The organism is Lactonifactor longoviformis DSM 17459 (genome assembly GCF_900129135.1).
GTDB lineage: Bacteria > Bacillota > Clostridia > Lachnospirales > Lachnospiraceae > Lactonifactor > Lactonifactor longoviformis.
Genome location: NZ_FQVI01000006.1, coordinates 115,343 through 172,251, shown reverse-complemented (window position 1 = coordinate 172,251; position 56,909 = coordinate 115,343). Strand labels below are relative to the sequence as shown.

58 protein-coding genes (2 of these 58 running past the window's edge) are annotated in these 56,909 nt (G+C 48.5%); 13 read left to right on the top strand and 45 right to left on the bottom strand.

Going from position 1 to position 56,909, the window contains the following annotated elements; translation table 11 throughout:
- Together BUA56_RS08265 and BUA56_RS08260 are read left to right on the top strand one after the other, a co-directional pair.
- A protein-coding gene (locus BUA56_RS08265) for a bifunctional diguanylate cyclase/phosphodiesterase (protein WP_072850753.1) crosses the window boundary here: on the top strand, positions 1 to 2,623 show its 3' portion. 410 nt of this gene lie to the left of the window's left edge; 2,623 of the gene's 3,033 nt are visible here — the last part of the coding sequence; its start codon lies beyond the left edge, outside the window; its stop codon occupies positions 2,621 to 2,623.
- A gap of 12 nt (positions 2,624 to 2,635) precedes the next feature.
- Positions 2,636 to 2,902 (top strand): hypothetical protein, encoded by a 267-nt coding sequence (locus BUA56_RS08260; protein WP_072850751.1) that lies wholly within the window; start codon positions 2,636 to 2,638, stop codon positions 2,900 to 2,902.
- A gap of 95 nt (positions 2,903 to 2,997) precedes the next feature.
- Here BUA56_RS08260 and BUA56_RS08255 read toward each other — a convergent pair whose 3' ends face one another.
- The 11 genes from BUA56_RS08255 to BUA56_RS08205 all read right to left on the bottom strand — a co-directional run bounded on the left by BUA56_RS08255 (position 2,998) and on the right by BUA56_RS08205 (position 15,446).
- Complete coding sequence (locus BUA56_RS08255; protein WP_072850749.1) at positions 2,998 to 4,347, bottom strand: glucose-6-phosphate isomerase; 1,350 nt, start codon at positions 4,345 to 4,347, stop codon at positions 2,998 to 3,000.
- 80 nt (positions 4,348 to 4,427) lie between these two features.
- Positions 4,428 to 5,222, bottom strand: a complete 795-nt coding sequence (locus tag BUA56_RS08250; RefSeq protein ID WP_139249477.1) for a hypothetical protein — start codon at positions 5,220 to 5,222, stop codon at positions 4,428 to 4,430.
- Positions 5,223 to 5,353: 131 nt separating this feature from the next.
- Entirely contained in the window at positions 5,354 to 6,052 is a 699-nt protein-coding gene (locus BUA56_RS08245) for a 5'-methylthioadenosine/adenosylhomocysteine nucleosidase (protein ID WP_072850745.1), read from the bottom strand.
- 136 nt (positions 6,053 to 6,188) lie between these two features.
- The gene (locus BUA56_RS08240; RefSeq protein WP_072850744.1) at positions 6,189 to 7,583 is read right to left on the bottom strand and encodes a trimethylamine methyltransferase family protein; all 1,395 of its coding nucleotides are present in this window, start codon (positions 7,581 to 7,583) and stop codon (positions 6,189 to 6,191) included.
- A complete protein-coding gene (locus BUA56_RS08235; RefSeq protein ID WP_072850742.1) occupies positions 7,580 to 8,629 on the bottom strand; it encodes an SIS domain-containing protein in 1,050 nt (349 codons plus the stop codon). The genes BUA56_RS08240 and BUA56_RS08235 overlap by 4 nt, the downstream gene beginning before the upstream one ends.
- An 11-nt stretch (positions 8,630 to 8,640) precedes the next feature.
- A complete protein-coding gene (locus BUA56_RS08230) occupies positions 8,641 to 9,483 on the bottom strand; it encodes a carbohydrate ABC transporter permease (RefSeq protein ID WP_072850740.1) in 843 nt (280 codons plus the stop codon).
- A complete protein-coding gene (locus BUA56_RS08225; RefSeq protein WP_072850738.1) occupies positions 9,476 to 10,360 on the bottom strand; it encodes a carbohydrate ABC transporter permease in 885 nt (294 codons plus the stop codon). Before BUA56_RS08225 ends, BUA56_RS08230 begins: the two co-directional genes overlap by 8 nt.
- Positions 10,354 to 11,481: a PfkB family carbohydrate kinase gene (locus tag BUA56_RS08220; protein ID WP_072850736.1), complete on the bottom strand. Its 1,128-nt coding sequence runs from the start codon at positions 11,479 to 11,481 to the stop codon at positions 10,354 to 10,356. Before BUA56_RS08220 ends, BUA56_RS08225 begins: the two co-directional genes overlap by 7 nt.
- Positions 11,471 to 12,808, bottom strand: a complete 1,338-nt coding sequence (locus BUA56_RS08215; protein ID WP_072850734.1) for an ABC transporter substrate-binding protein — start codon at positions 12,806 to 12,808, stop codon at positions 11,471 to 11,473. Before BUA56_RS08215 ends, BUA56_RS08220 begins: the two co-directional genes overlap by 11 nt.
- Positions 12,809 to 13,025: 217 nt before the next feature.
- Positions 13,026 to 14,192, bottom strand: a complete 1,167-nt coding sequence (locus tag BUA56_RS08210; RefSeq protein ID WP_072850732.1) for an ROK family transcriptional regulator — start codon at positions 14,190 to 14,192, stop codon at positions 13,026 to 13,028.
- A gap of 198 nt (positions 14,193 to 14,390) precedes the next feature.
- Entirely contained in the window at positions 14,391 to 15,446 is a 1,056-nt protein-coding gene (locus BUA56_RS08205; protein ID WP_242946741.1) for a helix-turn-helix domain-containing protein, read from the bottom strand.
- A gap of 318 nt (positions 15,447 to 15,764) precedes the next feature.
- On the opposite strand from BUA56_RS08205, the gene BUA56_RS08200 reads away from it, so the two are divergent.
- Positions 15,765 to 16,013: a TIGR03905 family TSCPD domain-containing protein gene (locus BUA56_RS08200; protein WP_072850731.1), complete on the top strand. Its 249-nt coding sequence runs from the start codon at positions 15,765 to 15,767 to the stop codon at positions 16,011 to 16,013.
- A gap of 51 nt (positions 16,014 to 16,064) precedes the next feature.
- Here BUA56_RS08200 and BUA56_RS08195 read toward each other — a convergent pair whose 3' ends face one another.
- From BUA56_RS08195 to BUA56_RS08180, 4 genes are all read right to left on the bottom strand, one after another.
- Entirely contained in the window at positions 16,065 to 17,672 is a 1,608-nt protein-coding gene (locus BUA56_RS08195) for an MBL fold metallo-hydrolase RNA specificity domain-containing protein (RefSeq protein WP_072850729.1), read from the bottom strand.
- A 90-nt stretch (positions 17,673 to 17,762) separates the two neighbouring features.
- Positions 17,763 to 18,896, bottom strand: coding sequence for a hypothetical protein (locus tag BUA56_RS08190; protein ID WP_072850727.1), 1,134 nt, complete (start codon positions 18,894 to 18,896; stop codon positions 17,763 to 17,765).
- 33 nt (positions 18,897 to 18,929) lie between these two features.
- Positions 18,930 to 19,427: a DUF6147 family protein gene (locus BUA56_RS08185; protein WP_072850725.1), complete on the bottom strand. Its 498-nt coding sequence runs from the start codon at positions 19,425 to 19,427 to the stop codon at positions 18,930 to 18,932.
- Positions 19,428 to 19,508: 81 nt separating this feature from the next.
- Positions 19,509 to 20,378 carry a DUF4367 domain-containing protein gene (locus tag BUA56_RS08180; RefSeq protein ID WP_072850723.1) on the bottom strand — a complete coding sequence of 290 codons (870 nt, stop codon included), beginning with the start codon at positions 20,376 to 20,378 and terminating at the stop codon, positions 19,509 to 19,511.
- Positions 20,379 to 20,465: 87 nt separating this feature from the next.
- On the opposite strand from BUA56_RS08180, the gene BUA56_RS08175 reads away from it, so the two are divergent.
- Positions 20,466 to 21,530 carry an undecaprenyldiphospho-muramoylpentapeptide beta-N-acetylglucosaminyltransferase gene (locus tag BUA56_RS08175; RefSeq protein ID WP_072850721.1) on the top strand — a complete coding sequence of 355 codons (1,065 nt, stop codon included), beginning with the start codon at positions 20,466 to 20,468 and terminating at the stop codon, positions 21,528 to 21,530.
- On the opposite strand, the gene BUA56_RS08170 is transcribed toward BUA56_RS08175, so the two are convergent.
- Together BUA56_RS08170 and BUA56_RS08165 are read right to left on the bottom strand one after the other, a co-directional pair.
- Positions 21,527 to 22,093, bottom strand: coding sequence for an RNA polymerase sigma factor (locus BUA56_RS08170; protein WP_072850719.1), 567 nt, complete (start codon positions 22,091 to 22,093; stop codon positions 21,527 to 21,529). The two genes, BUA56_RS08175 and BUA56_RS08170, sit on opposite strands and share 4 nt — an antisense overlap.
- A gap of 24 nt (positions 22,094 to 22,117) precedes the next feature.
- Positions 22,118 to 22,525 (bottom strand): HIT family protein, encoded by a 408-nt coding sequence (locus BUA56_RS08165; RefSeq protein ID WP_072850717.1) that lies wholly within the window; start codon positions 22,523 to 22,525, stop codon positions 22,118 to 22,120.
- A gap of 207 nt (positions 22,526 to 22,732) precedes the next feature.
- On the opposite strand from BUA56_RS08165, the gene BUA56_RS08160 reads away from it, so the two are divergent.
- Positions 22,733 to 23,383, top strand: a complete 651-nt coding sequence (locus BUA56_RS08160; protein WP_207650924.1) for a sensor histidine kinase — start codon at positions 22,733 to 22,735, stop codon at positions 23,381 to 23,383.
- Between the two features lie 2 nt (positions 23,384 to 23,385).
- Here the strand turns inward: BUA56_RS08160 and BUA56_RS08155 are convergent, their stop codons facing one another.
- The 12 genes from BUA56_RS08155 to BUA56_RS08100 all read right to left on the bottom strand — a co-directional run bounded on the left by BUA56_RS08155 (position 23,386) and on the right by BUA56_RS08100 (position 33,537).
- Positions 23,386 to 24,045 (bottom strand): rhomboid family intramembrane serine protease, encoded by a 660-nt coding sequence (locus BUA56_RS08155; RefSeq protein ID WP_084067783.1) that lies wholly within the window; start codon positions 24,043 to 24,045, stop codon positions 23,386 to 23,388.
- Positions 24,046 to 24,117: 72 nt separating this feature from the next.
- Entirely contained in the window at positions 24,118 to 25,419 is a 1,302-nt protein-coding gene (locus tag BUA56_RS08150; RefSeq protein WP_072850712.1) for a DUF6382 domain-containing protein, read from the bottom strand.
- Positions 25,403 to 25,864: a TadE family protein gene (locus BUA56_RS08145; protein ID WP_072850710.1), complete on the bottom strand. Its 462-nt coding sequence runs from the start codon at positions 25,862 to 25,864 to the stop codon at positions 25,403 to 25,405. Before BUA56_RS08145 ends, BUA56_RS08150 begins: the two co-directional genes overlap by 17 nt.
- Positions 25,865 to 25,886: 22 nt before the next feature.
- Positions 25,887 to 26,330 carry a prepilin peptidase gene (locus BUA56_RS08140; RefSeq protein ID WP_072850708.1) on the bottom strand — a complete coding sequence of 148 codons (444 nt, stop codon included), beginning with the start codon at positions 26,328 to 26,330 and terminating at the stop codon, positions 25,887 to 25,889.
- Positions 26,317 to 27,222: a hypothetical protein gene (locus BUA56_RS08135; protein WP_207650923.1), complete on the bottom strand. Its 906-nt coding sequence runs from the start codon at positions 27,220 to 27,222 to the stop codon at positions 26,317 to 26,319. Before BUA56_RS08135 ends, BUA56_RS08140 begins: the two co-directional genes overlap by 14 nt.
- Before the next feature lie 22 nt (positions 27,223 to 27,244).
- The gene (locus tag BUA56_RS08130) at positions 27,245 to 28,705 is read right to left on the bottom strand and encodes a DUF5702 domain-containing protein (RefSeq protein WP_072850706.1); all 1,461 of its coding nucleotides are present in this window, start codon (positions 28,703 to 28,705) and stop codon (positions 27,245 to 27,247) included.
- Positions 28,706 to 28,733: 28 nt separating this feature from the next.
- A complete protein-coding gene (locus BUA56_RS08125; RefSeq protein ID WP_072850704.1) occupies positions 28,734 to 28,901 on the bottom strand; it encodes a Flp1 family type IVb pilin in 168 nt (55 codons plus the stop codon).
- A gap of 19 nt (positions 28,902 to 28,920) precedes the next feature.
- On the bottom strand, positions 28,921 to 30,117 hold the full coding sequence (locus BUA56_RS08120) for a type II secretion system F family protein (protein ID WP_084067779.1): 1,197 nt from the start codon (positions 30,115 to 30,117) through the stop codon (positions 28,921 to 28,923).
- Positions 30,107 to 30,850 (bottom strand): type II secretion system F family protein, encoded by a 744-nt coding sequence (locus BUA56_RS08115; protein WP_072850702.1) that lies wholly within the window; start codon positions 30,848 to 30,850, stop codon positions 30,107 to 30,109. Before BUA56_RS08115 ends, BUA56_RS08120 begins: the two co-directional genes overlap by 11 nt.
- Positions 30,847 to 32,022: a TadA family conjugal transfer-associated ATPase gene (locus BUA56_RS08110; protein WP_072850699.1), complete on the bottom strand. Its 1,176-nt coding sequence runs from the start codon at positions 32,020 to 32,022 to the stop codon at positions 30,847 to 30,849. The genes BUA56_RS08115 and BUA56_RS08110 overlap by 4 nt, the downstream gene beginning before the upstream one ends.
- Entirely contained in the window at positions 32,012 to 33,031 is a 1,020-nt protein-coding gene (locus tag BUA56_RS08105; protein ID WP_084067777.1) for a P-loop NTPase family protein, read from the bottom strand. Before BUA56_RS08105 ends, BUA56_RS08110 begins: the two co-directional genes overlap by 11 nt.
- Positions 33,028 to 33,537: a prepilin peptidase gene (locus BUA56_RS08100; protein WP_242946740.1), complete on the bottom strand. Its 510-nt coding sequence runs from the start codon at positions 33,535 to 33,537 to the stop codon at positions 33,028 to 33,030. Before BUA56_RS08100 ends, BUA56_RS08105 begins: the two co-directional genes overlap by 4 nt.
- Before the next feature lie 274 nt (positions 33,538 to 33,811).
- Between BUA56_RS08100 and BUA56_RS08095 the strand changes: the two genes are divergently transcribed.
- Positions 33,812 to 34,429, top strand: a complete 618-nt coding sequence (locus BUA56_RS08095) for an SGNH/GDSL hydrolase family protein (protein WP_072850697.1) — start codon at positions 33,812 to 33,814, stop codon at positions 34,427 to 34,429.
- Here BUA56_RS08095 and ybaK read toward each other — a convergent pair.
- Positions 34,404 to 34,901 (bottom strand): Cys-tRNA(Pro) deacylase, encoded by a 498-nt coding sequence (ybaK, locus tag BUA56_RS08090; protein ID WP_072850695.1) that lies wholly within the window; start codon positions 34,899 to 34,901, stop codon positions 34,404 to 34,406. The two genes, BUA56_RS08095 and ybaK, sit on opposite strands and share 26 nt — an antisense overlap.
- Positions 34,902 to 34,911: 10 nt before the next feature.
- On the bottom strand, positions 34,912 to 35,850 hold the full coding sequence (gene cysK, locus BUA56_RS08085; protein WP_072850693.1) for a cysteine synthase A: 939 nt from the start codon (positions 35,848 to 35,850) through the stop codon (positions 34,912 to 34,914).
- A gap of 225 nt (positions 35,851 to 36,075) precedes the next feature.
- On the opposite strand from cysK, the gene BUA56_RS08080 reads away from it, so the two are divergent.
- Both BUA56_RS08080 and BUA56_RS08075 read left to right on the top strand, forming a co-directional pair.
- A complete protein-coding gene (locus BUA56_RS08080; protein ID WP_072850691.1) occupies positions 36,076 to 37,248 on the top strand; it encodes a MalY/PatB family protein in 1,173 nt (390 codons plus the stop codon).
- A 63-nt stretch (positions 37,249 to 37,311) separates the two neighbouring features.
- Positions 37,312 to 37,491 carry a hypothetical protein gene (locus BUA56_RS08075; protein ID WP_072850689.1) on the top strand — a complete coding sequence of 60 codons (180 nt, stop codon included), beginning with the start codon at positions 37,312 to 37,314 and terminating at the stop codon, positions 37,489 to 37,491.
- 5 nt (positions 37,492 to 37,496) lie between these two features.
- Here BUA56_RS08075 and BUA56_RS08070 read toward each other — a convergent pair whose 3' ends face one another.
- The 13 genes from BUA56_RS08070 to BUA56_RS08010 all read right to left on the bottom strand — a co-directional run bounded on the left by BUA56_RS08070 (position 37,497) and on the right by BUA56_RS08010 (position 52,259).
- Positions 37,497 to 38,120, bottom strand: coding sequence for a DUF3786 domain-containing protein (locus BUA56_RS08070; protein ID WP_072850687.1), 624 nt, complete (start codon positions 38,118 to 38,120; stop codon positions 37,497 to 37,499).
- Complete coding sequence (locus tag BUA56_RS08065; protein WP_072850685.1) at positions 38,110 to 38,580, bottom strand: hypothetical protein; 471 nt, start codon at positions 38,578 to 38,580, stop codon at positions 38,110 to 38,112. Before BUA56_RS08065 ends, BUA56_RS08070 begins: the two co-directional genes overlap by 11 nt.
- A gap of 120 nt (positions 38,581 to 38,700) precedes the next feature.
- Positions 38,701 to 41,001: a glycoside hydrolase family 65 protein gene (locus BUA56_RS08060; RefSeq protein ID WP_072850683.1), complete on the bottom strand. Its 2,301-nt coding sequence runs from the start codon at positions 40,999 to 41,001 to the stop codon at positions 38,701 to 38,703.
- 10 nt (positions 41,002 to 41,011) lie between these two features.
- On the bottom strand, positions 41,012 to 42,052 hold the full coding sequence (locus BUA56_RS08055; RefSeq protein WP_072850681.1) for a Gfo/Idh/MocA family protein: 1,041 nt from the start codon (positions 42,050 to 42,052) through the stop codon (positions 41,012 to 41,014).
- A gap of 34 nt (positions 42,053 to 42,086) precedes the next feature.
- The gene (locus tag BUA56_RS08050) at positions 42,087 to 43,778 is read right to left on the bottom strand and encodes a sugar phosphorylase (RefSeq protein ID WP_072850679.1); all 1,692 of its coding nucleotides are present in this window, start codon (positions 43,776 to 43,778) and stop codon (positions 42,087 to 42,089) included.
- Positions 43,775 to 44,551: a ThuA domain-containing protein gene (locus tag BUA56_RS08045; protein ID WP_072850677.1), complete on the bottom strand. Its 777-nt coding sequence runs from the start codon at positions 44,549 to 44,551 to the stop codon at positions 43,775 to 43,777. The genes BUA56_RS08050 and BUA56_RS08045 overlap by 4 nt, the downstream gene beginning before the upstream one ends.
- An 18-nt stretch (positions 44,552 to 44,569) precedes the next feature.
- Complete coding sequence (locus BUA56_RS08040) at positions 44,570 to 45,379, bottom strand: sugar phosphate isomerase/epimerase family protein (protein ID WP_242946739.1); 810 nt, start codon at positions 45,377 to 45,379, stop codon at positions 44,570 to 44,572.
- 11 nt (positions 45,380 to 45,390) lie between these two features.
- Complete coding sequence (locus BUA56_RS08035; protein ID WP_072850675.1) at positions 45,391 to 46,443, bottom strand: zinc-dependent alcohol dehydrogenase; 1,053 nt, start codon at positions 46,441 to 46,443, stop codon at positions 45,391 to 45,393.
- Positions 46,444 to 46,456: 13 nt separating this feature from the next.
- On the bottom strand, positions 46,457 to 47,839 hold the full coding sequence (locus BUA56_RS08030; RefSeq protein WP_072850673.1) for an ADP-ribosylglycohydrolase family protein: 1,383 nt from the start codon (positions 47,837 to 47,839) through the stop codon (positions 46,457 to 46,459).
- 3 nt (positions 47,840 to 47,842) lie between these two features.
- Positions 47,843 to 48,682 (bottom strand): carbohydrate ABC transporter permease, encoded by an 840-nt coding sequence (locus BUA56_RS08025; protein WP_072850671.1) that lies wholly within the window; start codon positions 48,680 to 48,682, stop codon positions 47,843 to 47,845.
- Positions 48,679 to 49,578, bottom strand: a complete 900-nt coding sequence (locus BUA56_RS08020) for a carbohydrate ABC transporter permease (protein WP_226903628.1) — start codon at positions 49,576 to 49,578, stop codon at positions 48,679 to 48,681. The genes BUA56_RS08025 and BUA56_RS08020 overlap by 4 nt, the downstream gene beginning before the upstream one ends.
- 111 nt (positions 49,579 to 49,689) lie before the next feature.
- A complete protein-coding gene (locus BUA56_RS08015) occupies positions 49,690 to 51,024 on the bottom strand; it encodes an ABC transporter substrate-binding protein (RefSeq protein ID WP_072850669.1) in 1,335 nt (444 codons plus the stop codon).
- Between the two features lie 242 nt (positions 51,025 to 51,266).
- The gene (locus tag BUA56_RS08010; protein WP_072850667.1) at positions 51,267 to 52,259 is read right to left on the bottom strand and encodes a LacI family DNA-binding transcriptional regulator; all 993 of its coding nucleotides are present in this window, start codon (positions 52,257 to 52,259) and stop codon (positions 51,267 to 51,269) included.
- Positions 52,260 to 52,429: 170 nt separating this feature from the next.
- Here BUA56_RS08010 and pgmB point away from each other — a divergent pair, with 170 nt between their 5' ends.
- Positions 52,430 to 53,083 carry a beta-phosphoglucomutase gene (gene pgmB, locus BUA56_RS08005; RefSeq protein WP_072850664.1) on the top strand — a complete coding sequence of 218 codons (654 nt, stop codon included), beginning with the start codon at positions 52,430 to 52,432 and terminating at the stop codon, positions 53,081 to 53,083.
- Positions 53,084 to 53,103: 20 nt separating this feature from the next.
- Here the strand turns inward: pgmB and BUA56_RS08000 are convergent, their stop codons facing one another.
- Positions 53,104 to 53,718 (bottom strand): GntR family transcriptional regulator, encoded by a 615-nt coding sequence (locus BUA56_RS08000; RefSeq protein WP_072850662.1) that lies wholly within the window; start codon positions 53,716 to 53,718, stop codon positions 53,104 to 53,106.
- A 200-nt stretch (positions 53,719 to 53,918) separates the two neighbouring features.
- On the opposite strand from BUA56_RS08000, the gene BUA56_RS07995 reads away from it, so the two are divergent.
- From BUA56_RS07995 to BUA56_RS07980, 4 genes are all read left to right on the top strand, one after another.
- On the top strand, positions 53,919 to 54,281 hold the full coding sequence (locus BUA56_RS07995) for a DUF6483 family protein (RefSeq protein WP_072850660.1): 363 nt from the start codon (positions 53,919 to 53,921) through the stop codon (positions 54,279 to 54,281).
- 72 nt (positions 54,282 to 54,353) lie between these two features.
- Positions 54,354 to 55,190, top strand: a complete 837-nt coding sequence (locus BUA56_RS07990) for a MerR family DNA-binding transcriptional regulator (protein WP_072850658.1) — start codon at positions 54,354 to 54,356, stop codon at positions 55,188 to 55,190.
- Between the two features lie 120 nt (positions 55,191 to 55,310).
- Complete coding sequence (locus BUA56_RS07985) at positions 55,311 to 56,774, top strand: trimethylamine methyltransferase family protein (protein WP_072850656.1); 1,464 nt, start codon at positions 55,311 to 55,313, stop codon at positions 56,772 to 56,774.
- Positions 56,775 to 56,804: 30 nt separating this feature from the next.
- Positions 56,805 to 56,909: the 5' end (the start) of an MFS transporter gene (locus BUA56_RS07980; protein WP_072850655.1), read on the top strand. Its footprint extends 1,074 nt past the window's final position; 105 of the gene's 1,179 nt are visible here — the first part of the coding sequence; it begins with the start codon at positions 56,805 to 56,807; the stop codon falls past the right edge of the window.

The window sequence follows — 56,909 nt, the reverse complement described above, 5'->3', positions numbered from 1 at the left end:
GTCGGAAACGGCAGAAAAGGCCGGGTTATATCTCAGGGACTATAATCCCAACGCGGGATCTCTGGATAATACAGATCTCTTTATTGAAAAAGCTCCTGTTTCTGTGTGCAAATACCTGGGGATTCCCCTGGATATCAACTGGGGATCTCATTTTTCCCTGACAGAGACTTCTTCCTACTACTATAATCCTCTGAATGCCTATACAAGCAATCCAGCCCTGGGTACCACCAACGCAGGGTACTGGGACGGCCCCGTACAGGTCACGGAGAATGACATCAGTATACTTACATACTCCCAGCCGCTTCTTGCCTCCGACAACACCTGCTACGGTGTGCTTGGAGTCAGCATTTCTCTGGATTACCTCCGGGAAATGCTCCCCTCTGCTGAATTAAGCTCCGGCAATTCCGCCAGCTACCTTCTGGTTCAGCGGATCCACGCAGAGTCGGCCGATCCAAGGTATAAGATCATACTGTCCAGCGGCTCCTCCTCAAAGTATTACCTGGGAGATGCAGAGGAAATTACCTTTTCCTCCAAAGCAGTGTACAGCAATATCTATCCCCTGAAAAACAGCAAGGAATTTCCTAAAGACGAGACTATTTTCGGCAACATAACGCCTCTGAAGCTGTACAATACGAATACACCCTTTGTGAATCAGTCTTTGTACCTGATAGGTATCTCCGAGAAGGATCATATTCTCAGCTTTGCCGCATGGCTGAAGCACAACTGCTTTCTTCTGATACTGGTATCCCTGGCCGTAGGGATTTCTTCTGCCTTTCTTATCAGCTATCGGATCTCCACCCCGATTATCCGTCTGTACCGAAAAGTAAAGGCCAGCAGCCCCTATACGCCGGTGCAGCTGGATAAAATACAGATCAAGGAGATTGACCAGCTGGTATCTTCCATTGAAGATTTAAGCGCCTCTGTGGCCGAACAGGCTTCCAGGGTATCAAAGATACTGGATATGGCCTCTGTGCCTATCGCTGCCTTTGAGTATAAATGGGGGGAACCCACCGCTTTCTGCTCTAAGAACTTTTTTCAGATGATCGGACAGGGAGAGGCCCAGCCGGATAACTTTACCATCTCCGCAAAAAATTTTAAAGTCTTTATGGAAGATCTCAGGGAGTATATGCAGTCATACTCCACCACAGAGGGATTCGGTATCTACAGGCTCAGGGATGAGCAGGGACACCTCCACTGGTTCCGTATGCGCATTCTGGAGACCAAAGAAGCTATTACAGGAGTAATTACGGATATTACCCTTGAAATGGCTGAAAAACACCGACTGGAATATGAAAGGGATTATGATATCCTTACCGGTCTTCCCAACCGGAGAGCCTTCCTCTCCGCCATGACGGATCTCTTCTCCCGGCCGGAAGAGTTAAAATACGCTGCATTGATTATGATTGATCTGGATAACCTAAAGTATATCAACGACACCTACGGTCACGACTGGGGCGACGAATACCTGAAGTGCGCCGCCGGAGTCTTCAAGAATCTTGCAGATAAATCGGCGGTTACCGCCCGCATTTCCGGGGATGAGTTTAATGTGTTCTTTTATGGATATGACACAAAAGAACACCTGGAGGATGCAATCACTGACATGAGGTGTCTGCTCTTAGACGCCCATCTGACTGTCCCGGACGGCACCCAGTTCAAGCTGAGGGCGTCCGCCGGAATTGCCTGGTATCCGGAAAACAGCACCGTTCTGGACGAACTCATCAAATTCGCTGATTTTGCCATGTATCAGGTAAAGCACTCAGACAAGGGAAGCATCCAGGCATTTGACATGTCCAGCTATAAAAAAGAGTCCTACCTTCTCAGCGGCAAGGAGGATCTCCACCAGCTGATTGAACAGAAGCTGATCGACTATGCCTTCCAGCCTATTGTGGAGGTTGCAAGCGGAACGGTTTTGGGCTATGAAGCGCTGATGCGTCCCCAGGTGCCTTCCCTCAAGAGCCCTGTGGATGTATTAACCATCGCCCAGTCTCAGTCCATGCTTCAGCCTATAGAAGCTTTAACCTGGATGACAGCGCCGGATATTTACTTTAACAGGCACATGAAGGGCCGTGCGGATTGTCCCCTGCTTTTCATTAACTCCATCCCCAACCAGCGGCTGTCCGATTCCGAGGCCAGCGATCTGGTCAAGAGGTTCGGCAGTTGTATGGATCACATAATCCTGGAGCTTACGGAGATTGCCCAGCTGAGTCCCCTCTGTCTTGCTCACAAAAAGCAGCTCTGCCATCAGTATCATATGAGAATTGCACTGGACGACTTCGGTGCAGGGCACAACAGTGAGGGTGTTCTTCTCTCCCTGATGCCTGAATATGTAAAACTGGACATTGAACTTATACACAACATTGACACGGATAAAAACAGGCTGGACTTCCTGGAAAATCTGATTATATACTTTAAGTCTAAAAATATTAAAATTATTGCAGAAGGTGTGGAGACAAAAGAGGAACTTGAGGTCCTGGCTCTCTGCGGGGTAGATTATATACAGGGATTTTTCTTCGGAAAACCGCAGATGGTCCCAGGTTCCCCTCTTCCGGAAGCTTTAGAGACACTGGCTGCCATCCGGGATTCCCACTCATTCAGAGAACAGCGGCATGACAGCGGCAGATAAAGGAGAATTTACATGTTTCGATTAATGGGTACACTTTACAAAAATTCTAAAATACTAAAAGATACGGTCATCTGCGACGAGACAGGGAACCGGCGCACGCAGAAGGTTTTTAACAGCCTGGAAGCGATCTGCTACTCCTTTGACCTGGAAAAGCCCATCTGGCTGGAATCGAATCTTTCGGACTTTAAGAGGCACAGCAAGACCCGGTTTTATCAGGATAATTTTATTGAGGATATCGACTTTGATTATTTGGAGATACGGGTGATTGAGGAGGATTAATGCTTGAAAAAGCGCTGCCGTACAGGCCTTTGCCTATACAGCAGCGCTCTTTTTGAGCTCTTATTTGGAACTATTACTATGTCCTATCAGTTAGATTATAATCTCTTCATCAATTCTTCTCTTTCTTTCTCATAGCCCGGTTTGCCAAGAAGTGCGAACATATTTGCCTTATAGCTCTCCACGCCTGGCTGGTTAAATGGATTCACGCCTAAGAGATATCCACTTACACCGATTGCGAACTCGAAGAAGTAGAATAATTGTCCTAAGCAGTAAGCGCTCTGCTCCGGAATTTTCACCATAAGATTGGCGGTTCCGCCGTCTGTGTGGGCTAATACGGTGCCGTTCATGGCGCTTTTATTGACAAAGTCAATGGTCTTCCCCGCAAGATAGTTTAAACCGTCCAGATCTACTGGCTCCTCCTTAATTTCCATGTCAGTCTTCGGACTTTCCACTGCCAACACAGTTTCAAATAAAATCCTGGGACCATCCTGGATGCACTGTCCAAGAGAATGGAGGTCTGTGGTCAGGTCTACACTGGAAGGGAAGATGCCTCTCTGATCTTTTCCCTCGCTCTCCCCGGCCAGCTGTTTCCACCATTCGGAAATATAATGAAGGCTTGGCTCATAGTTCGCCATAATTTCAATTGTTTTACCTTTTCTAAGCATGATGTTTCGCAGGGCAGCATACTTAAGCGCATCGTTTTCTTCAAACGGCAGGTTCAATGCGCGCTCTCTCTGTTCTGCAGCTCCGTCCATCATTGCTTTAATATCCACACCGCTGGCTGCGATAGGAAGCAGTCCTACTGCGGTCATAACGGAAAAACGTCCTCCGATATCATCGGGTACTACAAATGTCTCGTAGCCCTCTTCTGCGGCAAGGCTTTTTAAAGCGCCTTTTGCCTTGTCTGTGGTAGCGTAGATTCTCTTCGCTGCCTCTTCCTTGCCATACTTCTTTTCCAGCATTTCCTTAAATACGCGGAACGCAATCGCCGGCTCTGTTGTCGTTCCGGATTTGGAAATAACATTTACGGAAAAATCTCTATCTCCAATTACATCTATAATTCCTTTCATATAGGAAGCACTGATGCAATTACCAACATAATATATTTCGGGAGTCTTACGAATCTCTTTGGACAAATTATTATAAAATGGGTGGTTTAAAAACTCATTTGCCGCTCTCGCGCCCAGGTAGGAACCGCCGATACCGATTACCAGCAGTACATCTGAGTCTTTTTGAATCTTGGCAGCCGCTTTTCCGATGCGGTCGAACTCTTCCTTGTCATAAGTAACGGGCAGGTCGATCCATCCTAAGAAATCATTTCCAAGACCTGTCCGTGACAGCAGCATGTCCTTTGCTGCATCTGCCAATTTCCCCATAACAGCTACTTCGCTTTCACTGACTACACCAGCTGTTTTAGAATAGTCAAAGGTTATCTTATTTCCCATATTCGTTTGTCTCCTTATGTTTTTTCCAAGTTTATCCTCGGTTTTTTTCCATTTAAGTTTAGCAAAATGTTATACATTTATCAAGTTAGAAATTCTTTAATCACATCCCTTACTATTTTTTCTTCCTCCTTGCTCAGAAGGTGTCCATATTTGTTATTGGTGGCAGCGCTCTCCTGGATGCCCCTGGCCAGCTGCTCCATCACTTCCTGGGAGGGGAGCTCCTTTGCCTCCTCGGCAGCGGGTTTATCGGCAGGCTGGGCCATTACTTTTCCTTTTTTCAGTTTGGAAGCCTTCCCGGTCACAGGAAGATTTCTTCCTGTCTTCCCTGCCTGGGTCTGTGAGGCAGCCTTGGAGGTTTCCATAGGTACTACTTTGTTGGTTTCGATATGTTCATTTTCCAGGTAATCAAGAAGTCCGTCTTCTATCAATTCCTCCTGGTAGGAAAAAGCCAGCAGCTGGCGGAATATGATAAGTGCAGCTATCATACCTCCCGCGGCAATCAGCGTCCCCGGCCTGCTCCAGGGATTGGCAGGTGTCCACTGCCCGCTTCTGTAGGCTTGTACCAGATCCAGACCCGCAAAGAGAATAGAAAAGACGAAAGCGTACCACATGGTTCCCTTGAGTCTGTGCAGGGATATTGGCCCTATCTTTCGTCCGTTCATCCGTTTCTTAATAAAGATAACAGGATTGTTTATCTGTGAGTGTTCCTTTAGTAACTGGTGGTAGTCCTGGCAAAACTGCTGCATCCATTTCCCCTTGGGATATGGAAGACGGGATACATCCTTTATTGTTTTTTTATAGGATATATACACCATTAACAAGCTGACAGCTCCTAATACTCCTGCACACCAGATACCGTAATAAAATAAATTCACAATGATTCCCCCTTTTGCAATTTGCAGATTTTGTACGGTTCCATTATAGGTCACCCGGGGGAATTTGGAAAGCAAAATCGGTCGACAAATTCTCTGGTTTCTTGCGGCAACAGAATGCGACAAAAGGCGCTTTACAGCCTGCCCACCATATTTTCCACCAGCCGTACGCTGTGTACTATAGCCTGCTTCTCGAAGGCACCGTAATCCATGCTGGCGCTGTTGTCTGCCTTATCAGAGATTGCGCGGAAGATCACAAAGGGAATCCCGTTCAGATATGCGGCCTGTGCAATTGCAGCCCCTTCCATCTCCGTGCAGCAGCCCCGGAAGTTCTCTGTGAGAAACACCTTTTTCTCATTGTCTGAGATGAACTGATCGCCGCTCACAATTCTTCCGGGGATTGCCTTTATCTCCGGGTTAGCCTCCCGGCATGCGGCAAGTCCTGCTTCTGCCAGTGCTTTATCCGCCGGAAAAGCCAGGGTGTCCATCCTGGGAATCTGGCCCAGAGGATAACCAAAAACAGACGCGTCCACATCATGCTGGAGCGCGTCTGTTGAGATCACCATATCTCCTATATTCAGATCCTTGTCTAAAGCTCCTGCAATTCCCGTATTCATCACAGCTTCCACCTGAAAATCATCTGCCAGGATCTGTGTGCACAGCGCCGCGTTTACTTTTCCGATCCCGGAGCGCACCACTACTACATCCTTTCCGTTTAGTTTTCCCTGGTGGAACTCCATTTGGGCTTTTACAGTTACCTTTGTATCCGTCATTTTTTCTTTCAGAGCAGCTACCTCTTCCTCCATGGCCCCGATAATTCCAATATGGTTCATATGCATTCTCCTTTTTACACTGATTCTTTTGGTCTGTCTATAACGATCTGCATTATTATAGCAGATTCTAACCAGTTGTACCAGGGGAGAATCCTTCATTGCACAGAAAAGGGGAGCAAGCCGGACAGCCCCCCAATCATTTGGTTTGTCTCAGTGCAGCCTGGAATATCTTATCCAGCTCTGCCTTCTTCCAGTCCTCCAGAACATACTCCACGGGCTGCCCCTGGATCTCACGGTAAATTTCTTTTAAGCTGTCCCTGGCTGTTTTCTGTCCATCCAGCATCCATCTCTGCATGTTATCCTTTGGGGAAAACAGAGATGCATCCAGATATTCTCTGTACTCATCCAGAGAACGGTCACTGCAGACAAACCCTGAGGCGATCCCTTCCTCAATCTCGTCCAGAAGGGTATCCTCCACCTCATCCTCAGGAATGCCGTCCAGAATCTTCTGTGCAAAGGTAATTGCCTCCAGATCCTGAATCATCTGCAGAGGATCAAAAAGCTCATCCAGACTCTGGGTACCCACACAGTAGAATCTCCGGGCGCCGTCCAATGCCCCGGCCATAATCATCATTCCTTTTTCCATGGCTGTCCTTCCGTCCGGCTCCTTTCCCCAGGTATGGATATTGGTGCTGGAATAATCCGGTTCTTCCCCTCTGATGTAGGCCGTCAGCTCTGCAGCCGCCTGTTCGTAGAGAAACTTCTCAGGGGTTCCGAAGGCAATGTTAAAGTACTTAAAGTCAAAGGGAAAAAGATTTGGCTTTATCTCGCCCTGCAGACCCGTGAGCAGTTCCACCAGCACCGCGCCCCCTGCTACCTCGGCCAGCACAACCGAAAGGCCCATGGACAGGTTCATGGGCGTGGTAACTCCCATATTCGGCATGGAAAAGGTATAAAAAGAGCTCAGCCGAAAGCTGTACTTACGCACAATGTCAAAGGCATCCCCTCCCAGAGTCAGAGGACTTATCATGTATACCGGAAGATGGGTCATTTCCTGGCCCATTACCCGGGTCATCTCAAACATATATTCCGCGGCCTCTACAGAATCCGGAGCTGCCGGCCAGCACCCCGAGCAATGTTCAGCCGCAGTCTGGTACCTGGCCAGGGAGGACAGCTGTGCCGGTACATCCGTTGGGTAGCCTGGGATCACGGGATTCATGGGGTATATTCTGTGTGCCTTTTCCACAAAGGCTGCATATTCACCCAGCTTTTGCCGGTTGAATTCCAGGATCCGGCCTGTGTCCGGGTCACGGTAATGATAGGTATACAGACTGGCCTCCCCGTGGAGCCTGCTTCCGTGTTTGTCCGGGGGGATTTTCTTCCCTTTTTGGCGGAGGAGAAATTCCCGGTATGCCGTTTCCCGGATCAATGCCCTGTCTCCCTGCACCTCAATGCCTTCCTTATGCTTCAGCTCCTCAAGGGCCTGGGGATCTGTCACTTTAATCCCTGTATGTGCAAGAATCCTTCCTGCGCCTTCTATGATACACTCCGCCCTCTTAGAGGAGAGATGTCTTCCTTTCTGTAATCTCATGCTTTTTCTCCCTTTTTATAGTCTCCCACTACCTTGGAGAGATAGCGGAACCCGTCTACATCCAGTCCTTTTTTGTCTGCCACCCGCTCTGCCAGTAGCTGGAGGGGAATCAGCAGGGCTGCCGGCGACAGGCACTCTTCCCTGGATTTTGCCACAGGAATCACATGCTCCGGGGGGATACATCCGTCTATAGGCGTATCTGTAACAAGGGTAACTGCAACCCCGGCATTTTGCAGGTATTCTCCGTGTTCCAGCGCAGTCCGGGTATACTCCTCCCCGGAGGCAAGGAGTACTGCGGGCAGTCCCTCTTCTATTACCTCAACGGTTCCGTGCCGGAAGTCTGAAACACTGGATCCCGAGGTATGGATAAAGGTCTTTTCCTTCATCATCAGGGCCCCTTCTATGGCTGTGGCTGCATTTGCCCCCATGCCCAGCAGATAGAGATTCATACAGGGGAGCAGGGCATCTGCCAGGCGCTCCAGCGCCTCCGGGCAAAGCGTCAGGGTGCTGCGGATAGTATCCGGGATTTCAAGAAATGCCTCCTTAAGCTCCGGCCGGTAACCGGCTGCTATGATGGATAAAATCAGAAATGATGCCATATTGGTCTTAGTGGCGGAGCTTATCTCCCGTCCGCTGTGCAGAAGCATAACCTCTGAGGCATTCTCTGCCAGAGTTGAACCGGGATCATTGGTGATTCCCCAGAATGCTATTCCTCTTTCTTTCAGCTCCTTTCCCACCACCTTTGTCTCGTAGCTTTCCCCGGACTGGGAGATAAAGATGACAAGTGTGTCTTTGTCAATGGACGGCAGCAGATAGTGCAGTTCATCTGACTGGATAATCTGGGGCTTCAGGCTGCAGTACTTTAGGAATGCATACCTGGCCATATGGCACGCATAGAGAGACGCACCTATCCCTGTAAGCACCAGCTGCTTTTTTCCCTGAAGCAAGTCTCTGAAATATTCCCCTTTCGGCAGGTATGCGTCCAGGATCTTCTGCGCCACCTCCGGCTGATCCTGGATCTCCTGCCACATTGCTGTATGTTTCATTTTCTCCTCCTTTACCCCTTCACAGAGCCTGTGGTCAGACCCTTGGTTAAATATTTCTGGAAACAAATGTATAATAGGATAGACGGAATCATTACTATATTAAGTCCCGCAAACAAGGTTACCCAATCGGCCTTCAGCTTAAAGGATTCCATCAGGGCAATAATTCCTACCGGAAGCGTGAGGAGCTCCTTATCATGTATAAAGGTAAGGGCAAATATATAGTCGTTCCATATCCAGACAAAGTTAAAAATGATGATCGTTATAATTCCATTTTTAGACAGGGGGAAGATAATCTTCCAGAAAGTAGAGTGAACCCCGCACCCGTCGATAGCCGCCGCTTCTTCCAGTTCTTTGGGCATGCTCCGGTAAAATCCGCTCATGACCAGAATGGAATAGGGAAGGCTGAACACTACATAAAGGATCCCCAGCCCAAGATGGGTATTCCACAGATTCAGCTTATACAGCACCGTGAACTCTGAGGGCAGCACCAGGGCTGTGGGGACATAAAGTCCCGCTATAAAAAGCATCAGCACTACTTCGCTCCATCTTTTCTCACTGCGCACCAAAATATAGGCTACGGTTGAGGACAGCACCACCACCACAAGAACAGAGACTATGGTAATCAGAATACTGTTCAGCGCATAGCTCTGGAAATCTATCTTTACCCAGGCATTGCTGTAGTTTTGCAGCTGCCACTTCTGAGGCAGGGCCCAGGGATTAGCCACAAATTCTTTGTTGGTCTTAAAAGAGGTATAGAATACCCAGAATACAGGGAACAGTACAATCAGCCCGTATCCTCCTGCCAGCAGGTCACGCAGAACCCCCAGCGGCCTTATTTTTTTCTTGTTATTCATCCCTGCACCCCGCTTTCGTCAGTCTCATAATTGCAAATATAATAAGAAACAGTATGCCGAAGAGCAGCACGCCGATTGTGGACGCGTACCCGTAATCGCTGTAGGTAAAAGCATTTTCATACAGGTATGTGGTCAGAAGCTCTGACGCACGGTTGGGTCCGCCCTTTGTCATTACATACACAAGCTCAAATGAGTAATTAAAGGCCGTGACGCAGAAGAATACCAGTGAGGTGCGGATCTCCTGCCAGATGCCCGGGATGGTTATGTGGACGAACTGCTGCCATGCACTGGCACCGTCGATAGAAGCCGCTTCGTATCTGTCGTCCGGTATATTTAAGATGGCCGCAATGAACATAATCATATAGAATCCAATGTTGATCCACACAAGGGGGACGGTAAGCGCGCCCATAATTACGTCTGTCTCTCCCAGCCATACGTGCTGCAGCTTTGAAAGGCCAATCTTTCCAAGGAATCCGTTGACCAGGCCAAAGGATGGGTTATAGATGAACATCCACAGTACAGATACCACCGCAATTGACATTACGTAGGGGATAAAGTAGATAATGCGCAGCCCCTGGTGGTATTTTGACTTTTTTCTGGTGACCATAACCGCAAATGCCAGAGCAATGGAAAAGGTAAATATAGTACAGAAAATTAGGATGAACACATTGTTTCCCAGGGCCTTCCACACAATGGGATCCTCAATGAGGCGCTTAAAGTTAGCCAGACCCACAAACTTAATGTTATCTGAAAACCCGGACCAGCTGCACAGGCTGAGAAACAGAGACTTCACACAGGGATAAAGGCAGAATACCCCGTAGAGCAGCAACGTGGGTACCAGATATGTAATTAAAAAGCTTTTTTTCTTTCCTACCATGTTCCTTCACCTGCCCTTTCCAGTTTTGTGTACCCCTGCATAAATTCATAGAGCCGGTATACATCCGGGCTCTCGCCTGTGCGGACATAATAGCCCGACGTGGCATTGCCCAGTCTCAGGCTTTCCGCCAGGGGCAGCCCCTGCAGCAGCCCAAAGCACAGGCCCGCGTTAAAGTTATCCCCTCCCCCGGTTGACAGCTTCGGAACGGGGGTATAATACCCCTCTTCCTTTACCATCGTTCCCTTGGCATAGCCGTAGGCACAGTGGGGAAGATGGAGGATAAGGTAATCGATGCTCAGCCTTCGGCTTATCTCCTGTCCCATTTCTCTCCTGCTTTTTCCTTCTCTGTGGAATAAGGCCTTATAGATCAGGCGGGCCTCATTTTCATTCATGCTGAATATCGTTGTCCTGTATTCTGCAAATGCCTCTCCCAGGCGCAGTATCTGGACCAGTTCCTCCCCGGACTTTCTGGATGCGTCCGAGAGATCCATGAGAAGCCATTTGTCTTTCTCTTTTTTTCCGTCTTTTATACAATTGTCATACACCGCCTGAAACAGCGCCGTAGCCTCGGCCAGCTCACTCCAGTTGAGAAGGGCGATCAGGCGGCTGTCTCTGAAATATCCTATGAGCTCCTCTTGGTTCATCCTGGCGGCTATCATATCCCAGGTCATCTCCTTTAGGTTATCCATTGAGGAAAGCATAACCTTGCCGTCATGAAACTCCAGGGCATTGCACTGTCCGGTTCTGCACACGGAATGAAGCATGCAGTTGTCATTCATATTCTTAAATACCGGATCGATCTTAGGATACCCCATACTGCCGATACAATGTGTCTTAACCCCAAGCGTGCCCAGACTGTTGGCAAATATGGCCATATTGCCCCCTATTTTCTCCTGCTGAAGCTCCAGTTCAATGGAACAGCTCATATTCTTTTTTGATATCAGATAACTGCCGAATTCCTCAATGGTTTCAAAGTATGTACCGGGCAGCTGTCCGCTTTTTTGTTTTACTGCACGCACCACATGATCCACGACTACGTCAAAACCGGCAGCAGCAGTAATGCTGCTGCCGGTTTTCATGGCACGTTCTAATATTTCTAATATTTTTATATTATTTGCCACCGCTTGTCTCCTGTGCTACTTTATCCATTCTCTCGCAGAATTGTTCTGCATTTATTTCCTCCTGGATTAAAGCATTGATGCAGTTATTCAGTTCCCCGAGCACTTCTTTATATCTCACTTTATAAGAAGGAGAGATAATGCTTACATTGTCATCTGCCATCTTCCACATGGTCTGGGCACTCTTTGGCAGCAGTCCCATTACCTCGTCAGACTGTTCTTCCATAGCCAGCAGGAAGCCCGTCTTTTCAGCCACATATTTGGCATTTTCCTCAGAATAGAACAACTTTACAAGTTCTTTGATATATTCCAGCTTGCTGTCATCCTCCTGCTTCGGAAGAACCATACATTCAACTACAGCTGTGGTTGAAGTCTTGCCGGCTTCCTCTCCGGGGGCATACATAGGCTGCAGGTCAAAGTCGTCCGGCCACTGATCCTCCATCTCTCCTTCCAGCCAGCTTCCTGAAGGCACAAAGGCATCGTTGTTGCCGATAAAGTCAATCTGAGACTGGATGTGATCCATAGCCAGTGAGTTCTTATCAATATAGCCTGCATCCCTCATCTCCTGCAGACGGGTTACCGCTTCCAGGGCAGCGGGCTGTTTCCAGGCGCCTGCCTCGTTGTTGTTAATGGCTTCCATTGTTTTCGGATCCAGATTCTGAATCATAGGTACCAGGAAGGCATCTGCCAGCATAAAGGGATATACACCAGCATAAATCATAGGGGTAACACCGCTGTCCTTTATTGTCTTGCACAGCGTCTGGTATTCCTCCCAGGTTGACGGTACTGTCCAGTTATTGTCTGCAAAGAGCTTGCCGCTGTAAAAGTTGCCTGCAATCAGTTTGCTGGTGGGAAGGAAATAATGGGAACCATCTACCTCACCCAAAGCAAGTCCTGCGGAGAAAATGGTTTCCTCCAGGGTCTTGGTGCCCTCTGCATTCTGCTCTGCCAGTATGTCGTCTACGGGATATAACAGCCCTTCTTTGGCAAATCCATAATAGTCTACATCACTGATCCAGGTGTAGAAGATGTCCGGAGCCTCTTTGACATTAAGTAGATTGCGGATTACCTCCGCCGCCTTGGCGTTGCTCTCAAACTCCACATTTACATTAGGGTATTTCTCTTTAAACTTCTCTAAAGGCAGATCCCAGAACTGTTCCGACACTTCCTGCTGCCAGAGGATGGATATGGTGACATCCTCATCCTCTTTGCTGTCTCCCTTTGCCTCTGTTTTCGTGTCCTCTTTTGCGCTGTCCTTACTGCCGCCGCAGCCTGCCAGCGAGAATACCAGTGTACCTGCACATACCATTGCTACAAATTTCTTAAACATAGTTTCCTCCCATAATCATTCTTGATTCGGAACCTTTCTTTGGTTCTGCTGATTGATAGTTTATATCCCCGCAGACGGCTTACGCCCTCCGGGGTCCCATTTCGGTTTCCGCGGTATATCCCGAAACGGTATAAATCTGTCCGGCGGTACCCCCCTGGCTCCCGGTCAGAATTTATTCTGTTTTGATTATAAAGCTGTACCTTTCTCTGCCCGACGGTTAAAGGGGCATCCACTGAGAAAATACCATCTCTGCAGCCCCGCACAGAACCGTGGCGCTGCAGTCTGCATCCATCTTTATCTCAGGGAGTACGTTTCCCTGCACCAGAAGTCTGGATGTAACCTGTTCCATACTCTTTTCTATTACTTCCCGGATCAGTCCCACCGTTTCCCCTCCTATGTAAATACAGTCCGGGTTAAAGATATTGTTTAAGATAGACAGAAGTCTTCCCAAAATGGCGGCATTCTCCTCTAAGACCTGAACTGCCGTCTCTTCCTTTTTCCCCCAGAGTTCCAGAAATTCCTCAAAAGAAGCAATTTGCTTCCTGCTGTAGAGGTTGTATTTCTCCACATATCCCATAATGCGCAGATCGCTTTCCACACAGCCCATGCTGGAACACAGATGACACTGCATCTGCATATTGCCGATGGGCATGTGACAAATCTCCGGGGCATAGCCACCGCTGCCGCAGATTAGCTTACCATTGGCAACTACGCCGATTCCCAGACCTTCATCCGCAAAAAGATAAACGATATTCTCCTGATTTCTGTAGAGATTCTCCCTCATGTACTCTGACATGACGCAGAGATTGGACTCGTTGTCAATATAGACGGTTTTGCCCAGGGTCTGGGACAGCATCTCCTTCATGGGCTGATTATTAAACAGCTCAATCTCTGAAGAGACAATGTTATGGGTTTTTTTCTCAAAGATTCCGGGTACGGCAACGCCTACCCCTACAATCTGATCCTCTGAAAAACGCTTCAGCACCTGTTCCCGGTATATACTTCCGCAGGTCTGTATTACCTCCTGTATACTGCTTTTATGGCTGTAGTCAAATCTGTCGTCATAGACCACACGGGTACTGTAATCCGCCACGGCCACACGGATAACCCCAAATCTGGTCAAATCAAAGCACAGAGACATGAGATTGTTATAGTTCAGTGAGATCCCCTTGGGAGTTCTGCCCACCACCTTAGTATCATCCAGTGCCGTCTCCTCCAGATACCCCTTTTCCCTCATCTCATTACATATATTAGAAACGGTTGCGAAGCTGAGACTCAAATCCTCAGCCATCACCTTTTTGGTACAGCTTTTATTTCTCTTCAAATAATTAATAATCTCTTTTGCGTGAACCTTTTTCAGTTCCACAGAACTGTCGACCTTCATCCCTTGTCTCCTCCCTCCACATTATTTTATTCATTATTTTAATAATTATTTTAATCGCTTTAATAATTGTATAGTAGATCATATATTGGGAATTGTCAAGAGTAGAATTTGAATTTGGGACGTGTTCTTTCTAGAAAGAACACGTCCCAAATTCGATCAGGGGTGTCCCTTTTTCAGACAGCCCTGTCCCTTTTTCACTTAACGATCCAGCACTACTTTCACGGACCCCATCCCACAGTTTATGTCAAAGAAGTTCTCTGCCTGAAGGTTGGACTTATATGTTCCTCCCATACCTCCAAACCGATCGTCTCCCACTCTGACATCTCCCATGCCTACTTTAACTCTATACCCGTAGTCTGAAGGAACGGTCAGGCTCGCAGCTATCTCGCCCATCCCGCAGTCCAGCTTGCACTTGCCTGTGAGGCGCCCCTCCAGCATTACCTTACCCATTCCGCAGTTTATCTTGGACGGCCCGCTGTAATAATCTGCCAGCACAACCTCTCCGGCCCCCAGATCCAAACGGCTTGTTTCTGTGAAGATTCCCCGGCCCACCAGCTTGCCTGCGCCTAATTTGATCTTCACATCCTGGAAACGATAGCCTTTTGGTATAATAATCACTATCTTGCGCTCTGAGAAAAGATTCGTAATATTGTTCAGCACAAACAGCCCCTTATAGCCTTTATCCTTTATTTTCCAGACACCGTCCTTTACTTCCTCCCTGCAGTCTCCGTCCGGATAGCCGGACAAATCCAGTGCGAACTCATCCCCCTCCCGGACAATGGCTTCCGCCATGGAAATATCAATGTAAAGGGAATGAATGGTCACATGATTCTCATGGATAACCTTTTCCAGCTCCAGCTTCTGGGGCGGCACATCCTCCTTGGGCGGCGCATCTTCCTTTGCAGCACGGTTCTGGTGTTCTTCCCGGTTCGGTTCCGGCGCAGAGGCATCAGGTGCTTCTTCCTGCATCGGCGCCTCCTCTGCGGCTTCCCCGGTATCCCCTCCGGACAGCTGGCCGCCTCCCAGTAAAACATCGGTACTTATCCCAAAGATGTCCGCCAGAGGAACCAGCATCATAATATCCGGGCAGGAAAGCCCGCTTTCCCACTTACTGACTGCCTGGGCAGAGATTCCTAACTGCTCCGCCAGCTGTGCCTGGGTCAGTCCCTTCAGCTTTCGCAAAAATGCAATCCTGTCCCCAAAGGCTTCAGGGAGTCGTTTGTTTGCTCCATTCATATTCGTATTATCTTCCATCCTTTTACCCACCTATCTAATTTATTTTCTCTTCATTTATTTACAGTTTTAATGTTTACCTATCATGTGTATCTGGTTTAACGGCGCGCCGCACTCTTAAGATAGTTACAGCATATCCGTTCAGCACCGGTATTTACAAGCAACTGTAGGTTGATTTTTACTTTTTTATCATTTTTCAACTAATGGTTGATTTATAATTATTAATCCATTATAGCAAAAGCTCCCACTTACGGAAAGAGAGATGGAAATCTTTTTCTGTATCTGCTATAATAGCTCCTAGTATGGAATCATATCATTATATAATAGGAGGATTAAAGTATGGTATATAAGACAAAAGGAACCTGTTCCAGGGCCATCGAGCTTGAATTAGACGGTGATATTGTGAAATCGGTCAACTTCGTAGGCGGATGCAATGGAAATACCAAGGGAATTGCCACCCTGGTACAAGGGATGAAGATTGACGATGTCATTGAAAAATTACAGGGCACAGACTGCGGAGGCCGCGGTACTTCATGTCCGGATCAGCTGGCAAAGGCACTTCTGCTGGCGAAAGAACAGAGACAGTAGTAAAAAACCAGGGACTGTGCACCAGATGTGCACAGTCCCTATTCCATGTTTTTATCTGTCCCATTTATCACAAAGGGAATTGATCTGATCCGCAAATCTGGCCAAATCTTTATTTGTTCCGCCTTCATTATGCCTGATAACGGCCATAAGTCTCTGCCCTGCGGCAATTAACCGTGCGTAGACTCCCCCTGCCTTCACGGTCTGGCCTCCAATCTGCGCCTTCCTGATCGGTATTCCCACGGTTTCCTTCACCGCCTGGTCTGCCAGCAGATCATAAACGGTCCCGCTGAACGGTGCCATAGTATCATACTGCAGCTCATCAGCCAGCTTCTTGGCAAAAATCTCGCATACCTTATCGTCTCCGTGAACCACAAAAACCTTCCTGGGTTTTTTCTGAAAGGAAGCGGCCCACCGCATAAGTCCTGCGCGATCCGCATGTCCGCTGATACCCGGGAGCCGGGTAATCTCTGCCTGCACCTGAACCTCTTCTCCAAAAAGCTTTACCTCAGCGGCCCCTTCTACAAGGGCACGTCCCAGGGTCCCTATCGCCTGATATCCCACAAACAAAATAGTGGACTCGGGTCTCCACAGATTATGCTTCAGATGGTGCTTGATCCGCCCCGCATCGCACATGCCGCTGGCCGAGAGAATCACCTTGGGTCTTTCGTCAAAGTTAATGTCCCTGGACTCATCACTGGTAATGGCCAGCTTCAGCCCAGGAAAGCTAATGGGATTAATCCCTTTCATAATCAAATCCATGGCTTCCTGATCGTAACAGTCATGATAATGCTCTTTAAAAATGTTTGTTGCCTGTACAGCCAATGGGCTGTCAACAAAAACCTCAAATCCGGGATACCCCTTCACCAGACCGTCTGCCTTAATCTTTCTGAGGAAGTACAGCATCTCCTGGGTACGCCCGACGGCAAAGGAGGGAACCACCACGTTGCCGCCCCGTGCAAATGTCCTTTCCAGAATCTCTACTAATTGAGTGATATAATCTGTCCGTACTTCATGGTCTCTGTCCCCATAGGTTGACTCCATGATAACGTAATCTGCCTCCGTAAGATAAGTAGGATCTTTGATAAGCGGCTGATCCAGATTCCCGATATCACCGGAAAATACCAGCTTCCGCTCTTCCCCCTCTTCCTCTATCCAGACTTCAATACTGGAAGATCCCAGCAGATGTCCCGCATCGTTATATCTTACTCTGATGCCGTCCTCCAGGGTCAGAATCCTGCTGTACGGACAGCTCACAAACTGTTTGATTACACCATTGGCATCCTCCAGCGTATATGCCGGAACAAACTCTTCTTTTCCTGAACGTCTGCCTTTTCGGTTTCTCCATTCAGCCTCAAACATCTGGATATGGGCACTGTCACGAAGCATGATCTCACACAGGTCACAGGTAGCATCCGTTGCATAGATATTTCCCCTGAATCCCTTTGCATAAGCTAAGGGCAGATTCCCCGAATGATCAATATGAGCATGGGTCAGCAAAACAAAGTCAATGTCCGCCATAGATACCGGCAGTTCCTGGTTCTCGTACTGATCCGGCCCCTGCTCCATCCCACAGTCTACCAGAAATTTCTTTCCAGCTGCCTCAAGATAAAAACAGCTCCCCGTTACCTCATGAGTTGCCCCAATAAATGTAAGTCTCATAAAAAACCCCCTTTTCGGTATTGAGCTTTTACTAACATCAGCATTTACTCTATTATACCCCAAAGGGGGCGGTTATGATATGATTTTCCCTTAATTTATTCGATTTGTCAAAAATCCGCTGCCGCAGAGTCCATAATATTCATTCAGCATGGACAAACGGATATAAGGGCTGATGGTGCCCAGTGTTCTGAAGGTATTGGCATCGCTCAGGGTATTCACCGGACATGCATAATACCTGTAATTATTCTCTTTTCCGAATCCCATTACCCGGTAATCCCAGTTTTCTTTTGCTCCGCAGTTAGGAACGGACAGGAATCGGACTTTCTCTTTTACATAATGAAATCTGTGATACAGGCGCTCCACATTTCCGGGCAGCAGCATATTTCCCAAAAGCAGGGTGCCGTTCTCATACTCGGTTAATGCCTTTTTGCTATGTCCCTTAAGAAGATCGAAATCGCTCCTGTGGGTACAGGCCAGACTGCACAGGTCACATTCACCCTTTATCCGTCCCTTGCAGGACTGTATGTACGAAAATGGTTTTACGGACATTACGCAGTCTTCTTCCACTAAATCATCCTCAATGGAGCCATGATACATGACAATGGTAGGGTAGCCATTTCCCTGATAAACGCCAAAGGATAATACCCACCGGTTCATAATCAGATAACCAGCTTTATAGACCGGGACAAATCCATCTTCTTCCTTCCAAATCTTCTCATCTGCAGACTTCTCCAACGGCTGAAAGTATCCGCCCGGTATGGTATCCTGACCTTCATAGGCAGGGCCATTCCCCATGAGATACCTGAACTCTTCCACACCCTTACTCAGCGCATAACGGTAAGGATCTCTGAGAAACGTTCTCCCTTTTGAATCCAGCGTGAGCTTGTCCGGCTGCTCCTGCCCTTCCAAATGGCGGAGCAGGCTGGCACGCTGCTTTTTGTCCATGTACGGCATGATAATCTGTTTTACCCTTCTCAGCTCCAACATCTCAATAACATATTCCAGATATTGAAGGTTCAGGTGTGAAATTACCAGCAGATCGATAGGGAATGTCTCATCCGCGAATCTTGCATCCTCGCTGAGTGTCCTCGGGATACTGGCATCTGCTCCGCAGAGATATACCACACTGGCAGTGTAGTCCTGTGGTTCGTTCCACATACTTAATATGTGGTAGATGCCGTCATTCATGTTTCTAAATAAGGTGCGAAAGTATAGGGCTTTCATGGGGTTGTGCCTCCTCTTCTTAATTTATAATTTTTATTTTATTAATATACCGTCTGTACAAGTCTCGACAGATTCATATATCTCACCTTTTTCTGCCGAGTGAACACCTCTAACGCGATAATAATATCCTTTGTCAACCTCTGTATCAAAAGATTTAAGTAACATAGACGCATTTACCTCGGATACTTCCCACGTTTTATACGTATACCAATCCTTTATTGATTCATCATATTTGTCCAAAGACAAAGTCAAATATAGTTCATCACAAATCTGATGGGCTACAACAACTCCCGCTGCTGTAACTTTTCCGTCTCCTGCATTAACACATTTAGCAGTACCTTTATTAAGAATATTGCCTCTTGTTAAGGAATAAGTAGTATCTTCTACTTCCTTTAAATCTGTTAATAATGATTCTTTAACTAATTTTTCACTTCTCTCAGCTGCATGTACGTTCAAGGGAAAAAGTATAAAGCCTAAAGTAATAATCCATAATACCCCTATTCCTTTTTTTACATTAAGTTTAATATTCATCTCAAATTTTCTCCTTAATTACACTACGAAAATAAATTTGTAACTATTAAGAATACGTATCAAAATGCTCAGACGTGACACCTAATAAGTTATTTTTTTAATAATTTCTATAAAATTATCTTTATCTACTTTTCCTGCTAATTCATAATAGCAATTTTTATGTTCCCACTGTGCCATATAGCTTGAATAATTATCTTTCCTATCAAATATCTCCCATATTTCTATCTCCAGATTAGCCTTTTCTATTTCTATGGACTCAATTAATTTGCCATCATATGTTGAAAATTCAGCCTTTTCTTTTTCATTATTAGAAATATAAAAACTAAGCACCTCATCCTCATATAAATATTGCATAAGAGCTATCCCACTACTTTTATCCATCTGATAGTCTATGAAATGCATGCCCCTTGGCACATACATCAGTTTAGGAACTTCGACCTCTAATTCCTCAATAATTGCCTCGCGAGCTTCCGTTTCGGAAAGGTTACTTTGTCTACTGTCTTTATTGTTATTAACTTTTATGTTAACATCATTTGCAAATAAAGCCTCTACCTTTTGAATTACGTACACCCTATTCGCCTCACTAGTCATAGCAACCCCAAATACTCCTAACATAGTAAGGCAAACAATAGCTGCACATTTCCCAGCCCGCTTCCACCTGGAATAGAATACCACTTTTTTCTTTTTCTCTACCACCTCTTCTTTCTCTTCGCTAACCTCATCTTCGTCTTCATGGTATATGCCTTTGTCTTTCAGTTCCTGCACAATCTTGTTATACAGCTCTTTGGGAGGATCCATACTGTCTATGAACGGGTCCTCTTTTAATTCTCGTTCAATCTGTTCAGCCTCTTCCCGAAGAGCTTCTATCTCACTTTTAGTCATAAAAATCTCCTCTGAGGCCTCTGCTTTCGGTTTGTTATTTTCCTGTGATAATTTCTCAAATCTACTCATGAAACCCTTATCTTTCCTTGACTTTTTTTTGCAAGTGTATCATATTAATCTATAGTTACTATTTTGCTTGATATTAGGAGGAAATACATGAAACATATTGTTCTCACGGGCGGCGGAACCGCCGGCCACGTAACACCAAATATCGCCATGATTCCCAGTTTACAGGAATTGGGCTACACTATTTCCTATATCGGTTCTTACGACGGAATCGAAAAAAAACTCATCGAAGAACTGGATATTCCTTATTATGGGATTTCATCCGGTAAATTAAGGCGGTACTTTGACGTTAAGAATTTTACCGATCCCTTTAAGGTTGTAAAAGGATATGGAGAAGCGGCCCGGCTCCTGAAAAAGCTGAAACCTGACGTGGTATTCTCCAAGGGAGGGTTTGTCACTGTGCCGGTTGTTATAGCCGCAAGCAGACAAAAAATCCCCACCTTTATCCATGAATCTGATATGACTCCCGGTCTGGCCAACAAGATTTGCATTCCCTTTGCCACTAAAGTGTGCTGCAACTTTCCTGAGACAGTAAATGAACTTCCCGCCAACAAAGCTGTCCTTACCGGTACTCCTATCCGCCAGGAATTACTCTCCGGGGATGTAAAAAGAGCCCGTGCCTTTACCGGCCTCACTGAAGAGAAGCCTGTAATTATGATAATCGGAGGAAGCCTTGGGGCTGCCGCCATCAATGACTGTATCCGCAGAATCCTCCCGGAGCTTCTGGAAGAATTCCAGGTCATCCACCTGTGCGGAAAAGGAAAGCTGGATGAGTCTCTTGTGGGAACAAAAGGCTATGTTCAGTATGATTACATCAAAAAAGAACTGGCTGACCTGTTTGCCCTGGCTGATCTGGTAATCTCCAGAGCCGGCGCCAATGCGATCTGTGAAATCAGTTCACTCAATAAGCCTAATCTCTTGATTCCTCTGTCCGCCAAAGCAAGCAGAGGCGACCAGATATTAAACGCACGTTCCTTTGAAAAACTGGGTTACAGTATGGTTCTGGAAGAAGAAGAGATTACAGATAAAACGCTGCTCTTCTCCATCCGGGAATTATACGGCAACCGCCATTCTTATATGGAGGCTATGTCAGAGAGCAATCATATCGATTCTATCAAGCATATTGTAGATTTAATTGAGGATGCTGTGAATTAAAGCCTGTCATATTCCGACTGATACCGCTTTTGCGTCCATGACTTTGCCCGGTGGAGTCTGGTTCTCACATTTTCTACTGTGATACCCAGCTCTCCGGCAATTTCCGTGGCATCTTTTTGTTCCACATAACTTTTCTCGATAATCTCATGCCAATTCTTATTATGCTCTTCGAGATCTTTCATCATTTCGTTGATAAATTCCTTCTTGATGTAGTCGTCTGCCATCTCATCTTCTACATAACAGGCTCTGGCATGATGGCTTCTCCTCACATTCGCATCCTCTTGGGATTCATTCTCACCATACTCGTAACCTACCGTTTCGTACTTCCTGTATGCTTTCCTGCAGTAATCAATTGCTTTGTGTTTTGTAGTCACAATCAGCCAGTATTTTATCAAGTCATCGTTTAATTCCTGCCTTTCTACCAGCTGGTAAAGAGATACAAAAACTTCCTGGCATATATCCTGAGACCAGCCGTAATCATGTATCACATTATTCGCTACCTTAGTGGCCAGACTCCAGTACTTGTCATACAACGTTTGTAACTTCTTGTTAATATTATCCATCTTTTCTGGTTTCCTTTATAAGACCTACTTTTTCTGAAAGGCAGCAAGTATACTCTCCCTGTCTTCCTCCGTCAGGCTGCCTGGTTTCCATCCAAGAGCAACGTTGTCACCTTCATACCGCGGGATTAAATGCATATGAAAGTGAAAAACTGTCTGCCCCGCTACCTCCCCGTTATTCTGTACAATGTTAAATCCGTCGCATTTTAAAACTTCCGTCATTTTTACTGCCATCTTTTTTGCCAGCACCATTGCCTCCGCTGCAAGTTCTCCCGGTATCTCATAAATATCTGCGTAGTGCGCCTTCGGCAGAATCAGCGCATGGCCCCTGCTGGCAGGACCCAGATCCAGGATAACTCTGAATTTCTCATCTTCAAATAATGCAGCGGAGGGAATTTCCCCATTTGCAATCTTACAAAATATACATTCTGACATAGTAATGTCTCCTCCTTTTGTTATATATTTGTTTCTTTTTATTTTGTCGTATTTTACGAGTTTTTGCAATACAATATTGTTTGATATTTACAAAGTCTGATGATACACTGTAACAGGAGGTGCAAAATTATGTTAAAAGTGCGCGAATCAGAAACTATTGAAGAAATTTGTAGGGAAAATCCAGATATTAGACGTTTCCTATCTGAATTGGAAGACAACCACAAATTTACCATTTCCAAAATCTCTCACGAGATACGAAACCCTGTTACATTAATTAACAGTTTCCTTCAGTTACTGGAGGTACGCTATCCTGAACTGTCCGGCGATGACTATTGGAAGAAGGTCATGGACAACATGCAGTTTCTCCGTTCTCTGCTGGATGAGCTGTCCTCTTATAATAATTCGAACCGGGTGGTGAGAAGCGAAGCAAATATTTACGCCATCCTGTCGGAAATCGTAGAGTCCGCCCGTCCGACTCTGGAACAGGATCAGATAACCATTCAGCTCATAAAGAAAACCGCTCTTCCTACTTTACCCCTGGATACGGTAAAAATGCAACAAACATTTTACAATTTCATCCGAAATGCCCACGAAGCCATAGGAACACACGGAGCTATCACCATTAGCCTGGAGACTGACGGTTCCGATATCACTATACAGATCTCCGATACCGGAAAGGGCATACCTGCGGAGCATATGTCTGAACTTTTCAAGCCCTTTGTCACCTACAAAAAGGATGGTACCGGACTGGGACTTTCAATCGCAAAAGGTGTAATAGAAGCCCATAACGGTACCATCCAGGTAGACAGCACAGAAGGTGAAGGAACGACAATCTCTGTCATTCTCCCCATCTGTTAATCCTACATAATATTTACTTTTTTTCTCCGGTAAAGGAGCACGCCCAGTACAAATCCGCAGATCAGCCCGCCTACGTGAGCGGCGTTATCCACGCCTGCGCTGATGAATCCATGATATAAGGTCAGACCTGCAAGCACTACCATTTGGCGTGTGGTAAGATCCTCCAGCCTGCCTTTATTCACGATAAGAATATAAAGCATAGCCCCGATCACCGCAAAGATAGCGCCGGAGGCTCCTGCGGATACGCTGATACGCCCGCTGCTGCCTGATATCTCTGTATAATACGAGATATAGCTGGCACCTATACCGCCCAGAATATAGATAATCAGGTATCTGACCCTTCCGACTGCCCGCTCCAGGTTATCGCCCAGGAACCCCAGTACAATCATGTTATTTGCCAAATGTGCAAAACCAAAATGCAGAAACATGCAGGTAAACAGCCGGTAATACTCTCCTTCCTGGATCAGAGGCGGAAAGGCGGCCCCCCACGTAATCATATGCATGGTGTCCCCGGAAGAACCTGTCACCTCAACCAGAAGAAATACCAGGATATTGACCCCAATCATCAGAGTATTTATAAGTACGGGCTTTCTTTTCTGCACCTGAATCTTCAGTTCGTCCAGCCTGGATGGCCCCTGGGGGGGATAATAATATTCATTCATGGATAAATTCTCCTCCTGACATGGGAACATTATATAGCTTTTACGCCGGGAATGCAACCTGCACGCCCCACTCTATTCATAATAAAAAGTCACATCTGCAATTCTAACCTCATCATGTTCCTGCAGCGGATATTTCTCACAGCTTTCCAAAAGTCTTCCGTTGACATACGTTCCGTTTTTGGAATTCAGATCCTGTATCAGGCAGGCGCCCCGCGTCACTTCAAGCTTACAGTGGATACGGCTCACGGTAGACAGGGGTATACAGTAATCTACCGCCTCCGCCATCTTGCCCACCAGAATAACCCCCTCATCCAGTCTGATAAGTGTCCCGCCGCTGTTGTCCTTTCCCCGCAGACAGTGGTTCCCCGCCTGTTCCTTCCCGGTCAAAAGACTGGTTTCCTCTCCGGAGAACTCCCGGGATTGTCTTCCGGTTTTCCCTGCCTCGGGTCCTGCATTCGGATAAGGGATCGGATTATCTGACAGGATCTCCGGCTTTCCTTCTGTCTCTTCCCCAGGAGATAACAGTTCTTTCTTACGTCTGCGGTACCAGATCAGGCCGGCAATTCCAGCCAATGCAAGCAGACCTCCAAAGCCGGCGGCCAGATAGCTCCAGGGAATGTACCGGTAATTCCACACCAGAAAGCCACCCCCAATTGTCAAAATTCCTCCGGTCACCACGGCCGCCGTCCTGATTCCCTCCCTATTCTCCTGAAATTCCTCCTCTTGGGGTTCCCTGCATATCTGGCGCAAAATCTCCTCTTTCTCATAGTCCTCCTCCTCTGTGCTGCCAGTCGCCTCCGCCTCACCGGAGGATTCCTCCATTTGCCCGCCCGCAGAAGCAAATAACTCCTTTTCGATTTGTTCCAGCTGAAAATTATCTTCCGTCACGCAGTGGTAGATTCCATACCCGATTCTCACCGCATCCGGGTCCTGATGGTCTATCTTAGGCAGAAGATATTCCATCAGATCCCTCATACCCTCCCTGGCATCCCCGCGGTGAACGGGAATAAAGCTGAAATAAGCCCTTTGGCCGCCCGCCTCCATGTAAATATGCTCCGGCTCCAAAACCAGATGCCCGGGATCCAGAAGATACGCCTGCATCACTCTGATGGTATCCACCAAACTTTTTAAGATAGGATAGAGTTCATCTCTTCCCAGCTTTTTCTCCCCATACATCGCCTCAAGGGGCTGCCTGGAGGTTATCTCATAATAGAAAAGGGTCCGGTTGTCTATTTTCTGAATCGAACAGGGAAGCAGTCCCGAAATAGAATTCATCAGGATCATGCGGACCTCATACGAGGCGGTATCCACCTCCCCCTCCTCCTCAAAGATTAGATAATTATGGTTTAGATCCCTCTTATAGTCCCCCCGCATATGCCTCCGCCTTTCTGATTTTCCGGATGAATTCTACAGGGCGGAGCACATGTATTTCTCCCTTCCCCTGAAATTCCCACTTGGTTCTTAGAAACGGTCCGCCGATTCCTCCCCGGTAGGTAATCACTATACGGCTGCTGCCGGCACTGATCCCGGGCTGCACAGTGCCTGACAATATCCCGCCGTTTCCCTGGCTGCTTTTTATCTTAGAATCAGCTATGTGACGGGCCTCTGTAAGATTCCTGGCTGCCGCAGTTCCTGCACTAGCCGCCCCCTCATAGGCGGCGGCCGTATACCAAGCCTGGTGGTATACAAAAAAGCACAGATACAGGGTTACGGTCAGCACCATCAGAACCAGGGGCATGCATAAAGCTGCCTCTACCGTAAAACTCCCCCTATATCCTTTTATCTGTTCTCTTCCCGTCTGTTCATATTCTGTGCCCATGCCTGTCTCCCTTCCCTGAGCCTTATGCGGCCCCTATTTTGTACAAAAGTCTGCCTGCCAGTCCGAAGAATAGAAAAGGCAGAAATGGTATCCGGTCCTTTCTTCCCTTCTTCCTCCCTGCCATAAGGCAGGCGGCCCACAGGGATGCCAGCACCAGTCCTAAAAGGATAGTCTCAAGGGTATCCCAAAGCCCCAGATAGATGCCAGCTGTGATAACTGCCAGTCCGTCTCCGTACCCTATGGCCTCTTTGGTTCCCCGTCCCAGGGCCAGCAGCAAAAAACCGGGGAGCAGGCCTGCCGCCCAGAAGCCATCTCCCTCACATCCATGCAGCCGCATCCTCAATCGGAGCACGCACCCCAGGATGGCAGCGGCGGCGAGCAGCCTTCCGGAGACTTCCCTTGTCTTCCAGTCCCTCCAGCCCGCAGCCCCGAGAAATACCAGACAGGCGGCTTCATGAATGCCCATTGCTACCGCACCTGGAACAGGGCCTGAGATCGCTTGCCTCTGACTTTTTCACCAGCCTGACCGTCCTGGTAAGTCCTCCGCAGGTCTTAAGGCTGTGATACCTGTCTCCCTTTTCCGTAATATAGTACCCTGCTCCGCTGGTCCCTTTTCCCACACATTTTTCACAGGGGCGGTACTTTTCCCCGTATTCATTTCTCGCAGACGCCAGGCCCCCGCTTCCAATATAGTGAATGGAAAGATCCAGATAGGAACAGTCTTCCCGCACATGATATACCTCTTGATTTTGCGTTATGTAAACCATTACATTCGCTTCCCCCTCTGATTCAAAATCCATGTCCTTCTCATACCCTGTCCAGGCTCTTGCATAGCCCGTGCAGGTAAGTGTTACCGGCAGAACAGGGATGATAGCGGCCGACGGCCGATACCTGTATTCCGCCCGCAGGATAATCTGTCCGTGATCCATGGATGAGGTTTGTATACGGATTCCGCCAGACTTTCCCTCAATCCCTGTAAGCCTCTCCCCCTTCAGCTGTTTTTTCAGGTTTTGTTTGGCATAGGCCATGCAGACCGCCTCCGTTACCCTCCCCACCGGGGAACCCTTTCCGGTTTTCTCTCCTGCATAGGCGTACATCCCCAGCTCTTTTGCACTTTGGCAGAGAGAGGAGGCAACTATCACCTGAACCCTCATAACATCCAGAAAACAGATTAAAATCACCATTGCCAAAAAGAACATGGGGAGAGCGGCCGCACACTCTATGGTCATGCTTCCTGACAGGGAGCACAAGGATGCCTTCCCCTGCTTCCTGCATGTGTCCTCTGCCGGGGACAGCAGAGGCTTATTTACCTGAAGAGAGTGATTTTTTGTTATTTTTTTATTTGTATTGTTTTGCATTTCACAGGAAAAAGGCATCCTTCTATTCCCCCCTCATATCGTATCCATAGCTTCTTATAAGACTCCATTCCTGCCCCTGGGGACCAGTGAGTATAAGCTCTGCCTCCGCCGATTCCAGACACTGATCCAGCCGGAAGCCTCCCTTGCCCTCTGTCTTTCTAATAACATTTTCCACCATATCCATACACCTGTATACCTCCGTATCTTCCTTTTCCAGGCTCAGGTACAGCAGGACCCGCAGATATCCTTTATACTCCATGCCCTCCGTACCCGTTCCCCCTTCCTCCCGAAGCAGTTCCAGAATATGAGGGAGATTATTCAGGGACAGCTTCCACTGCCCCTGGTTCTTTACCAGGGGGACTCTGCCCCCGGCCAGCAGATCCCGCACGTCCAGCAGGCTCTCCCCGTAAGCCCAGCACAGAATCACCAATGTCTCTGCCAGCTGCTGGCCTGCCGGGACCCCCGCGGCGGATGCCAGGGTAAGCCCCAGAGAAGCAGCCTGTCCCCTTTTTACCGGATCTGTGTAAATAGCGGCATAATTTGCAGCCTCCCGGATGAGAAGCAGCCGCTGCACTACCCTTCTCAGATTCTCCTGGTCACTGCTCTGTCCTGCCAGAATGTATTCCACCTGATAAGACAAATCCCCTTCTCTGCAGGGTTCGCTGTAACTGCCCATCTTCTTCAGGACATATTCCTGATAGAGCAGATTCTCGCTCCCTCCGGCATCCTCCGGCCTTCCCCTGGAATTTCCAAGCCCCTGTAGCAGGGTGCGCCGGGACAGGAATCCGGATATCTCTGCCTGTTTTTCAGAGATATCCTTGCTGTCAGGGATTACCAGCCCCAGAACCCCCATCTTTTTCACCTGCCGGAATATCTCTATAGGATTCTCATCCCCCGGGACCGGCCTTGCCTCTTCCTCAGCGCTTTTGGCCTCCCCGGTATCTGCCTCCCGGGACGCCTCCAGCATCCTGTCATATTCCTCCAGTGTTTCCCCCTCCTGTAGGTTTTCCCCCCTCTCTTCCAATGCTCTGATTGTTTCACTTTCCCCCTTTGCCTGTTTCAGGAGGCGGGAGACTGCCTGGCTTCCCAGAGAGTCTCTGGCCCATGCGGCCGCCTGTCTCCGAAAGGATTCGCCGCCGCTGTCAGTAGCCAGGCAGTAAGCGGTAAGCCCGCATTGCCTCACCGAAGTCTTCATAAGATCCGTCTCCAGCACTTTTTCCATCCCATAGGTGATCCGGTCTGTAACCTTTCCCAGCTTCAGACTGCTCCCCCCGTAGGCCCCGTCCAGAAAAAACAGATCGTAGCGCTCCAGCAGCTCTCTGTCATATTCCCCGAAAAGGGAATAGAGAGCCGCATCCGCCCCGCCGGCCGCAACTGCCCTGGCAGATGCATTTTGTACCGAACGGAAGCAAGCCCCAACCAGTGCAGTCATAATCGTCAGGGTGAGACACAGCATAATTGTAATACTACCCTTGGCTTTCACACTCCAGTCCTCCTTCCGGCCCTTAAGGCTAAAGATTGTTGCTTTCTTTTGTAATCTTAGACAAAATGTTGTTTACCAGACTGGTAAGCTGCTTTTTGAAAATTACCACAAGCCCCACTAAAACGACCAGGATCAGGATTATCTCTACCACCCCAATGGCGTCCTCTTCCTGTAAAAAAGCTTTCCATTCACTCATATTCTCACCCCCTTTCTTCTCAATAAAATGTCAGATACGCAGGTACCATAAGAATCACCAGAACAACCAGAAGCATGAGAAACATAGGCAGCAACAGCTTGGAAGATACCTGTTCTCCCTTAATTCTGGCGTTTCGGATGCGGTCGTCCTCCGCCTCCGCCGCCTCCCGCTCCAGAAGCTCCAGCAGTCCCCGCCCGCCCTTTCTCAGATTCTGGTAAAGCAGGGTCGCCAGGGTTCTGTAGCAGGGAAGACGGCATCTTGCCCCAAACCGCTGGTAAGCCTCTGCCTCAGAGATGCCTCCTTCCATCTCTTTGCAGGCTGCCGCCATCTCCTCATATCCCGGCCGGGATCCGCACTGCCCCCACTTTCGGTAATCTGCGGCGATTCTGGTAAACGCCCCCTTTATGGTCATTCCTGCCCCCAGAAAAAGCACCAGCTTGCCAACAATATCCGGGTAGTCCCGAAGCAGCTGCTCCCTGCGCTCTTTTTCCTTTCTGTGCTTTTGCTCTTCCTGGCGGGCGGCGGCAAGAACCGCTGACAGTAAGGCAAAGAAAATCACCCATAGCCCTGTATGGGAAGAACTTCTCATCCAGCGGATCGTTTTGCCTTCCACCTTCCCGGGGAGATAAAGCCGGCCTGTATCCTCCCCCTGGTTTTCCTTCTCAATGCTCTCCTGCAGCTTTTTCAGGGTCTGCTCTTCCCGGGAAAGCTGTTCGGGAAATACCTTTACCCGCCGCTCATACAGCTGCCGGCTCTCCCCAAGGGACAGTTCGCCCTGTATCGTGACAAAGACTCCCTCCTGAGGGATCTCCTCCCCAAGGGCACCCTCCCAGTCCAGGATCTGCGGACTGTCCGTAATCCAGGAGATTGCCACGGGAGAATCCCCGACGTGTTCCGGAAGATGCATCGGCTTCCTTATCTCATCCATAGACTGGTTATCCCCCAGAATCTCCACGTCCAGCGCCTCCGCAGTCTCCTGCATAAGCCTCTCTGCTTCCCCTCTGCTGTACTTTTTCTCCTCTACCGTTACCTCAACTTTCTTTTTTTCCCCGTCGATCTGTGCCTCCATCTCTTCCGTATACGCTCCGCCCCCGTATGTATTTCTCTGAAAATAATCTTCCTGGCTCCAGGCCCGCGCTCTTCCCTCATATATGCCGATGCCGCATCCCAGTAGAAGACCTGCTGCGGCAATGAGTACCGGGGTTTTATATTTCAATTTCTACCATCTTCCTTCCCATGTGATACGCAGCCAGATAAGTGAGCAGGCAGCCGCTCATAATTCCGGCTCCCAGCGGGTTCCGGTAAAGAACATCCAGAAATCCGGGGGATGTCGCCTGCATATATACGATTATACCGGCCGGCATAATACTCATAATTTTCTGTTCCAGCTTTCTGGCCGCAATGGCCGCGTCAATTTCCTTTTTTATCTCAATCTTTCCCTCCAGCACTCTGGCGCTTTTTTCCAGCGCCCCTGTGACATTCCCCCCTGTACGTTTGGCCGCAGAGAGGATCTGGGAGAAATTATAGATATCCTCTACCTGGCTTCTCTCCCCAAAGTCCGCCAGAAGCTTTTCCAGGGGGACCTGATTGCGAAGCTGTGCCTGCATATACTGCAGCTCTCTGGTGAGTTCATCCCCGGCCCCGTACAGCCGTCTCATATCTCCACAGGCTTCCCCTATGGCGTTTTCCATAGAATACCCGGCCCGCAGCGCCGCTCCTAAAGAGCCGAGAGCATCCTTAAAGTGATAATGCAGCCTCTGCCTTCTGGCCTTGATAAGTTCTTTTTTCTTTTCTCTCAGATAATAAAAAGTAATGGGAAATATGAGCAGAAATGCCCAGACTGACTGATAGAACAGCAGATTCACCGCAATACACAAAAATCCGCTGATTCCGGTGTACTTCAGCAGTTCTTTTCGGGAGTAGGCATAGGAATCGTACTGTATTCTCATATGCCGCCCTTCCTTTTTCCCATGGGTTCCCCCACCTTTTCCAGCCTTTCGCTGTCCCGCCGGATAAACAGCGGATGAAGGCAGACCTCTCCCCGGGAAAAGCCTGTAATTTCCGTGATCTCCAGCACGGCTCTGGACTTATCAGGCATCCTTCCCAGATGGATCAGGATGTCAAAGCCTGCTGCGATCTGACGCCGGATGGCTTCCAGGGGTAGCTGTATCCCCATGAGCACCATAGTTTCCAGACGGCTTACCATATCAGCGGCACTGTTGGCATGGGCCGTTGAGAGACTTCCCTCATGGCCTGTGTTCACCGCCTGGAGGAGATCTACCGCCTCGGAGGATCTCACCTCCCCGATAATGATTCTGTCAGGCCGGAGCCGGAGAGCTGTTTTGATGAGATCCCTTATAGTAATCTGCGGGCTGTCCTCCAGATTGGAAAGCTTTGCCTCCAGCCGCACCAGATTCGCGATCCCCTGTATCTGCAGCTCCGCATTGTCCTCAATAGTGACGATCCGTTCCTCCGAAGGAATATAACAGGACAAGGCGTTCAAAAAAGTGGTCTTTCCTGCCCCGGTTCCCCCTCCGATGAGCATAGAATGCTTTTGCCTGACCATCTGTATCAGGCATTCGGCCCCTTCCCGGGTAATGCTGTTCCCGGCAATGAGATCCTCCATGGTAATGGGGCGATCCGGAAACCGCCGGATTGTTAGGATGGGACCGTTAAGAGCCACCGGCTCAATAACAGCATTTACCCGCGCACCGTTTTTCAGCCTGGCATCCACAATAGGTCTGGAAGTGTTAATCACCCGGTTGCAGCCTGCTGCGATCTGCTGAATCACATCCCAGAGCTTTTCCTGGGAGGTAAAGGTTTTCTCCCACAGCGTGATTCTCCCCCTCCGCTCCACGAAAATCTGCTTCCACCCATTCACCATAATCTCCGTTACTTCATCATCCTCCACCAATTCCTGAAGCACATCCAGCTTCCTGACGGAGTAGAAAAGCTCCTGGCGGATTTCCTGCTTCTCTTCCAGACTCCAGCATTCTTTTCTCCCGTGTTCCAGAACCAGCTCGTCAATCATCTGAAGGATCTCCGGATCTTCTGCCTCCCAGGCACCCATGTGCTCGATCTGCTCCAGCAGCTCACGGCGCAGGGCCTCTCTATTCCTCATACAGCTTCCCTCCCCGCAGAATCTCTCTCACATAGTCACCCAGCTCACTCCACATCAGCTGAGCCACATACTCTTCTCCCCTGCCGAAATAATTGTGAAAGGGCGGGGTGATCTTTTCCGTCTTTCTCAGGACCTCCCTGCAGTCCCACAGGCTGAGCAGCTTCTCAAACTGCAGAACCTTTGCCTGGGACATGGCATCCCGGAGCACCGGCATGTAGATGCGCCTGCACAGATCCAGAAGACGGTATAAGCCGTCAACCCCGTCCCCAAAGTCAATGATGACAGCCTCGTAGGCGCTGTTCTCAACAATCTGCCGGATAAGCTCCGTCCATTCTTCGTAGGACGTGCTGCGGATATCCCCCGGAGATTGTACCGGAGGCAGATAATCCAGGTTGTTGATTGTCTGCACCATACTGTTCAGTTTAAATACCAGATTGGGATTTCCCTGTCTGAGATAGTAGATCAGGTCGCCAAGATTCCTCTCGTAGGTCCGTTCAAACAGACCCTCAAACCCTGCATATTCTTCCAGATTCAGATATAAGACTGCCTGTTCCCGGGCAAGTATCTGGCCCAGAGTCAGTGCAAATGATGTTTTCAGGACTCTCCCCAGAGGGGAATAGACACCTATAATGGCTGTGCGCCGTTTCATAACCTGCACCTTCAGAGGCTCTGGTGAGCTGTCTCCGTAGCAGGCCATAACCTCCCTTATCACAGCATCTGAGGACTGGTACTTGTACACACTGGGGTACTGATCCAGACCGGGACTGTGGACTCCCTCGGATAATATCATGATTTTCCCCGGGGAGATGGCTTCTACCCTGGGACACATGGCTTTGTCGGATATGAGCAATATCTCTATGGGATGGCTCTCCCCGTAGGCACACAGGCTATCCACATTGGTAAACGCCTGGAACTCAAAGGGGGTGTTCTTTTTCTGGTTCATATATTCCATAAAGTGACAGGCATACGAAACTTCCAGATCGCATACCGCAAAAATACTTTTTCTCAATAGTAACCTCCCGCATACATCAGCATTCCCAGCAATATGGGAACAGTAAAGTGAATATTCTCCGGCCGGCTTCCCCTCCGGTAGTAGGGCTTTTTCTCTCCGGTTCTCATATAGTCCCTCAGATACTGCCCCAGGTATGCCATTCTCTCTCCGGCATTGCCGCAGGCTATGAGAAATGCTCCGCTTAAGAGCCCGCCCCAGAGGAAGGACCAGGCCAGGCCGGAAAGGATCCCCCTGACGCCCAAAAGGCCCCCCAGCGCCGAGAGAAGCTTAACATCACCGGCCCCCAGCATGCGGAAATAAAACAGAGGGAAAAGAAGAAGTATCGGAAGAAGCCCGCCGGATAAAAAGGTCAGAATCCCCCTGTTCCCTTGCAGCAGAAATTGATAAAGAACCCCTGTTCCCCAGCCCAGCCAGATCCATGGATTCCATATCCTTTCCCCCAGCAGATCCATAACCACAGCCCCGGCGGAGAGCAGCAAAATAAGACATACCTGCAGTGTCACGCATTCACCTCGATTCCTGTGAAATTTTCTTGATAGTTGGAAATTGCGGCCGAACGGCCTGATAGAAATACAGCTTAGACTTTACTGCTGTATTGGATTTTTATTATATCCGTCCTTTCCTGATTTGTCCAGTAGCATTTTTGAAAAAAATCGCTTTTGTGCAACAGTGACAAAAATTATCAATTGCATTGTAATACCGATTGGGTTAAAATAATTTATATATTTCCAGTATTCGGACCAATTCTACAGGTTCAAACACACAAGGAGAATGCCCATGGGAACTATAGTATTTTTAGGAGACAGTATCACCGATGCCAACCGGCTTTTTTCCGAAAATGGCTTAGGTTTCGGATATGTAAATCAAATCGCAGACAAGCTGCACCAGACAAATCCTGCCTGGGAGATTATCAATAAGGGGGTGGACGGATTCGTCGCCGAACGCCTTGTCCACAATCTGGAGAGAGACTGCATCACCTACCAGCCGGACTATGTGTGTATCCTGGTGGGAATCAATGACGTAGGGATCCTCATGAACACCGTGACAACGGAAAAAGAGCGGGACTATCTGCTCACAGACAGCATTCGCTCTTATCATCAGCTGCTATTCGACCTTACCAACAGCACCAAGGCAAAAATTATCACCCTGGAGCCCTTTATCTTTCCCCACCCCCAGGAGTATGCAAACTGGATCCCCTGGCAGCAGACACTTTCCAGACAGATCCAAAAGCTGTCCAGGAATTACGGGGTTACCTTCATCCCTCTTCACAACGCCCTGAACGGCCAGGCTGAGGAGCAGGGGTACGATGCCATCACCACGGACGGCATCCACCTCACAAAAGCAGGACATCAGATTCTGGCGGATGAGATTATGAAGGCCTGGAATCTTTCATGACAACGTCCTCAAAGACCGCGGCTGCGGTCTTTGCAAGATCCTGGGGATTCAGCCGTATGGTAGACCCTATCCGGCCTCCGCTGATATAGATGCTGTCATATGCCAGGGCGCTGTCATGGATCACTGTCTTATACTGTTTCTTCATCCCCAGAGGGCTGCAGCCTCCCCGCACATAGCCCGTCACCTGGAGAATGTCCTTTACATGAATCATTTCTACTGATTTTTCCCCCAGTACCTTTGCCGCCTGTTTCAGATCGATCTCCTCTGCAATGGGAATTACCAGAACATAATAATTTTTGCTTTTTCCCTGTACCACAAGGGTCTTAAAAGACTGCTCCACCGGGGCATTGGTGAGCTCTGCCGTATGGAGTCCGTCGATGAACTCACTGCACTCATAGGAAATGGTCTCATAGGAGATTTTATTCCTGTCAAGAATGCGCATAGCGTTCGTTTTGGCTTCTTTTTTACCCATGTCTTTCCTCCTAATCCTCGGTGAGATACCTCGGGGTAGACAGATACCTGTCACCGGTATCGGGAAGGAGCACTACAATTGTTTTCCCCTCGTTTTCCGGACGCTTCGCCAGCTGTGCTGCCGCATATACAGCCGCCCCTGCGGAGATCCCAACCAAGATGCCCTCATTGGCCGCAATTTCTCTGCCGGTCTCATAGGCGTCCTCGCCTCTGACCTGGATAATCTCGTCGCAGATATTTACATCTAAGGTTTTGGGTACAAAGCCTGCTCCGATTCCCTGAAGTTTGTGAGGTCCCGGTGTCCCTCCTGAGAGTACCGGAGAATCCGCCGGCTCTACCGCCACAACTTTCACATCTGCTTTCTTGCTCTTCAGGTAACTCCCCACACCGGAAATCGTCCCTCCGGTACCTACGCCTGCCACAAAGATATCTATCTTCCCGTCCAGGTCCCGGTAAATCTCCGGTCCTGTAGTCTGCAGGTGCATCTTTGGATTGGCCGGATTGTCAAACTGGCCCAGAACAATGGAGTTTGGGATCTCCTTCTGGAGCTGTTCTGCCTTCTCTATGGCACCTTTCATTCCTTTGCTTCCCTCTGTGAGCACAACCTTGGCACCATAGGCTTTCAGAAGATTTCTGCGTTCTACACTCATGGTCTCAGGCATCGTCAGTATAGCCTGATATCCCTTTGCTGCCGCAACACTTGCGATCCCGATCCCTGTATTTCCGGAGGTAGGTTCTATTATTGTGGCACCCTCCTTTAACCTTCCCGCCTGCTCGGCATCCTCAATCATTGCCAGGGCAATCCTGTCCTTTACGCTGCCTGCAGGGTTAAAATATTCTACTTTTGCGATTACTCTCGCTTTCAGCCCATTCTTCCTGCTGTAATTTCCAAGCTCCAGAAGAGGGGTGTTGCCTATGAGTTCCACTGCACTTTTTTTCACATTTTCCATGGCTGTTCTCCTTTCCTTACGGTTCTTTTATTTTTCAAATTCCTACTTAACCACTGGGATTAATGTGATTATATGCCTCCAATCTTCCTTTGTCAATAGAATCCTTGTTAACTTTATGCTGTATTTTCTCTTGACTTTGCAGCCGGAAGGCTATAGACTCGAGAATCATACCCAGGTTTTCATGCGTAAGCAATAGAAAATGTCAAAAAGGAGGCATACTACATAATGAACTATAATTTTGATCAAATCGTTTCCCGCCGGCAGACAAACAGCGTGAAATATGATTTTGCTGCCAAGTACGGCATGCCGGAGGATATTCTTCCCCTGTGGGTGGCGGATATGGATTTTCCAGTGGCCAGCGGAATCCGGGAGGCGCTCCGTGCCTGTGCGGACCACGGAATCTTTGGGTACACTGAACCCGGTCCGGAGTATGTCCGCGCACTCCAGAACTGGTACTCGAGCCATTTTGGCTTTTCCATTGAGCCGGACTGGGTGGTCAAAACCCCGGGCGTGGTGTATGCCATTGTACAGGCTATCCGGGCATTCACTGCAAAGGGAGACAGCGTACTGATCCAGCAGCCTGTCTATTATCCCTTTGCCCGGTCCATTGAGGAAAATCACAGACGGCTGGTGAATAACCCACTTTGCTGCAGAGACGGACATTATACCGTTGACTTTCAGGATTTTGAAGACAAAATACTGAAAAACCAGGTAAAGCTGTTTGTCCTCTGCAGTCCCCACAATCCGGTAGGCCGCGTATGGACCAGAGAGGAGCTTCAGAAAATGGGAGAAATCTGCCGGAGGCATCAGGTCCTGATCGTTGCGGATGAGATTCACTCAGATTTCGTCTACCCGGGACACACGCACACCGTCTTTGGTGCACTGGGACAGGAGTTTCTTCAGAATTCTGTCATCTGTACGGCCCCCAGCAAAACCTTTAATCTGGCAGGTCTCCAGGTAAGCAATATCATCATTGCCAACCCCCGCCTCCGGGCCCTTTTTCAGGAGGAATGCAGCAGAAACGGATACAGCAATCTCAATACCATGGGGCTTGCCGCCTGCCAGGCTGCCTATGAGAGCGGGCAGGAATGGCTGGAACAGCTGAAGCTGTATTTGCAGGAAAATTTAAAGTGCATGAAGGATTTCCTGCATACTCGGCTGCCCCAGACTGTACTCACGGAACCGGAAGGGACATACCTGGTATGGGTGGATTTTTCAAAGCTGGGATATTCCCCCAAGGATCTGGATCGTTTTATGAGCCGCAAAGCCAGAGTCTGGCTGGACGGAGGAACCATGTTCGGACCGGGCGGAGAAGGATTCCAGCGGTTCAATATTGCCTGCCCAAGAAGTGTACTGATGGAAGGGCTGACCAGGATTGCTTCTGCGTTAAAGGAATGAAACAGAATAAAAAAAACGCTCCTTTGGAATACTAAGGTAAAGTACTTGCAAAGGAGTGTTTTTATGTGCCACAGAAGTAAAAAAGACGATCCCTTCCGTGTGGAGGCTACCTCTCAAAAGGATCTGGATACAAGCGCCACCACTGAGATGACAGGGCTGATTCCCAGCTCACCGGAGACTGAAGCAGAACTGGATTCCTACAAAGCCCTGTATCCCTTCAGCCCCGATGAGTTTGTAGACTGAATCCCCTACCGCCGGGTCTTTTTGCCCAGGAAACGGTCAACCCCTTCTTCGGCTATGAGGACCACCATTTCCTCATGGGTAAAATCTGTTATATTCTTATCAAAGAGAATGTTTGCCTGGGCAGGGAACTCATCGTCCCCGTCCCAGAAGATAAACTGAAGAGGGATACAGGGGAAAGCTTCCGCATAAAATCCCACATCCCCCCTGTTGATCCTGACAAATCCCAGTTCCCTCCCTCTCTCCTCCAGGAGTTCCTTTTTCCCGCTGAATGACTGGGCAAAAGGCGCAAGCACCATCTTCTTAAATGCACTTTCAAAGGGAGCGGCCCCTTTTACCTGGCGGAAGGGAATCCATTCCCCTGAGTTCCTGGGTTTCTCCTTAGAATAATAAAACAGATGGTAAATGGCCATCTGCGTGGAAAAGGTGATCTCATCTTCCGGATCCTGCAGATTGGTAATAATCCCCGTCCCCCGATCGATCCGGTAAGGCCGGCCGAAGTACAGAATCTCCAAATAATCCGGACTGCAGCCCTGCAGATTCAGATTCTTATAAATCCCTTCGTGATCCCAGGTGAGAAACCGTTCCCTCCAGGTCACACACAGTTTTTGGTAGTTGGATTCATATTCCATCCAGCTTTATCCTCTCTTTCTCTTCCTTTTTGTAAAAAACAGGATACTTCCCCTCAAAATTAGCCCACACACAGCATGGGTATTTGCTGAAATAAAAGGTACTGAATAAAGTCTCCGTCACGCTCAGCTGAAAGGTAATGGAAAAAAGCTCCGGCGTCAGATTAAAATATAAATCTTCCTCTTTTACGTCCATCGCCAGGAGATAATCCCGCTGCTCCTGATTCAGGACCTTTCTCACGATCCTGCGTTCCTTTTCATTTAATCTCCCGTAATAGAAGTCCACAAAAGAGTTTTCCCATCCATTTCTCCAGATCAGCTCCAGGAGCCTCGTTCTCAGGTACTCTCCCGAGCCGGTAAGCATCTTGCATGCATACCGGTCAAAGCCTTCCTGGATATGTGCAAAATAGATACAGCCTTCTTCCTTCAGTTCGTCCAGGGATATTGCCTGGGGCAGTGTCATAGATACCTCTCCTTCCCTCATGTTTCATACTATGTTCGGTATAATTTAATCTTATACTAACTTATCTGAAATTACAATGGGCAGGCAGATGAAATCTAAATTCATCTGCCTGCCCGGCTGCTAATATTTGATATCCAGATTATGTGTAAGTTTGTATACCTGTCCCATAATCTTCACTGGGATTTCTGAAGAATCCCGGCTCTCTATATAGATATTTCTGTGGGAGACGCAGATCTCCATCTTTTTCCCCCGGTATACTGCATGAAATTTGATCTCTTCAATCTCTTTCGGCAGACAAGGCGCAAGATACAGCGTGTCTTTCTGTATGCGCAGCCCAGCAAAGCCCCGGACAACTGCCAGCCAGATCCCGCCCATTGAGGCTGCGTGAATTCCCTCATCGGAAGAGTAAGGATTCTGACCCATATCAATAGCAATGGCATGGAGGAAGCTGGCAAAAGCCTTCTTGGGCTCCCCGCAGTCGCTGGCCACCACGGAGTAGATAGCCCTGCTCAGAGAGGAGTCGTGAATCGTTTTCGGCTCATAATATTCCCAGTTTGCCATCTTAATTTTCCTGGAAAACAGGTCCGGAAGCAGTTCCATAAGCATAATTACATCCGACTGTTTCAGCACCTGCATATTGTTTACCTGTTCTCTGCTGTAGTCCTTCAGTATGGTCTGTTTGATATTGTCATTCCGGTACCCGGAAATATCCAGTATTTTCTTGGACATAAAGGTGTCATCCTGGGGGAGCACCCCTTCCGGGTTATCCAGAGGCTGGGGCAGATATAATTTATCCGCGAAGTCTTCCAGCTTCTCCAGTATCCCCGTCTCCTGGAAATACTCCTCCGCCCTAACCGCCGTTTTGCCGTCCCCGTCTCTGAGAAGGTGTATGGCTTGTCTCGTCACATAATGAGCCATATAATTGCTGTAGGCATTATTGTCCACATGCTCCGTGTATTCGTCGGGGCCTATGATATCGTGAATCTCATACCGGCTGCGATCCTTCGCATAAATACTTCTGCTGCGCCAGAACAATGCAGATCCAATAATCAGAAGCTCCCCGCCGTTCTCCAGAAAGGTACTGTCTCCGGTGGCCAGTTCATACATCCAGGCGGCATAGGCAATGTCCGCCGTAATATGGTGTTCCTTAATGCCCGCCCATACCTGGGCAGCCTTTCCGGTAAGAATGTCCATACTGGCAAAAAGAGGCGTTTCCTCCCTCCCGCTCTCCGCGCTTTCCCAGGGAAACATAAGACCGCAGTAGCCCTTTTTGCCGGCATTTCTCCGGGCACGCTCCATGCGGTTCATCCGGTACTCCAGCAGCTGCTTTGCCTTGGCGGGAGAGTTGAAAAGGTAATACGGGAGAATAAATACTTCCGTGTCCCAAAACACATGCCCTTTATAGCCCTCCCCCGTCAGTCCCTTTGCGGCGATGGAACTTCTGCTGTCGGGGGGAATCATAGCCAGCAGATGATACTGGGCAAACCGAAGCGCCAGCTGGATCCCCGGATACTCTGTTTTTACCCTGACATCATGCTCCTTCCAGTACGCCGCATAGGCCTTCGCACTTTCCTCATAAAGCCCGTCATATCCTTTTTCCACCAGATTCTCAAGGTGCTCCAGAACCAGACTTTTTCCCTGCTCCTCATCCTGCTCTGCCAGATCCCGGCTGGTGTAGAGAACTGCCAGCTTTTCATAACAGCCCTTCCCACCCTTTTCCGCCTGAAACCTTACGGTCTCCAGGATTTTTCTTCTCTGCATGCCAAAGCTTCTCTCCCCGGGGGTTCCCCCGGTAATTTTAGAGCCGCAGCAGTGATACAGCGTCAGATTACTCTGGGTTGTAGTCTGATCCAGATACAGATACTGCCGATCCAAAACCTTCTTCGTCCCGTCGTTAAAGTGCTGGACACCGGAATTGGTCATCCTGGCGTTGATTCCTGATACGATCTCAATGTCTGCCGCTTTGTCCAACGGGCAGATTTCTGCTTTCAGCCCATAGGCATGCACATTGGACCTGGATACGGTACGACAGAATCGAAGCTCGTAGCCTCTGCCCTTTGGTGAAACCCACCGCAGCTTTCGTATCAGCTCTCCGGTGTACAGATTCAGCTTCCGGGAATACCCGGTGACCTTCCCTGTGGTCATAGAAAATAGCTCTCCGTCTAAAGTGATGAGCATTTCGCAGGTATCCGCCCCGTTGGGCAATTCTACAGTCTCGTTGTTGCTACTGTTAAAGCATCCGCTCACGAATAAGCCTCTGGTCTGGAATGGATAAGGTTCTTCGTGGGCAGAGCGGATTCCCATATATCCGTTAGCCAGGCAGAAGATACTCTCTCCCTTTCCCTGATGTCTCAGACAGAATTCATCCTCTCCCAGAATCCAGTCCTTATAGTTCCCTTCGCCTGTCGTATACGTTAACACGGCACACCTCCTATAGTTCCACCACTTTTCCTGTCTCGGCGGAACGGTAGAGGGCCTCAATGATTCTCATCAGGGTCACTCCCTGTTCTGCCGTTATCAGGGGCTGGTCATTCTCCGCACAGCATCTGATAAAGTTACTGATACTGATATTTCTTTTGTCAATTTCCTGAACAAAGGGGAGTTTTGTATCTGTCAGATTCTCATTCTTTTCCCCATAGATCTCCCCCTGGAATACAGAGGCACCGGCCAAATCACCGAAGATCTCCACATTCATCTTCTGCTTTTCCTTGCAGTTGAGGGCAAACGCCGCCTCGATCTGCAGAGATATCCCGCCTTCAAACTGAATAAATCCAAAGAGACCGTCCTCCACAGTAAACCTTTCCGGATCCCAGCTTCCCATAAGGCCGGCTCCGCCTCTCTTCCCGATCCGGTCCGAGCTGCTTGCCGCCGCATACACCGGCCTGGGATAATCCAGAAGGTACAGGGCTGTGTCCAGCATATGCACACCGATATCTACCAGAGGACCGCCCCCCTGCATGGCCTTGTTGGTAAAGTTCCCCCAGCCCGGGATCCCCCGCCGTCTCACCGCCTGAACCTTACCGGTGTAGAGGGTTCCGAATTCTCCCCCGTCAATCATTTTCTTCATCATCTGTACTTCCGGGGCATAGCGGTAATGCAGGTTATAGGTGAGGATCTTACCAGCCTTTTTGGCTTCCGCGGCCATCCGCTCTGCCTGTTCAGCCGTAAGTGCCGGTGGCTTTTCGCAGAGCACATGGCATCCCGCCCGGAGGGCATCTACGGTCAGCGGCTCATGGAACCGGTTGGGCACACAGATCGTTACCAGATCCAGCTCCTCTTTCTCCAGCATTTCTTTATGGGATTCATAGTAAGCCGGTACCTGAAACTGCTGGGCCGCATTTTTCGCGTTCTCCGGATTCACGTCGCACACTGCGGCAATTTCCGCTAGTTCCTTATTTTTTAAACAATTTGGAAAGTGAGAGTGCAGGGATTCCTGTCCCGCTCCCATGATTCCAATTCTCAATTTCTTCATGTATAACCTCCTGAGCCTATTACAGCTTTCACATTTATTGTAATTCCAGCCATAGGATTTCCCAGGGCTTAAGTACATCCCTCTCCACTGCTTCCATCTGATGCAGGATATCCTTTCCCCCTGCTTTTTCCGGCAGTCTGACGGTATGTTCCGTCACATTGATAAGTACCAGCACGCTCTGTCCGGTGGTTTTATTCTTCCTCAGAAGCCCGAACACGGCAGATCCGTACGATAGAATTTCCTGTCCGGCCTCCGGTGAGAACGCGCTCTGTCCGGATCTCGCCCGAAGCAGTGCAAGATATCCCCGGAATACCCGGCTGCGCAGACTGTCCTCTCTCTGAAGCTCAGCATGCAGGGCGGAAACCTCTAATTTTTCCCGGTTAATCCTTCTGGGAATCTGTGACTCCTCCACACCCTCCTGCCAGTTCTGTGATCCCAGCAGACTGTGATAGTAGATGCCTGGTACCCCCTGCATGCTCAGCATAATTGCCTGGGATGCCAGGAACCGGGCGGCTCTCACAGAAGTATCCGTTTCCCCGGGAGATGTAACTGCATCCAGATAATTAATATTCAGCTCATAGGGACTCTGGGTTTTGTCCGGGTTCTCTTTGTAGCTGATGCGCCCTCCGTGTTCTTTCACTTTGCGGAACAAAAGCTGTTTTTCTTCCTCGTCCAGAATACCGTCCACCGGTCTTACGCCGATGCCGTCATGGGATGCCAGGAAGTTAAAAAATGCTGTGCCCTCAGGCAGAGGGGTATCCCCAAGACTTTTTGCCCAGGCGCTGAGCCTGCCGGTATCCCCGGAAAGTATGGTGTAAAGCACCAGAGGGGGCAGGGGAAACTGGTACACCAGATTAGCTTCATCCCCAGCGCCAAAGTAACTGATGTTCTCCAGATGGGGAACATTCGTCTCTGTAATGATATACGTTCCAGGATAAATCTGCTGCAGCATCAGCCGCATCAGCTTAATAAGCGCGTGTGTCTCCTCTAAATGCATACAGGTGGTGCCTGCCTTTTTCCAGGCAAACCCAATGGCATCCAGCCGGATAAACCTGGCTCCCCTGGATGCATACAGAAGAAGCACCTCCATAATTTCACAGAGAAGATAGGGACAGCCGAAGTTCAGGTCAATCTGATCCCCGGAGAAGGTCGTCCAGTACCACTTTTTTCCCTGAACGGTGTCAAAGGGCGTGAGAAGGGGCAGAGCCCTTGGGCGGGTGACTTTAGAATAGTCCTCCCGGGGATCGCATTCAATATAATAGTCCGTATAGGGCGCCTCCCCGGCACAGCATTTCTGAAACCAGACATGAGACTTTGAGGTATGGTTAATCACTGCATCCAGCATAATCCCCGTATGCTCTCCAAGGGACTCCACTTCTTCCCATGTTCCAATCTCAGGCGCTATCCTGGTATAATCTGATACTGAGAATCCGTCGTCGGAGGTATAGGGAAATACCGGAAGCAGGTGCACATTGGTGATCTCATCCGGGCAGTTCTCCTTCAAAAAGTGATCCAATACCTCCAGGGGATCCTTTCCCTCTTCTCTCAGAGCATCCCCATAAGTAATCAGCATACAATCCTTCTGGGTAAGGGGACTGCCGCTGTTTTGGGCAAAGGGCCGCCATTTCTCATACAGTTCTGCAAGAAGTTTGTCTGCCAGAGTATAGTCTTCTCCTGCATACAATACCTTCAGCAATTCTTCCTGTTTCTCTTTCCATTTTTTCATACTTCTCTCCCGATTTCATTTTCTGGCATTCTCATGTCTCTGCATACAGGCATAGTTTCCAGGGCAGCCGCAGTGTGGCGGCACACTCTGGTCTCGTCCTCAGTATCTCCCTGAGCTGCCCAGGCAACTGCATTCACCAGTATTCTCTCAATTTCCGGAATGTAGTAGGTAGGGTACGTTTCATGGCCCGGCTGAAAATAGAAAATCCTGCCCCTTCCCCTCCGATAGCAGACCCCGCTGCGGAACACCTCGCCGCCGGTAAACCAGCTGATAAATACTGTTTCGTCGGGACTTGGAATATCAAAATATTCCCCGTACATCTCCTCCGGCGCAAACCGCACACAGGGAGGGATCCCCCTGGTAATAGGATGACCTGCACAGGCTGTCCACATCAGTTCCTCATCGTCGCTCTCTCTCCACCTGAGGGTACAGGTAGTCCCCATCAGGCGTACAAAAGGCTTCGACATATGAGCAGAGTGAAGCGGAATAAAGCCCATTCCCCGGTTCACCCTTTCTGCAATCCGCTCTGCCGTCTCATCCGGCACCTCATGCTGGGCAATGTGGGACCAATATACCAGCACGTCCGTATGCTCCAGCACCTCCCGGGACAGTCCCTGTTCCGGATCATCCAGCAGGGCCACCTTCACAGAATATCCGGCAGCCTCAAAGATTTCCCTGAGCCGTCCGTGAATTCCCCGGGGGTAAACTTGGTACATGTCTTTGGTGCTTTCCTTCCATCGATTTTCATTCCATACCGTAACCTGAATACTCATCTCATCCCGCCTCTTTTCCTACAATCCCGCTTTCTCCATACATCCCCGGATGTATGCTGCCGAATCCTTATAGAGTCCTTCCTGATCCTCACCCAATACCCGGCATTCAAAAGCCATAGTCTTGTCGAAGCCGATTTCCTTTAATCCTTCAAATCCATGGACAAAATCTGTGTGTCCGTCGCCGGGCTGGAATCTGTGACTGTCTGCAATATGCACATGCCCTACAAGATCTTTCCACTTGATCAGGCTCTTTTTAATGTCCTGCTCCTCAATGTTCATATGGAAAAAGTCTGCCATGATCTGTACATGCCTCAGTTCTCCCTCCAGAATCAGGCTGCCTGCGTCATCCAGAGTATTCAGCATATGATCCTCGTATCTGTTGAGAGGTTCCAGCAGGATCCTGGTTCCGGAGCGTTCGCACACAGGCTCCAGCTGCCGGAGAGAATCCAACAGTACCTTTCTGTCCTCCTCAGCACTTCTGGGCGGCGTCATGGGAGGCAGGCGCAGAGAAAACATTCCCCAGGCGGCGGGCACTACAATTCCCGCAGCACCCAGTTCCCCTGCCCGTTCCAGAATGACGGTGATATCCCGGATCGCATGCTTTCTCTCTTCCTCCTGGAAATCCCCGATCCAGCCCCGGTACCCTCCGCATACAGAGGTGACCGGAATGCCGGTATCCTTTACCGCAGTCTTCAGCTCGTCAAAGCGCTCCAGCAGCAGATCTCCGTCTGCCTCCAGGCCGTCAAATCCAAACTCCTTTATCTGAATCAGTTTTTCTTCCAGTACATCAGAAAAAAACGGTTTATTTTGTGTAGCAAGCTGTATCATCCTTTTTCCTCCTAAAACTTAACTCCCATCTTGATGCTGGACTGGGGCTCCTGATCTACATACTTCTCGTATGCTCTGTCTGCCTCAGCAAAATCTACCACAGGGAATATAATGTCTTCACAGTTCAGATATCCGTTAGTAAGCATTTCCCAGCATACGTCCTCTATTCTGTGTCTGTCCCATCTGGGGTAGTCAGGCAGGGGCTCTGAGCAGGCTCGGGAAAATACAATTTTTGCATTGTTAAAATGAGCCTCCCTTCCCAGCTCCAGCATTGGAAACGGTTTGGCAAATGCTACAAAAGAAATGGTCCCCCCGTATGCCAGCCCCCTGAGTCCGCTCTGAAGCGCAGACACATGTCCGCTGGTCTCGATAATTACATCTACACCTCTTTTATTTGTATATTCTTTTAATCTGTGTCCCACATCCTCCTGTCCGGGATCCAGCGCATAGTCAGCCCCGTTTTTCAATGCAATCTCCCGTCTGTGGGCAATGGGATCAATAACAATCACAGGAGAAGCCCCCAGTCTTTTGCAGATCTGGGCAGCAATCTGACCGATGGCACCCAGGCCGTAGACAGCAACCGCGTCTCCCGGGCGCACGTGGCCGTCTCTCACGCCTCCAAGGGCGAATTGTGCGGGATCGTAGCATACTGCATTCTTCCACAGCTTCAGATCCGGAAGTCTTCTGCAGCGGTAATTGTCCACAGCCTTAATAATCTGGGTCTCCCGGATTCCTCCATAGGAACAGATAAGATCCCCCAGCTCATACTCTGTCACCTGACTGCCCTTTTCAATTACCTCTCCAACCCACTGGTTGCCCAGATTCCACTCACCAAAGACAATATCCGGATCCTCGTTCTCATCCCTGGGGACAAATAACTGCCACTCGCTGTCATAGCGTTCCTTCACATGCACGCTGGACGCCCGGAACTCTGTCACCTCTGTTCCGTGCTTAGGGGCCGCATACAGAACTTTGCACTTAATCTCATCCTCCTGTATGGGACGGTCTGTATATTCCTTAAACCCTGCTACTCTTGGTTCAACTGCAACTAACATTTTGCTCATAGCCTTCATCTCCTTATAAAGTCACATATGGTTCGTCTATCAGTTTTATACATCTGTCTGCCAGTTCCTGAAAACTCACCCTGCCCTGGCACCCGATTCTTGTCATCAGCTGCCCTCCCAGGGGAGTCTTCCATTTGTCCGGTATGGCCTCAGCGCCGTACATCATGCCAAATGCAGAGCCTGCCGTGGCGCCATTGCAGTCCGTATCAAACCCCGCCTCCACTGCAAGTCCGATCACTCTGGTATAATCCCTTCCCCCATACAAAAGGGAGAGACAGATAATCATATCATTGGGAATCACATGACACCAGTCATGGAGATCCTCTTCGTTGTAATTTTTATGAATCCAGGCAATCATCTCCTCGGGATCCTCCGTCTCCCCGCACAGCTTCAGGAATTCTTCCAAAGCGCTGTAAAGCCTGGAAGTCTGGGGAATATAATGCATTGCCCTTTCAATCGCCTCTCCGGGCGTTTCACAGACAGCGCTCTCCGCGATGAGAGCCGCACAGAAGGCGGAAGCATAAATGCCGTTTTTCGTATGTGTCACACTGGCATCCTTCACTGCCATCCGGGCTGCTTCCCGGGGATTTCCCGGATTCACATAGGCATATGCGTCCACCCGGATCTGCCCTCCCAGCCATTCCCGGTAGGGATTGCCGTATGCTGCAGTCTCCGGAGGGAGAATTCCATTAATAATATTTTTATACGCCATGCGCTCTGCCGTACATGTCATGAATACAGGCACATTTGTTGTTAGAAACTCTGCCACATCCATGGGGACAAATTCTCTGCCGTAGTTCTCCAGGATCTGCATCCCCATAACCGTGTAATTCATGTCATCATCCTCAGGTGCGCAGGAAATGTTGTTGATCCAGCTGATTTTAGGATTTCCATAGGCGCCGGGTTCATCTGCTACCTGATACCGTTCCCTGACATCCCCGCTGACATCAGAAGACATATACCTCTGGATAGGATAATTGTCCGTCTCCTTCAGGAAACCCAGGATCCTGTCTCTTGTCCAGCATTCCACCGGCTGTCCAAGGAGGCACCCGGCGGCTCTGCCCAGCCAGGCCCCCAAAATCTTATCCTTCAGCACATCTTTATTTATTGCCCGGGGACTGCACGGAGGCAGAAGTTCCAGAATCTCCTCCAGTGTCTCTGGTTCCCGGTAAGGGAAATCCGCCTTTACCGGCATCTGCCTTACCCTTTCATAAAGCCTTAAAGCCCTGTCTTCGCCCCGGACCGTGCCTTTTTCTTTCAGAATATCTTCTGCCTCCTGTTTTATGGAAGCATCTATATCCTTTCCCTCCTGGGCACTCTGCCTCAGCTCTGTTTCTATATATTCCGCCCTGCTTACATACTGTAAGCGAATATGTTCTAATATATTTTCTCTCATACCTTAGCCCTTCTCTCCGCCGGCTGTAAGACCGCCTGAGATAAACTTTTCAACAGCGGAGAACGTGATAATTACAGGTATCGCAGTCAGCAGCGCCGCCGCCATCATGCGTCCCCATACGTAATCCATGGAACCGAATAACTGCTTTAATCCTACCGCCAGCGTCAGTTTGCTCTGTGAAGACAAGAAGGTGAATGAAAACAGGAAGTCATTCCAGGCAATCATGAATACATAAATAAATGCGGAAGAAATAGCAGGAACCGACAAGGGCAGGATAATTTTATAAATGACCTGAAATCTGCTCAGCCCATCTATCATGGCGGCTTCTTCCAGTGATGCCGGTATGGTTTCGAAATACCCTGACAGCATGTAAATAGCCGCGGGCAGAGTGGAAACCAGATTGGCAATTACAACCGCCCACATGCTGTCGTTCAGTCCTATGGAGGACATGATCTTGAACAGCGGCACTACCAGGAGGATTCCGGAAAACATGTAAACAATTAACGTAGACTCCTTAAAGACAATACGCCCCGGAAACACCAGGCGGGCAAGACTGTATGCTGCCATCCCTCCGATAACAATGGCTATGGCAGCCGTTGTAAAGGCAATCTTAAAACTGTTCAGAAAATACCTTCCAAAGGGAAATATCTCGGGGTTCAGAACATCTTTAAAATGCTGAAGCGTGGTGTCTTTTGGAATGATCTGAGGCGGAAAAGCAACCGCTGCCTCAGAGGTTTTAAAAGCGGTGGTGATCATAATGTAAAACGGAAAAAGAGTGACCACCAGCACTAAGATGACAAGCACATAATGTAATACGGACATTGCTTTTTTCTTCTGTTTCATTTTCTCACCGCCTTTCTTCCAAAGAGGATAACGAACGCAAATACAATCACAAAGAGTACAATGGTAATTGCTGCCGCCCCTCCGTTATTGTGAGTGGCAAATGCCGTCTGGTACAGGTAAACGCCCAGCACCGGAACTTGTTTGGTAAACAGGTAAATATCATCAAATTTATAGAAATTCCATATGGTTCTCAGAGATATGATTGCCGCGATGGAGGGAAGAAGTTCCGGGAAGGTAATGGCCCAGAACCTGTGCCAGGCTGAGGCACCGTCCATCTGCGCCGCCTCATACAGACTTTCGTCCACCGACTGCAGTGCGGCCAGGATCATCAGGAACGCATAGGGAAATACTCTCCAAATGTCATAAAGGATAACCAATAAAACAGAATATACCGGATGATCCATCCACATAGGCGCTTCTTCAAATATGTGCAGGATATCTACGGTGAGGTAATTCATAACCCCGTACAAACCGTTGAACATATATTTCCATACATAGACGGTAGCTACCATAGGAGCTACGTAAGACATCAGCATCAAACTTCTGGCAACTCTTCTGCCTTTAAACTGCCGGTTCATTAACAGGGCCACCAGCAGGCCCACCAGGGTAGAGCCTAAAACAGTTACCACCACATAAGCAATGGTTACCCCCAAAGATTTATAAAACGTAGGATCTGCAAATAGCTTCGTGTAGTTCTCCAGCCCTATAAATTTGCTTGGGCGGTTCGGATTTAACGCAACTTTTTGAAAGCTAAGTATAATGTTATAGATAATTGGGTAGATAATTACAGCTCCAATGAGGATTACCGTGGGCAGTATCAGAAGAATGCCCAATCTGCTTTCTCTCTTCTGCATCGTACCGCTGCTTTTTTTTATCTTTTTTACAGAATTCTGCATGTTTTCTCCTTTCTGGTAATGAAAACGGCCCGGCCAGTGTCTTTCTCTACCAGCCGCGCCGTTCGCAGTCACTACCAACTTACAAATTCAGCATATACTATCCGGCATTCTTTACTCGACAGCAGCAACCTCTGCCTCAAGATCCGCCTGGCATTTCTCCATGGCGGCATCTACATCCTCACCCTGAACCAGAATAGAGTTAATGCAGTGGGGAATTATAAATTTGCTGGAGATATTGCCCATAGCCGGATTCACTTCTCCATCCTTCACTCCTAACATCTGCAGGTTCTCAAAAGCGTCTGGAATGGTGGCAGCTGTATCGCCGAATGCTTTTAATACATCATTTTCCAGGTACGCAGGATCGTCGGCAACATCCTTTAATACAGGGTTGGAACCGCCCGGTGACATGTGGCACCACTTGATATTCGCTTCTTTATTTCCCATGTAGGATACAAACTTGATGGCAGCCTCTCTCTCCTCCTCGGAAATCATATTGGAGATGGTCATCGTTGAGGTCATACCAAAGCTTCCCTGCTCTGTCTTTTCAGGTACCGCAAATCCAACATCATCAGCAAGTCCCTGATCTACGAGCGCTCCCATAATATAGGTGGAGTACAGTGCCATAGCGGAATGTCCGCCGACAAATGCGTCTTTTACTTCCTCTACGCCATTGGATCCGGGCATTGTGTACTGATACAGGGTTTTATAATATTCCAGAATCTCTTTCATCTCCGGAGTATTAAACTGAGGCTTACCCTGGTCATCGAAGAGTTCGAATCCGGCAGAACCTGTGAATGAGCTGAAGCTCTGTTCTGTAAAGTCGGATTCCTCTGTGGCAATCATGATGCCGTATTTCTTATTAGCAGGATCACTGAAGGCTTCCGCTGCTTTCTGGATATTTTCCCAGGTAGTGGGAGCTTCCAGTCCTTTTTCTTCAAACATAGACTTTCTGTACCAGATACCTGACACCCAGCCTGCAACCGGCACTCCCAAATACTGGTCTGCACCCGGCGCTTTTGCCATCTTGAGAACGCCTTCATAAAATCTGTCTTTTCCAATAGCTTCTATAGCTTCCGTGTTGGCTTCCAGATCCAGGGCCTCTTCTCCGTTCATAAGACGAAGCTGATCCACGCCGCCTTCTACCACTGCCGGAAGCTTCCCTGTACTCATTAAAGTAGATATCTTTGTCCAGAAACCATCCTCAGGAATGGGCATCTGTGTTACCTTGATTCCCTCGTTCTCCGCCTCGAAATCATCTATGATTTCCTGAATCGCCTGCACACGTTCTTCCTCCGGCTGTCCATGAAGGAACTGAATCTCAACCACATCCCCATCTTTTTTAGAATCCTTGTCGCTTTTTGCAGAGTCGGAACCTCCGCCGCAGCCAGCTAAGCCGGTCACTGCCATAACCACAGTTAACATCATTACCACAAGTTTCTTCTTCACGTTGCTACCTCCTTAATATTGTATTCCTATCCATCTTTTTCCAAAACGTTTTCGTTAAAAGGGAAAATAAAAAAGATTTCTCACAATCTTTTTTTGTTTATTCTTCCCATTTATTTACGTTTCATACCAAATACCGAAAGCGTTTTCATAACTGTATATTACATCACCCTGCGAAATTTGTAAATATTTTTTTTGCAGCTTTCTGCGATTTGTGAATTTCCTCTAAAATCAGAGCATTATTTTTAAACACTTTTCCGGATCAGGAGCCGGTGATCCACGTACTCTATGTAGGGAACCTCCTTGCCTGCGTGCATATCCGCCACCATTGTAACAGCTTTATATCCCATGGCCTTAAAGTCCTGAAACACCGTGGTCAGGGGCGGATCCATATATGCCCCCACCTGTATGCCGTCCATACCGGCTACTGCAATCTCACCCGGGATATCCCTCCTCATCTCCCTGAGGGCCCTCATGACACCGATTGCCATTAAGTCCGAAGCGGCAAATATAGCATCTATCTCCGGCCGTTCCTTTAAAAGCTCTTTTGTCTCCTGATACGCTTTTTCCTCAAAGAAATCCGCATAACGGACACTTTTCTGGGGGAGATCTAGTTTTAGTTTCCGCATGGCGCGTATAAATGCAGTTTCCCTGATCCTGCTGATATCTGCCTCAAAAGAACCGTTGACCATGGCAATTCTGCGCTTTCCTCTGCTGTATAAGAGTTCAATCAGCTCCTCCACCGCCTGGTCATTATTGGTCCCCACCATAACAGGTGCTTTGTCCACATCAATCCCCACACAGGGAATGCTTAATTCCGGAAGCTGCCTGTAATAAGGGTCTGTGGACTTCAGACCGTATACCACGGCGCTGCCCATATTCTTTTCCTTACACAGCTCCAGGAAGCTCTTTTCCTCCTGCTTCTTCTTATTGATGAACAGGATAATCAGCTCATAGCCTCTCTCCTCACATCCGGCCTGGGCCCCCAGCAGCAGGCGGTAGATAATGTTACCGTTCATATCTGTCTCTTTCACGTCTGAGAAGATAAACCCAATTACACTGGAACGCTTCAGGGCCAGATTCCTTGCCGAGGGGTTGGGGGAATAGTGGAGTTCTTCACAGATTTCCAGGATGCGTTTTTTCGTCTTTGGACTTACATCTGCGTAATTGTTCAGCGCCCTGGAGACTGTTGTAATGCTCACCCCTGCGCGGTTCGCTACATCTTTTATTGAAGCCATAGTTCCTCCTCAAATTGTTCTCACAAAATTTCAAAAAGCTCTTGACGAAAACGTTTTTGTATCATATAACTACTATATACCAAATAGAAATCGTTTTCAATATCTTTTTCCTTTTACCTGTGATTACTACTGCATAATCTTATAGTTCAGAAAGGAATTATTTTGAAAACATGAAAAAAGAATATAGAAGAATTCAGGGCGCCATCTTTGATTTGGATGGGGTTCTGGTTGATACTGCCAAATACCACTATCTTGCCTGGAAACGCCTGGCTGCCGAGCTGGGATTTGACTTTACAGAGAAAGACAATGAGGCACTAAAAGGCGTCAGCCGGATGGCCTCCCTCGATCTTCTCCTCAAAGCAGGAGGCTTGACCTTTTGCAGCGAAAAAAAGGAAGAGCTGGCCGCCAAAAAGAATGCGTGGTATGTAGAATATCTCCAGCAAATTACCGAGGATGAAGTTCTGGATTATGTGACAGATACCCTGACCCGACTGAGGCGGCTGGGGATCGGCCTTGCCATCGGATCCGCCAGCAAGAATACGCCTCTGATTCTGGAGAAGACAAAGCTGGCCCCGTATTTTGATGTGATCATTGACGGTAACTGTACCTCAAAAGCAAAGCCGGATCCGGAGGTCTTTCTTCTCGGAGCCAAAGGGCTTGGGTATCCGGGCGAGGAATGTATGGTTTTTGAGGATTCCGAAGCAGGGATCCTGGCGGCCAATGCCGGAGGGATGGTAAGCATTTATCTTGGCACATCCTCCTGTGCAGATGCGGACTTTACCATCTCAAACCTCTCAGAGTTCTGGGAGACAGATATTATGTAAACGCTCTATACTGTCTCCTGCTATCCCAAAAATTTTGATTGGAAGGACATCACATGGCGCTGCAGCAGCCGTGTGGTCTCCTTCTCATCCCTTTTTTCTATACTGCAGATTATATCTCCGTACTCCCTTATCACGGTATCATCCATGCTTCCGATATATTCTCTGTTTACAAACAGCTGTCTTACACATAAGTCCAGCGTTATATTCATCTGCGTCTCCAGGAATTCATTCCTGGTAATGCCAGATACCGCACGATGAAACTCCCGCCCCAGAAGAATCCGCTTTTCCGGTATTGTTTCAGCTCTGGTTTTATCAGCGATGCTGCACAGTTCGCGGAGCTCATCCCCGGTTCTTCTGGCTGCTGCCAGACGGCCTGCCAGTGCGGAAAGGGCATACCGCAGCTGACAGATGGATTCCAGATCCCGGCCGGATAATTCGCTGACAATCATACACTGCCTTGGAATAATGCAGATAAGCTTTTCCCAGGAAAGGCGTTTCAGCGCCTCCCTGACAGGTGTTCTTCCCACCTTTATCTGCTCCGTCAGCTGGGATTCCACGATCACCTGCCCCGGCCTCAGTTCACAGGTTATCAGCATTTCCTTTATTTTTTCATATGCAATGTCACTGTCTCTCATACACTCTTTCCTTCTCTCTTTTTATGATAAAGGCAACGTACTTTTTATTATAATTGGTAAACTTTTTCAAAGCAAGGAAATTTCCGGCTGCCGGTTTCCCCGTAAGATATATCCGGAAACCTTAACAGCCTGTTAAATTTACATTCCCCTGCCGGTATAGTATAATAACCCTTAGAACTTAGATTAAGGAGTGACTGCCTATGTTTGAAAATGATTATGTTATGCGGATGATACACGACCTGGCCCGGGCTTTGGCTAAGGTTCTCTTTCACAAAGATTCGGTGATGTACGAACTGCCGGAAGAAGCAGAATTCACAGCTGCGGATGACCTGTACTGCAGAATTCAGGCGCTTCTCTCTCAGGGGAAGATTAACGAGGCGGAGAATCTGCTCCTGGACGAGATGGATTTTTCTGACAAGCGGTACCAGGAGGTTGCTCTTGACTTTTATATGAAATTGAATCAGTTGACTGACGACTATCTGGAAGCGCACAACTATACCAGGGAGGAGATCCGGCAGGGGCTGAAAGATTTAGCTGACACAGCCGGGGTTCCCATTTTTTAAATTCTGCGGAAATACTGCTTGACCTTGGAGCCGCTCCAAGGTTTATTCTTTATACAAGGAAGTGATAATCCTATGAAATGCAGCGAAAATCAACCATTGCTAAAAATCGGCGAGGTGGCAAAATTAAATGATATTTCTACAGACACCCTCCGCTATTATGATAAGATAGATCTGTTTAAACCCGTGGTTACTGATGATAATGGGTACCGTTACTATGAGGTTAAGCAGCTGGTTGATCTGGATCTGATTCTATGGCTCCGCATGAACGGAGCGTCAGTCCATGAAACCCGCCAGATTCTAGAAATCAAGTCTTTGGATAAAGTCATTGATATTTTGTCCAGTGAGAATGCAAAGCTGAAAGATCAGATTCAAAAACTGCAGAATCAACTGTATGCCAACCGTTATTACATCTCACATATGAAAAAATGTATGGAGTGGGAGGTAAACGAATGCTACCTTCTGGAGTTTGAAAACCGCTATTGTGTATCCACAGATTACTCTGTCCCTCCCGGCAGCCGCAGCGAGTATGAGCTGGGATTGAAAAATATACTGCAGCGCATAAACAATAAAGATTCTTATTTTAACTCTTTTTTCGGAGGCATCTACCGCCGTGAGAAAAAAAGCCCAGACTATAAAAGCGGATTATATCCCGCCGTTGTAAACATCCGCAATCACAAGGTCTCCGAAAGCCAGCTGATTCCAAAAGGAATCTATGGCGTAATGCCCCTGCGGGGATATTTTGACTATGCTTATGATATGATCCCAAAACTGCTGGCCTTCATTCATAAAGAAGGTTTTGTCTCCAGTGGGGATTGTTATGTACTGAAAATATGGGAACAGGGCAGAACAGCTTCCCCTTCTGGTGAGATGCTGGAACTGCAGATTCCCGTTCTGAAACGTTCTCTTTGATTATATTCTTCATTCCTGTACCGCCTGGATCCTGCTGTAAACTAAGACTTCCGGTGATGTTTCCCACAGCCTTTGGGATGTGGATAAACATATAATTTATCCTACAAGGAGGTTTATCTTATGGCAAAATTCAGTTTTGATCGTATGCCCTCATATCAGGTGCTTACGCAGCAGGAAATCTTACAAATCCACGAAAAAGCTTTAGAACTTCTGGAAACGACAGGTGTTAAATTTGAGCACCCTGATATTCTGGCGGAATTAGGCCGCAAAGGCTGTGAGGCAGATCTGAAAAATATGGTTCTGCGCATTCCCAGAAAGCTGGCAGAGGATGCAGTTTTATCCGCGCCTGAGCATTTTGAGATGTATAACAGGGACGGTGAAGTTACCCTTCGCCTTGGAGAGGGGAGCTCCTACTATGCCCCTGGCCCCGGTGCCCCCAATATTGCAGGCTCTGCCTTTAATCGGCGTTTTGGGACCTCTGAGGATTTAAAGGAGGCCCTGAGAATCACAGAATCTTCTCCGGGTTATCAGATCTCTTCCGGCTCTGTGGTACCGGGAGATACCCCCAGTATCATTACGGATGTATATATTCTGTATCAAATGATCCTGCATTCCCGGAAAACACTTTTAGCCGAGGCATGGGAAGAATCTTCTGTAAAACGCGTGGGAAAACTGCTGGAAGCCGTCTGCGGAACCAAAGAGCTGGTCAGGGAAAAACCCTTTGTTCTTCTGGCCGCCTGCCCGTCTCCTCCCATGCGCTGGGAAAAACGTGTCATTGATAACGCCCTTGACTCCATGGAGTACGGGATTCCCCTGTTTCTCTCTCCCTCCCCCGTGATGGGTGTATCCTGTCCCGTTACTATTGCCGGCTCTGTGTTAACACATACGGTAGAGTCTCTGTCTTTTCTCACCTTTATCCAGCTGATGCATCCCGGGCATAAAGTATTGTACGGAGGGATTCCCGGGGTTATGGATATGAGAAGCACGTACTGCTCTTCCTCTTCCATAGAACCCTGTCTGTCTACTGCCGCCTACGCCTGCATGGGCCGTTATTACGGACTCCCCACTCTGGCCTTCCTTGCCCAAACCGACGCAAAGGAAAGTGATTATCAGGCTGGATTCGAGACTGCTATGGATCTTATGACCGCCACCCTTGCAGGCATTGATATTGTATTCGGGGGAGGCACCCTGGACAGCTATCTCTGTACCAGCAATGAAAAGCTTGCCATGGACGGACAATTTTTCCGGTACTGCCGCCGCCTGCAGGATAGGATTATGGTAAATGAAGAAACCCTTGCCCAAGATGAGATACGTGAAATCAACTGGGGGGAAGATGGTGTGTTTCTGGAGCTGGAGCACACGGCAGACTGGTACCAAAAGGAGCAGTGTATGCTGGACGGCATTGCAGATAAAGTCAATTACGAGCAGTCCCATTCCAAATATGCTTCCATCACACAGCGCGCCTGCACCTCTATACAGTCAGCCCTCTCCCACCCCCTGGAAGCAGAACGGGCCGAATGCGTCCAAAAAGCGTTCTGTGAAATTGCGGAGTCACTGGACGTGGACCCGTCGGGACTCCTCTGATCTGATTAACCCCCAGAAAGGAGCTTTGATATGAGTAAAGAAAAACGGCGATCTCTCTATCTGAAACTAACGATTCTGCTGTCCGGCGGTGTCATGATGGCAGATCTGGCAGTATATCCTGCCGCTGAAAAAATA

Excerpts from the sequence above, each read along its gene's own strand:
- BUA56_RS08260 (WP_072850751.1), top strand. The coding sequence starts at position 2,636 with ATGTTTCGATTAATGGGTACACTTTACAAAAATTCTAAAATACTAAAA.
- BUA56_RS08255 (WP_072850749.1), bottom strand. The coding sequence starts at position 4,347 with ATGGGAAATAAGATAACCTTTGACTATTCTAAAACAGCTGGTGTAGTC.
- BUA56_RS08245 (WP_072850745.1), bottom strand. The coding sequence starts at position 6,052 with ATGAACCATATTGGAATTATCGGGGCCATGGAGGAAGAGGTAGCTGCT.
- BUA56_RS08240 (WP_072850744.1), bottom strand. The coding sequence starts at position 7,583 with ATGAGATTACAGAAAGGAAGACATCTCTCCTCTAAGAGGGCGGAGTGT.
- BUA56_RS08235 (WP_072850742.1), bottom strand. The coding sequence starts at position 8,629 with ATGAAACATACAGCAATGTGGCAGGAGATCCAGGATCAGCCGGAGGTG.
- BUA56_RS08230 (WP_072850740.1), bottom strand. The coding sequence starts at position 9,483 with ATGAATAACAAGAAAAAAATAAGGCCGCTGGGGGTTCTGCGTGACCTG.
- BUA56_RS08225 (WP_072850738.1), bottom strand. The coding sequence starts at position 10,360 with ATGGTAGGAAAGAAAAAAAGCTTTTTAATTACATATCTGGTACCCACG.
- BUA56_RS08215 (WP_072850734.1), bottom strand. The coding sequence starts at position 12,808 with ATGTTTAAGAAATTTGTAGCAATGGTATGTGCAGGTACACTGGTATTC.
- BUA56_RS08210 (WP_072850732.1), bottom strand. The coding sequence starts at position 14,192 with ATGAAGGTCGACAGTTCTGTGGAACTGAAAAAGGTTCACGCAAAAGAG.
- BUA56_RS08205 (WP_242946741.1), bottom strand. The coding sequence starts at position 15,446 with ATGGAAGATAATACGAATATGAATGGAGCAAACAAACGACTCCCTGAA.
- BUA56_RS08200 (WP_072850731.1), top strand. The coding sequence starts at position 15,765 with ATGGTATATAAGACAAAAGGAACCTGTTCCAGGGCCATCGAGCTTGAA.
- BUA56_RS08195 (WP_072850729.1), bottom strand. The coding sequence starts at position 17,672 with ATGAGACTTACATTTATTGGGGCAACTCATGAGGTAACGGGGAGCTGT.
- BUA56_RS08190 (WP_072850727.1), bottom strand. The coding sequence starts at position 18,896 with ATGAAAGCCCTATACTTTCGCACCTTATTTAGAAACATGAATGACGGC.
- BUA56_RS08185 (WP_072850725.1), bottom strand. The coding sequence starts at position 19,427 with ATGAATATTAAACTTAATGTAAAAAAAGGAATAGGGGTATTATGGATT.
- BUA56_RS08180 (WP_072850723.1), bottom strand. The coding sequence starts at position 20,378 with ATGAGTAGATTTGAGAAATTATCACAGGAAAATAACAAACCGAAAGCA.
- BUA56_RS08175 (WP_072850721.1), top strand. The coding sequence starts at position 20,466 with ATGAAACATATTGTTCTCACGGGCGGCGGAACCGCCGGCCACGTAACA.
- BUA56_RS08170 (WP_072850719.1), bottom strand. The coding sequence starts at position 22,093 with ATGGATAATATTAACAAGAAGTTACAAACGTTGTATGACAAGTACTGG.
- BUA56_RS08165 (WP_072850717.1), bottom strand. The coding sequence starts at position 22,525 with ATGTCAGAATGTATATTTTGTAAGATTGCAAATGGGGAAATTCCCTCC.
- BUA56_RS08155 (WP_084067783.1), bottom strand. The coding sequence starts at position 24,045 with ATGAATGAATATTATTATCCCCCCCAGGGGCCATCCAGGCTGGACGAA.
- BUA56_RS08150 (WP_072850712.1), bottom strand. The coding sequence starts at position 25,419 with ATGCGGGGGGACTATAAGAGGGATCTAAACCATAATTATCTAATCTTT.
- BUA56_RS08145 (WP_072850710.1), bottom strand. The coding sequence starts at position 25,864 with ATGGGCACAGAATATGAACAGACGGGAAGAGAACAGATAAAAGGATAT.
- BUA56_RS08140 (WP_072850708.1), bottom strand. The coding sequence starts at position 26,330 with ATGGGCATTCATGAAGCCGCCTGTCTGGTATTTCTCGGGGCTGCGGGC.
- BUA56_RS08135 (WP_207650923.1), bottom strand. The coding sequence starts at position 27,222 with ATGCAAAACAATACAAATAAAAAAATAACAAAAAATCACTCTCTTCAG.
- BUA56_RS08125 (WP_072850704.1), bottom strand. The coding sequence starts at position 28,901 with ATGAGTGAATGGAAAGCTTTTTTACAGGAAGAGGACGCCATTGGGGTG.
- BUA56_RS08115 (WP_072850702.1), bottom strand. The coding sequence starts at position 30,850 with ATGAGAATACAGTACGATTCCTATGCCTACTCCCGAAAAGAACTGCTG.
- BUA56_RS08110 (WP_072850699.1), bottom strand. The coding sequence starts at position 32,022 with ATGAGGAATAGAGAGGCCCTGCGCCGTGAGCTGCTGGAGCAGATCGAG.
- BUA56_RS08095 (WP_072850697.1), top strand. The coding sequence starts at position 33,812 with ATGGGAACTATAGTATTTTTAGGAGACAGTATCACCGATGCCAACCGG.
- ybaK (WP_072850695.1), bottom strand. The coding sequence starts at position 34,901 with ATGGGTAAAAAAGAAGCCAAAACGAACGCTATGCGCATTCTTGACAGG.
- cysK (WP_072850693.1), bottom strand. The coding sequence starts at position 35,850 with ATGGAAAATGTGAAAAAAAGTGCAGTGGAACTCATAGGCAACACCCCT.
- BUA56_RS08080 (WP_072850691.1), top strand. The coding sequence starts at position 36,076 with ATGAACTATAATTTTGATCAAATCGTTTCCCGCCGGCAGACAAACAGC.
- BUA56_RS08075 (WP_072850689.1), top strand. The coding sequence starts at position 37,312 with ATGTGCCACAGAAGTAAAAAAGACGATCCCTTCCGTGTGGAGGCTACC.
- BUA56_RS08070 (WP_072850687.1), bottom strand. The coding sequence starts at position 38,120 with ATGGAATATGAATCCAACTACCAAAAACTGTGTGTGACCTGGAGGGAA.
- BUA56_RS08065 (WP_072850685.1), bottom strand. The coding sequence starts at position 38,580 with ATGACACTGCCCCAGGCAATATCCCTGGACGAACTGAAGGAAGAAGGC.
- BUA56_RS08055 (WP_072850681.1), bottom strand. The coding sequence starts at position 42,052 with ATGAAGAAATTGAGAATTGGAATCATGGGAGCGGGACAGGAATCCCTG.
- BUA56_RS08050 (WP_072850679.1), bottom strand. The coding sequence starts at position 43,778 with ATGAAAAAATGGAAAGAGAAACAGGAAGAATTGCTGAAGGTATTGTAT.
- BUA56_RS08045 (WP_072850677.1), bottom strand. The coding sequence starts at position 44,551 with ATGAGTATTCAGGTTACGGTATGGAATGAAAATCGATGGAAGGAAAGC.
- BUA56_RS08040 (WP_242946739.1), bottom strand. The coding sequence starts at position 45,379 with ATGATACAGCTTGCTACACAAAATAAACCGTTTTTTTCTGATGTACTG.
- BUA56_RS08035 (WP_072850675.1), bottom strand. The coding sequence starts at position 46,443 with ATGAGCAAAATGTTAGTTGCAGTTGAACCAAGAGTAGCAGGGTTTAAG.
- BUA56_RS08030 (WP_072850673.1), bottom strand. The coding sequence starts at position 47,839 with ATGAGAGAAAATATATTAGAACATATTCGCTTACAGTATGTAAGCAGG.
- BUA56_RS08025 (WP_072850671.1), bottom strand. The coding sequence starts at position 48,682 with ATGAAACAGAAGAAAAAAGCAATGTCCGTATTACATTATGTGCTTGTC.
- BUA56_RS08020 (WP_226903628.1), bottom strand. The coding sequence starts at position 49,578 with ATGCAGAATTCTGTAAAAAAGATAAAAAAAAGCAGCGGTACGATGCAG.
- BUA56_RS08010 (WP_072850667.1), bottom strand. The coding sequence starts at position 52,259 with ATGGCTTCAATAAAAGATGTAGCGAACCGCGCAGGGGTGAGCATTACA.
- pgmB (WP_072850664.1), top strand. The coding sequence starts at position 52,430 with ATGAAAAAAGAATATAGAAGAATTCAGGGCGCCATCTTTGATTTGGAT.
- BUA56_RS08000 (WP_072850662.1), bottom strand. The coding sequence starts at position 53,718 with ATGAGAGACAGTGACATTGCATATGAAAAAATAAAGGAAATGCTGATA.
- BUA56_RS07995 (WP_072850660.1), top strand. The coding sequence starts at position 53,919 with ATGTTTGAAAATGATTATGTTATGCGGATGATACACGACCTGGCCCGG.
- BUA56_RS07990 (WP_072850658.1), top strand. The coding sequence starts at position 54,354 with ATGAAATGCAGCGAAAATCAACCATTGCTAAAAATCGGCGAGGTGGCA.
- BUA56_RS07985 (WP_072850656.1), top strand. The coding sequence starts at position 55,311 with ATGGCAAAATTCAGTTTTGATCGTATGCCCTCATATCAGGTGCTTACG.